The organism is Pseudomonas sp., from assembly GCF_036387035.1.
Lineage (GTDB): Bacteria > Pseudomonadota > Gammaproteobacteria > Pseudomonadales > Pseudomonadaceae > Aquipseudomonas.
The window spans coordinates 1-51,832 of the sequence record NZ_DASVUM010000095.1 but is presented as its reverse complement, the minus strand read 5'-3'; the positions used below and the strand labels follow the sequence as shown (position 1 = coordinate 51,832).

The 51,832-nt window shown below is 59.9% G+C and carries 59 protein-coding genes, 2 tRNA genes and 1 riboswitch; of the genes, 32 read left to right on the top strand and 29 right to left on the bottom strand.

The features are described from left to right. The 5 genes from VF672_RS09220 to VF672_RS09200 form a co-directional block, all read right to left on the bottom strand. On the bottom strand, positions 1 to 437 hold a 437-nt coding region (locus tag VF672_RS09220), incomplete at its 3' end, for an AMP-binding protein (RefSeq protein ID WP_331103881.1). A gap of 216 nt (positions 438 to 653) precedes the next feature. Then, positions 654 to 1,556 carry a hypothetical protein gene (locus VF672_RS09215; RefSeq protein ID WP_331103879.1) on the bottom strand — a complete coding sequence of 301 codons (903 nt, stop codon included), beginning with the start codon at positions 1,554 to 1,556 and terminating at the stop codon, positions 654 to 656. Positions 1,557 to 1,600: 44 nt separating this feature from the next. Continuing rightward, the gene (locus VF672_RS09210; protein WP_331103877.1) at positions 1,601 to 1,864 is read right to left on the bottom strand and encodes a bacteriocin immunity protein; all 264 of its coding nucleotides are present in this window, start codon (positions 1,862 to 1,864) and stop codon (positions 1,601 to 1,603) included. Then, complete coding sequence (locus VF672_RS09205) at positions 1,854 to 3,875, bottom strand: S-type pyocin domain-containing protein (RefSeq protein WP_331103875.1); 2,022 nt, start codon at positions 3,873 to 3,875, stop codon at positions 1,854 to 1,856. The genes VF672_RS09210 and VF672_RS09205 overlap by 11 nt, the downstream gene beginning before the upstream one ends. A gap of 287 nt (positions 3,876 to 4,162) precedes the next feature. Next, positions 4,163 to 4,792, bottom strand: a complete 630-nt coding sequence (locus VF672_RS09200; protein WP_331103873.1) for a LysE family translocator — start codon at positions 4,790 to 4,792, stop codon at positions 4,163 to 4,165. 88 nt (positions 4,793 to 4,880) lie between these two features. Between VF672_RS09200 and VF672_RS09195 the strand changes: the two genes are divergently transcribed. The 3 genes from VF672_RS09195 (at position 4,881) to VF672_RS09185 (ending at position 7,783) form a co-directional block, all read left to right on the top strand. Beyond that, positions 4,881 to 5,846, top strand: a complete 966-nt coding sequence (locus VF672_RS09195) for a 2-hydroxyacid dehydrogenase (RefSeq protein WP_331103871.1) — start codon at positions 4,881 to 4,883, stop codon at positions 5,844 to 5,846. 102 nt (positions 5,847 to 5,948) lie between these two features. Next, positions 5,949 to 6,947, top strand: a complete 999-nt coding sequence (locus VF672_RS09190; RefSeq protein WP_331103869.1) for a class I SAM-dependent methyltransferase — start codon at positions 5,949 to 5,951, stop codon at positions 6,945 to 6,947. 39 nt (positions 6,948 to 6,986) lie between these two features. Continuing rightward, positions 6,987 to 7,108: riboswitch (yybP-ykoY riboswitch) on the top strand. Between the two features lie 90 nt (positions 7,109 to 7,198). Then, the gene (locus VF672_RS09185; protein WP_331103867.1) at positions 7,199 to 7,783 is read left to right on the top strand and encodes a TMEM165/GDT1 family protein; all 585 of its coding nucleotides are present in this window, start codon (positions 7,199 to 7,201) and stop codon (positions 7,781 to 7,783) included. A 57-nt stretch (positions 7,784 to 7,840) separates the two neighbouring features. Here the strand turns inward: VF672_RS09185 and VF672_RS09180 are convergent, their stop codons facing one another. The 4 genes from VF672_RS09180 to VF672_RS09165 form a co-directional block, all read right to left on the bottom strand. Further along, positions 7,841 to 8,659, bottom strand: coding sequence for a M48 family metallopeptidase (locus VF672_RS09180; protein ID WP_331103865.1), 819 nt, complete (start codon positions 8,657 to 8,659; stop codon positions 7,841 to 7,843). A 157-nt stretch (positions 8,660 to 8,816) separates the two neighbouring features. Then, entirely contained in the window at positions 8,817 to 9,461 is a 645-nt protein-coding gene (locus VF672_RS09175; protein WP_331103863.1) for an SOS response-associated peptidase, read from the bottom strand. A gap of 51 nt (positions 9,462 to 9,512) precedes the next feature. Then, positions 9,513 to 9,773, bottom strand: coding sequence for a DUF2007 domain-containing protein (locus VF672_RS09170; RefSeq protein ID WP_331103861.1), 261 nt, complete (start codon positions 9,771 to 9,773; stop codon positions 9,513 to 9,515). Then, complete coding sequence (locus VF672_RS09165) at positions 9,773 to 9,955, bottom strand: CPXCG motif-containing cysteine-rich protein (RefSeq protein ID WP_331103859.1); 183 nt, start codon at positions 9,953 to 9,955, stop codon at positions 9,773 to 9,775. The genes VF672_RS09170 and VF672_RS09165 overlap by 1 nt, the downstream gene beginning before the upstream one ends. Before the next feature lie 215 nt (positions 9,956 to 10,170). Here VF672_RS09165 and VF672_RS09160 point away from each other — a divergent pair, with 215 nt between their 5' ends. Further along, entirely contained in the window at positions 10,171 to 11,334 is a 1,164-nt protein-coding gene (locus VF672_RS09160) for a 1-acyl-sn-glycerol-3-phosphate acyltransferase (protein ID WP_331103857.1), read from the top strand. Between the two features lie 90 nt (positions 11,335 to 11,424). On the opposite strand, the gene VF672_RS09155 is transcribed toward VF672_RS09160, so the two are convergent. Next, entirely contained in the window at positions 11,425 to 11,694 is a 270-nt protein-coding gene (locus VF672_RS09155) for a hypothetical protein (protein ID WP_331103855.1), read from the bottom strand. Positions 11,695 to 11,834: 140 nt separating this feature from the next. On the opposite strand from VF672_RS09155, the gene VF672_RS09150 reads away from it, so the two are divergent. After that, a complete protein-coding gene (locus VF672_RS09150; RefSeq protein ID WP_331103853.1) occupies positions 11,835 to 12,038 on the top strand; it encodes a hypothetical protein in 204 nt (67 codons plus the stop codon). A gap of 88 nt (positions 12,039 to 12,126) precedes the next feature. Here VF672_RS09150 and VF672_RS09145 read toward each other — a convergent pair whose 3' ends face one another. Continuing rightward, entirely contained in the window at positions 12,127 to 12,708 is a 582-nt protein-coding gene (locus VF672_RS09145) for a YajG family lipoprotein (RefSeq protein WP_331103851.1), read from the bottom strand. Between the two features lie 221 nt (positions 12,709 to 12,929). Between VF672_RS09145 and VF672_RS09140 the strand changes: the two genes are divergently transcribed. The 3 genes from VF672_RS09140 (at position 12,930) to mqo (ending at position 15,398) form a co-directional block, all read left to right on the top strand. Beyond that, positions 12,930 to 13,163 (top strand): hypothetical protein, encoded by a 234-nt coding sequence (locus tag VF672_RS09140; protein WP_331103849.1) that lies wholly within the window; start codon positions 12,930 to 12,932, stop codon positions 13,161 to 13,163. A gap of 535 nt (positions 13,164 to 13,698) precedes the next feature. After that, positions 13,699 to 13,893 carry a hypothetical protein gene (locus VF672_RS09135; RefSeq protein WP_331103847.1) on the top strand — a complete coding sequence of 65 codons (195 nt, stop codon included), beginning with the start codon at positions 13,699 to 13,701 and terminating at the stop codon, positions 13,891 to 13,893. Then, positions 13,893 to 15,398 (top strand): malate dehydrogenase (quinone), encoded by a 1,506-nt coding sequence (gene mqo, locus VF672_RS09130; protein ID WP_331103845.1) that lies wholly within the window; start codon positions 13,893 to 13,895, stop codon positions 15,396 to 15,398. Before VF672_RS09135 ends, mqo begins: the two co-directional genes overlap by 1 nt. 121 nt (positions 15,399 to 15,519) lie before the next feature. Here mqo and VF672_RS09125 read toward each other — a convergent pair whose 3' ends face one another. The 4 genes from VF672_RS09125 to VF672_RS09110 all read right to left on the bottom strand — a co-directional run bounded on the left by VF672_RS09125 (position 15,520) and on the right by VF672_RS09110 (position 17,798). Then, positions 15,520 to 15,981: a hypothetical protein gene (locus VF672_RS09125; RefSeq protein ID WP_331103843.1), complete on the bottom strand. Its 462-nt coding sequence runs from the start codon at positions 15,979 to 15,981 to the stop codon at positions 15,520 to 15,522. Between the two features lie 223 nt (positions 15,982 to 16,204). Then, on the bottom strand, positions 16,205 to 16,492 hold the full coding sequence (locus VF672_RS09120) for a PA4642 family protein (RefSeq protein ID WP_331103841.1): 288 nt from the start codon (positions 16,490 to 16,492) through the stop codon (positions 16,205 to 16,207). Between the two features lie 67 nt (positions 16,493 to 16,559). Then, complete coding sequence (locus VF672_RS09115) at positions 16,560 to 17,045, bottom strand: hypothetical protein (RefSeq protein WP_331103839.1); 486 nt, start codon at positions 17,043 to 17,045, stop codon at positions 16,560 to 16,562. Between the two features lie 195 nt (positions 17,046 to 17,240). Further along, positions 17,241 to 17,798: a hypoxanthine-guanine phosphoribosyltransferase gene (locus VF672_RS09110; protein WP_331103837.1), complete on the bottom strand. Its 558-nt coding sequence runs from the start codon at positions 17,796 to 17,798 to the stop codon at positions 17,241 to 17,243. A 196-nt stretch (positions 17,799 to 17,994) separates the two neighbouring features. On the opposite strand from VF672_RS09110, the gene upp reads away from it, so the two are divergent. Next, positions 17,995 to 18,633: a uracil phosphoribosyltransferase gene (upp, locus tag VF672_RS09105; RefSeq protein WP_265388313.1), complete on the top strand. Its 639-nt coding sequence runs from the start codon at positions 17,995 to 17,997 to the stop codon at positions 18,631 to 18,633. Next, complete coding sequence (locus tag VF672_RS09100; protein WP_331103834.1) at positions 18,633 to 19,913, top strand: uracil-xanthine permease family protein; 1,281 nt, start codon at positions 18,633 to 18,635, stop codon at positions 19,911 to 19,913. Before upp ends, VF672_RS09100 begins: the two co-directional genes overlap by 1 nt. A gap of 220 nt (positions 19,914 to 20,133) precedes the next feature. On the opposite strand, the gene hemH is transcribed toward VF672_RS09100, so the two are convergent. Together hemH and VF672_RS09090 are read right to left on the bottom strand one after the other, a co-directional pair. Continuing rightward, positions 20,134 to 21,162, bottom strand: coding sequence for a ferrochelatase (gene hemH, locus VF672_RS09095; RefSeq protein WP_331103832.1), 1,029 nt, complete (start codon positions 21,160 to 21,162; stop codon positions 20,134 to 20,136). A gap of 14 nt (positions 21,163 to 21,176) precedes the next feature. Beyond that, complete coding sequence (locus tag VF672_RS09090) at positions 21,177 to 22,079, bottom strand: TIGR01777 family oxidoreductase (RefSeq protein WP_331103830.1); 903 nt, start codon at positions 22,077 to 22,079, stop codon at positions 21,177 to 21,179. A 300-nt stretch (positions 22,080 to 22,379) separates the two neighbouring features. Between VF672_RS09090 and VF672_RS09085 the strand changes: the two genes are divergently transcribed. The 6 genes from VF672_RS09085 to VF672_RS09060 all read left to right on the top strand — a co-directional run bounded on the left by VF672_RS09085 (position 22,380) and on the right by VF672_RS09060 (position 27,640). Further along, complete coding sequence (locus tag VF672_RS09085; protein WP_331103827.1) at positions 22,380 to 23,366, top strand: NAD(P)/FAD-dependent oxidoreductase; 987 nt, start codon at positions 22,380 to 22,382, stop codon at positions 23,364 to 23,366. After that, positions 23,363 to 23,578, top strand: coding sequence for a TIGR02450 family Trp-rich protein (locus VF672_RS09080; RefSeq protein WP_331103825.1), 216 nt, complete (start codon positions 23,363 to 23,365; stop codon positions 23,576 to 23,578). The genes VF672_RS09085 and VF672_RS09080 overlap by 4 nt, the downstream gene beginning before the upstream one ends. Positions 23,579 to 23,745: 167 nt before the next feature. After that, positions 23,746 to 24,726: a DUF523 and DUF1722 domain-containing protein gene (locus VF672_RS09075; RefSeq protein ID WP_331103823.1), complete on the top strand. Its 981-nt coding sequence runs from the start codon at positions 23,746 to 23,748 to the stop codon at positions 24,724 to 24,726. A 2-nt stretch (positions 24,727 to 24,728) separates the two neighbouring features. Further along, positions 24,729 to 25,673, top strand: a complete 945-nt coding sequence (locus VF672_RS09070; RefSeq protein WP_331103821.1) for a MerR family transcriptional regulator — start codon at positions 24,729 to 24,731, stop codon at positions 25,671 to 25,673. Positions 25,674 to 25,683: 10 nt separating this feature from the next. Then, positions 25,684 to 27,129 carry a deoxyribodipyrimidine photo-lyase gene (gene phrB / locus VF672_RS09065; RefSeq protein ID WP_331103819.1) on the top strand — a complete coding sequence of 482 codons (1,446 nt, stop codon included), beginning with the start codon at positions 25,684 to 25,686 and terminating at the stop codon, positions 27,127 to 27,129. A gap of 199 nt (positions 27,130 to 27,328) precedes the next feature. Further along, positions 27,329 to 27,640: a YkgJ family cysteine cluster protein gene (locus VF672_RS09060; protein ID WP_331103817.1), complete on the top strand. Its 312-nt coding sequence runs from the start codon at positions 27,329 to 27,331 to the stop codon at positions 27,638 to 27,640. Between the two features lie 190 nt (positions 27,641 to 27,830). On the opposite strand, the gene VF672_RS09055 is transcribed toward VF672_RS09060, so the two are convergent. The 6 genes from VF672_RS09055 to hemA form a co-directional block, all read right to left on the bottom strand. Beyond that, the gene (locus VF672_RS09055; protein WP_331103814.1) at positions 27,831 to 28,349 is read right to left on the bottom strand and encodes an acyloxyacyl hydrolase; all 519 of its coding nucleotides are present in this window, start codon (positions 28,347 to 28,349) and stop codon (positions 27,831 to 27,833) included. Between the two features lie 113 nt (positions 28,350 to 28,462). Next, on the bottom strand, positions 28,463 to 29,263 hold the full coding sequence (murI, locus tag VF672_RS09050) for a glutamate racemase (RefSeq protein ID WP_331103811.1): 801 nt from the start codon (positions 29,261 to 29,263) through the stop codon (positions 28,463 to 28,465). Beyond that, positions 29,260 to 30,045, bottom strand: coding sequence for a molybdopterin-synthase adenylyltransferase MoeB (locus VF672_RS09045; RefSeq protein WP_331103809.1), 786 nt, complete (start codon positions 30,043 to 30,045; stop codon positions 29,260 to 29,262). Before VF672_RS09045 ends, murI begins: the two co-directional genes overlap by 4 nt. After that, on the bottom strand, positions 30,039 to 30,872 hold the full coding sequence (gene prmC, locus VF672_RS09040) for a peptide chain release factor N(5)-glutamine methyltransferase (RefSeq protein WP_331103807.1): 834 nt from the start codon (positions 30,870 to 30,872) through the stop codon (positions 30,039 to 30,041). Before prmC ends, VF672_RS09045 begins: the two co-directional genes overlap by 7 nt. After that, a complete protein-coding gene (gene prfA / locus VF672_RS09035) occupies positions 30,873 to 31,955 on the bottom strand; it encodes a peptide chain release factor 1 (protein WP_331103804.1) in 1,083 nt (360 codons plus the stop codon). It lies immediately after the preceding gene. Then, the gene (hemA, locus tag VF672_RS09030; RefSeq protein ID WP_331103802.1) at positions 31,952 to 33,229 is read right to left on the bottom strand and encodes a glutamyl-tRNA reductase; all 1,278 of its coding nucleotides are present in this window, start codon (positions 33,227 to 33,229) and stop codon (positions 31,952 to 31,954) included. The genes prfA and hemA overlap by 4 nt, the downstream gene beginning before the upstream one ends. 257 nt (positions 33,230 to 33,486) lie before the next feature. On the opposite strand from hemA, the gene VF672_RS09025 reads away from it, so the two are divergent. The 8 genes from VF672_RS09025 to ychF all read left to right on the top strand — a co-directional run bounded on the left by VF672_RS09025 (position 33,487) and on the right by ychF (position 40,319). Further along, complete coding sequence (locus VF672_RS09025) at positions 33,487 to 35,214, top strand: tetratricopeptide repeat protein (protein WP_331103800.1); 1,728 nt, start codon at positions 33,487 to 33,489, stop codon at positions 35,212 to 35,214. Positions 35,215 to 35,218: 4 nt separating this feature from the next. Further along, complete coding sequence (lolB, locus tag VF672_RS09020; RefSeq protein ID WP_331103798.1) at positions 35,219 to 35,836, top strand: lipoprotein insertase outer membrane protein LolB; 618 nt, start codon at positions 35,219 to 35,221, stop codon at positions 35,834 to 35,836. 2 nt (positions 35,837 to 35,838) lie between these two features. Next, entirely contained in the window at positions 35,839 to 36,690 is an 852-nt protein-coding gene (gene ispE, locus VF672_RS09015) for a 4-(cytidine 5'-diphospho)-2-C-methyl-D-erythritol kinase (RefSeq protein ID WP_331103796.1), read from the top strand. A 36-nt stretch (positions 36,691 to 36,726) separates the two neighbouring features. Then, positions 36,727 to 36,801 (top strand) — tRNA-Gln (locus tag VF672_RS09010). A gap of 47 nt (positions 36,802 to 36,848) precedes the next feature. Then, positions 36,849 to 37,790, top strand: coding sequence for a ribose-phosphate pyrophosphokinase (locus VF672_RS09005; protein WP_037018241.1), 942 nt, complete (start codon positions 36,849 to 36,851; stop codon positions 37,788 to 37,790). A 141-nt stretch (positions 37,791 to 37,931) separates the two neighbouring features. After that, positions 37,932 to 38,537: a 50S ribosomal protein L25/general stress protein Ctc gene (locus VF672_RS09000; RefSeq protein ID WP_331103793.1), complete on the top strand. Its 606-nt coding sequence runs from the start codon at positions 37,932 to 37,934 to the stop codon at positions 38,535 to 38,537. A gap of 75 nt (positions 38,538 to 38,612) precedes the next feature. After that, on the top strand, positions 38,613 to 39,197 hold the full coding sequence (gene pth / locus VF672_RS08995) for an aminoacyl-tRNA hydrolase (protein ID WP_331103791.1): 585 nt from the start codon (positions 38,613 to 38,615) through the stop codon (positions 39,195 to 39,197). Positions 39,198 to 39,218: 21 nt separating this feature from the next. Then, a complete protein-coding gene (gene ychF, locus VF672_RS08990; protein WP_331103789.1) occupies positions 39,219 to 40,319 on the top strand; it encodes a redox-regulated ATPase YchF in 1,101 nt (366 codons plus the stop codon). 120 nt (positions 40,320 to 40,439) lie between these two features. Here the strand turns inward: ychF and VF672_RS08985 are convergent, their stop codons facing one another. Both VF672_RS08985 and VF672_RS24570 read right to left on the bottom strand, forming a co-directional pair. Next, positions 40,440 to 41,096, bottom strand: a complete 657-nt coding sequence (locus tag VF672_RS08985) for a class I SAM-dependent methyltransferase (protein ID WP_331103787.1) — start codon at positions 41,094 to 41,096, stop codon at positions 40,440 to 40,442. A gap of 159 nt (positions 41,097 to 41,255) precedes the next feature. After that, positions 41,256 to 41,948: a methyl-accepting chemotaxis protein gene (locus VF672_RS24570; protein WP_414705587.1), complete on the bottom strand. Its 693-nt coding sequence runs from the start codon at positions 41,946 to 41,948 to the stop codon at positions 41,256 to 41,258. Between the two features lie 1,796 nt (positions 41,949 to 43,744). Here VF672_RS24570 and VF672_RS08975 point away from each other — a divergent pair. Beyond that, positions 43,745 to 43,821: transfer RNA gene (locus VF672_RS08975), tRNA-Met, on the top strand. Positions 43,822 to 43,927: 106 nt separating this feature from the next. Here VF672_RS08975 and VF672_RS08970 read toward each other — a convergent pair. Then, positions 43,928 to 44,272, bottom strand: a complete 345-nt coding sequence (locus VF672_RS08970; protein ID WP_331103783.1) for a hypothetical protein — start codon at positions 44,270 to 44,272, stop codon at positions 43,928 to 43,930. Between the two features lie 190 nt (positions 44,273 to 44,462). On the opposite strand from VF672_RS08970, the gene VF672_RS08965 reads away from it, so the two are divergent. After that, positions 44,463 to 45,167, top strand: coding sequence for a hypothetical protein (locus tag VF672_RS08965; protein ID WP_331103781.1), 705 nt, complete (start codon positions 44,463 to 44,465; stop codon positions 45,165 to 45,167). Positions 45,168 to 45,316: 149 nt separating this feature from the next. Beyond that, positions 45,317 to 46,897 carry an aldehyde dehydrogenase (NADP(+)) gene (locus tag VF672_RS08960; protein ID WP_331103779.1) on the top strand — a complete coding sequence of 527 codons (1,581 nt, stop codon included), beginning with the start codon at positions 45,317 to 45,319 and terminating at the stop codon, positions 46,895 to 46,897. A gap of 96 nt (positions 46,898 to 46,993) precedes the next feature. On the opposite strand, the gene VF672_RS08955 is transcribed toward VF672_RS08960, so the two are convergent. Beyond that, positions 46,994 to 47,602, bottom strand: a complete 609-nt coding sequence (locus tag VF672_RS08955) for a flavin reductase family protein (protein ID WP_331103777.1) — start codon at positions 47,600 to 47,602, stop codon at positions 46,994 to 46,996. Between the two features lie 182 nt (positions 47,603 to 47,784). On the opposite strand from VF672_RS08955, the gene VF672_RS08950 reads away from it, so the two are divergent. From VF672_RS08950 to VF672_RS08930, 5 genes are all read left to right on the top strand, one after another. Then, positions 47,785 to 47,922 carry a hypothetical protein gene (locus VF672_RS08950; RefSeq protein WP_331103774.1) on the top strand — a complete coding sequence of 46 codons (138 nt, stop codon included), beginning with the start codon at positions 47,785 to 47,787 and terminating at the stop codon, positions 47,920 to 47,922. Further along, positions 47,919 to 48,671: a zinc ABC transporter ATP-binding protein AztA gene (gene aztA / locus VF672_RS08945; protein ID WP_331103772.1), complete on the top strand. Its 753-nt coding sequence runs from the start codon at positions 47,919 to 47,921 to the stop codon at positions 48,669 to 48,671. Before VF672_RS08950 ends, aztA begins: the two co-directional genes overlap by 4 nt. A 44-nt stretch (positions 48,672 to 48,715) precedes the next feature. Continuing rightward, positions 48,716 to 49,537, top strand: coding sequence for a metal ABC transporter permease (locus VF672_RS08940; protein WP_414705586.1), 822 nt, complete (start codon positions 48,716 to 48,718; stop codon positions 49,535 to 49,537). A gap of 27 nt (positions 49,538 to 49,564) precedes the next feature. Next, positions 49,565 to 50,452 (top strand): metal ABC transporter substrate-binding protein, encoded by an 888-nt coding sequence (locus VF672_RS08935; protein ID WP_331103768.1) that lies wholly within the window; start codon positions 49,565 to 49,567, stop codon positions 50,450 to 50,452. A gap of 129 nt (positions 50,453 to 50,581) precedes the next feature. Continuing rightward, the gene (locus tag VF672_RS08930; RefSeq protein ID WP_331103766.1) at positions 50,582 to 51,232 is read left to right on the top strand and encodes an HD domain-containing protein; all 651 of its coding nucleotides are present in this window, start codon (positions 50,582 to 50,584) and stop codon (positions 51,230 to 51,232) included. Positions 51,233 to 51,245: 13 nt separating this feature from the next. Here VF672_RS08930 and VF672_RS08925 read toward each other — a convergent pair whose 3' ends face one another. After that, entirely contained in the window at positions 51,246 to 51,527 is a 282-nt protein-coding gene (locus VF672_RS08925) for a BrnA antitoxin family protein (protein WP_331103764.1), read from the bottom strand. Continuing rightward, the gene (locus tag VF672_RS08920; protein ID WP_331103883.1) at positions 51,487 to 51,759 is read right to left on the bottom strand and encodes a BrnT family toxin; all 273 of its coding nucleotides are present in this window, start codon (positions 51,757 to 51,759) and stop codon (positions 51,487 to 51,489) included. Before VF672_RS08920 ends, VF672_RS08925 begins: the two co-directional genes overlap by 41 nt. Between the last annotated feature and the right edge of the window lie 73 nt (positions 51,760 to 51,832).

Sequence of the window (51,832 nt, the reverse complement as noted above, 5' to 3'; positions counted from 1 at the left end):
GTGAGTAACAGCGTTTTTTCGACCGTCGTCAGCTGCCCGGCCATGGCGTTGTAGAGGGGCACGAACTCACTGTTGACCAGCACGAACCTGTCCTCGGCGTGGTTCATGGTGAACAGGATCTGCTCGGGCGACAGCCGCACGTTGATGGTATGGATCACCGCGCCAATCATCGGGATGGCGAACATGCATTCCAGGTACCGGTGACTGTCCCAGTCCATCACCGCCACGGTGTCACCCGCCTTGACCCCCGCCGCCGTCAACGCGCCGGCCAGTCGGCAGATGCGTTCGTTGAGCATTTGATACGAATAGCGCGAATGGTCCCGGTAAACGATTTCACGGTTTTTTTCGTAGCGCACGCCGGAGAGCAGCAGTCGCTTGATCAACAGAGGGTACTGGTACGCGCCTTCGGCGGGCGGAATCACGCGGGTGTGCAGCATAGGAATCCCTTTTCGCGGTGCATGTGCTGGGCTTGAAAATATGCACTGTAGGGGGTTGGTGCGTCGATCGGATCAGCCGAAGGGATGAATTGTGTCATCCCACGTCACCGAGCCCGCACGTGTGGGATACCAGCCAAAGGATACAAAAATAAGACCAAACGCAGACGGATTGTCTGCGTTTGGTCTTTTTGGGGCAGCTAGCCGGCCATTAAGTCCTCAAGGGGCAAGACTGGCCGACATGCTGGGCGTGGTCAGGTAAGGCCCGATTGAGGATGCATACTCAGCCACCGCAGCATCAATCCGTAGCTTCAGCACGACGGTGGCGCGCTCCACTTCCGCCATCGCCAGTGGACCTGGAATAAAAAGCAAATGGCGAAGCGCTTGGCTGTCGTCAAGGTCATCTTCCGGCTCACCGCTTCCGTCCCGGCGTGGTTGTGGAAGGGGCTCCCTGGTAGCCGCTACTAACTCTGTCGCCAGTCGGGCTTCTCGCAACACTGCTTCTTGGGCTCGCTGATTAATCAGTGCTTGAGCCGCAGCTTCGGCCTGTTGCTCGGCAAGCTGGCGGGCGGCCACTTCAGCAGCCTCCTTCGTCCGACGCTGCTGAAGCTCGCGGGCAAGTTGCTCCGCGAGCTGTTGAGCGTGGAGGCGAGCTGCCTCCTCCGCTCGTCGTCGCGCCAGCTGGCGAGCTGCTTCCTCTGCCTGTTGCTGAGCAAGTTGGCGCGCGGCCTCCTCAGCCCGTCGCTGAGCCTCTTGCCGGGCTGCCTCAATCATTTGCGCATGTGTGGATGAAAGCTGATTGATGAAGTTGCTCAAATACCAAACAACCTCACTAGCAATGATTTGGCGATGCACCTCCACAAGGGGGGCGGACATAAACGAAAGATCCGCCCCTACCATGCTATTGAACTGATCCAAGGTGAGATGCCCTGCATCGTCACGTTCCCCAGGGGCATAAGGGGGAATAGACGCAAGCTTGGCTGCTCTCAGTTGGGATGCCGCGTCCCGATACCGCTCAACAATCTGAAGATCAGACATTCCAGTTGTTGAGCCTAAATGAGCGATAACTTCGCTCTGGATTGAGCCTGGAAGCTGCTGAAGTAACACTGTGTAATGAGCCATTTATAAATTCCTTTTAAATAAATATGGAGACGCCGAATTGGTAGTCAATCAGATGCCGACTTGAAACCAGCCTTACCATTAGCCGCTCGCCAGACCTTGACTTCTTTTACTATCCCTTCCGGAGAATCATCAGCATCGGGTTTGGGGTAGTAGATCAAATCGGAGCCATCGGGGTGTTCGCCGAGGCGCTCAAAAATCATTACCGCTTGGGTGTGCTGATACTCAGTTTTGTAGTCCACAACACAGATTTTTCTAACGAGCTCAAGAAACTCTGCTTCGGTGATGTCTTGAATCGTTTCAGCGTTCATTGTCACGTCCCTCATTACGTAAATCTCTGTGGATTGCGTCGTGGTTAGCTGGGGTATTGAGTCTTAAATTATCAACGCCGTACACATCTCCTCCCTGTGAGATTGGAACAACGTGATGTATTTCGAGTTTTACCCTTCCGCCTTTCCTATCTTGCCTTGCCGCAAAAGGCGCGAGGCCAGATTTGATGAGAGCAATGTTGCTCTCACTCATATTTGCAGTGATCTCAGGGTGTTTCGACATCTCGCGCCATATGGCCCGCTTCAGATTTCGAAATTCAGCATAGTTCTTACCTCGCAGTGCGTCTGCAATAACTGACGGCACTGGCGAACCCAGACCATTGGATGCGGACGCCTGCCAGTTAGGATCGATATCGCCACCGAAACCGCTCACAACCCCTGGCAAATACCTGGGGCTGTTGAACATGACATACACAGGCGGAAGGCCCGAGTCCGCCGGAAAGACAAGTATGTAGTCCTCGAAGTCCTCTATGTCATAAGTCGGGAAACGTCCTAGCTGTTCCGAAACAGGCGAAATAGCTGCCCCGGAATACTCAGGCCATTTGGAATCATCAGCCGGCAAAACAGTGGAACTGCTCTCCGGGCTAACCGCGGGTGTCCAGATCAGCGCGGGGCGGTCTGCCCCGTCCTGTTTGAATTCATACGCTTTGGCGCTCGGGTTATAGACGAACGTTCGCACCCGGACTTTGGAGCTGACTATCAAACCGTCGGCTTCAGCCCAGCCCGTTTTTAGTTCGCCTTCAACCTCCTCAATCCTTAACCGGTGGGTAACGTCAACTGTTCCAACGCGGCCTGCGATGAAATTGAGGTCGACATTGCTAGAGACCCCAATCTCCGACGCAGGCGAAGCGATTATTGAAGGCGCGAATTCACTGTCCGCCAACTCAGTCGGATAAAGTAAAGCCAGGTGCGGTAGCGACCGGCCGAGTACTTTCGCTGCCTGTCGGGTGAACAGCTTCTGCGCAACGGCTTTAGCTGTTTCAGCCGCATTGGGAAAGCTCTGCGCTGGAGCATTGGGTCCCGCCACCACGGACCAAAGCCGGCTCGCTTCAGTGGCATGCTTTAAGACTAAAGTCTCGTCATTGACTACGGAGTTACGCGCCTTCCAGGCTTGCTCGGCATAGTGTTCTGAAAGCGCCGCAGATTTATCAAGCAACTGAGTAACTGCTTTTGCGTGCAAGTCGGCTTCAAGTGCTTGCGCATAGGCAAGGCTCCATGCTTGGTGAGTCTGAAAAGCTTGCTCTGCGTTAACGCTTCGACTTCGTAAGATTTCTCCGTAGTGTTCGTTGGTTATTTGAAGGGGATCACCACCCGTAAAATCGCGCGAGCTCTGAAGATTACTTTCAGAAGCTGCCGTTTTTTGGGCGATCAGGTAGTTGATCCGGGCTTTATGCTCAAGTATCGCGTCCAGCGATTGCTGGCGTTGAGCGTTGTATAAAGAGCTGTCTCCGCGGAGCTCGGACATGATAGAAACAGGCAGTGCGGCTACGTTGTGATCGTGTTGAAGATCAAGCTCACGTTTTCGAGTTGCTTGCGCATGAGGTAACGATTCAAGGGCTTGACGGAGAGCCGCTGCTTCACGCTCTTGCTCAACTCTCGCGTTTGCCGCAGCCATAGCAGCTTGAGCTTCTGCCTCCCGTCTGGCTTCTTGCTCAGCCTCGGTCTGAGCTCGGACACGAGCCTGTGCCTCGGCGTCAGCAATGGATTGCTCACGAGCTTCTTTTTGAGCCTGTAATTCAGCGGCTGCCTTGGCGCGAGCAGCTTCAACTCGCTGACGCGCTTCCTGTGCACGGCGGCGCTTATCGCGAATGCGTAGGCGGCGGCGTTTGGAGCTGGACAATGTCCCAGCTCTGCCGCCCTCACCTCCTCTTCCACCCCCCCATCCAATGCTCCATCCGTCACGGGAGGGGGAAAGTCCTCCGCCTGAGCCATAGGGATTACCAGGAGGTATCCCTCGATTGACGACAATATTTTTTTCGTCGGTATTGCTCATACAGTTCTCCTTTTTGTCTGTATGGCAACTACGTGACGCTCATCACCCTGTGAGCAGGTAATACATATGTATGGAGTTCTTTTTATTTTCTGTGTTAATGGCGGCCGCCTTAGGAGCAGGCTTTATGCAAATTCACGCCCCATGACGAGCGGCGATAAAAAAACCCGCCATGTTGGCGGGTTTTGTTTTTCAGCTGGGACCTAGTGAACTGCAACGCAATTCTTTCGCCCTTAAGACAGCCCGGCGTCGCATTCAAATACGCCCACAGGAGACTATCCAATCAAATATTAATGCATTTCCGTAAACGCCAACTTGACGCCCAATGCGACCAATACACCCCCCATCGCCCGATCAAACCAGTGTCCCATCCGGGCGAAGCCCGCGCGGACACGAGGCTGGCTGAAGAGTCGTGCCACCAGGCAGAACCAGGCGCCGGTCGCGAAAGCCAGGTAAACCCCGTAGCCCGCCTGAACCAGCATTGGCGTGTGCGGGTTGATCACGACGGTGAACAGGGACAGAAAAAACAGCGTGGCTTTTGGATTAAGCCCGTTGGTGACGAACCCTGCCGTGAACGCGCCACGTGCAGTGCGCTCGCCTACGGCGATGTCCACCGGAGCGTCCGAGGCGTTCGCAGGTTTGGCGCGTAGCGCTTTGATGCCGATGTACAGGAGGTAGGCCGCCGCAGCCCATTTCAATGCGTTGAACAGCACGATGGACTGCGAAACGATCAGGCCGATACCCAACAGTGAATAGCCGACGTGCAAGAAGATGGCGGTGCCCACGCCCATGGCTGTGTACGTGCCGGCCTTGCGCCCGTGAGTGACGCTTTCGCGCACAACGACCGCGAAATCCGGGCCGGGGCTGGCAACGGCAAGCAGATGAATCAACGCAACGGTCAAAAATTCCGTCCAGTACATCGGAGTTCTCCAGGCATATTGGCGAGCGGCAGGCTCTGGTAGGCTCGTCACATTACCCTTCCCACCCACCGAGCAAAAGGTACAGCTGATGCCCAGTCAACGCCGAGCAGTTTTCCTGGATCACACTTCTCTGGATCTGGGGGATCTGGACCTCGCGCCGTGGCGTGAAACCTTCAGCGAACTGGTGCTCCATGCGAGCACCACAGCCGATCAGGTCGCCGACCGCTTGAAAGACGCGCAGGTGGCCATTTCCAACAAGATCATCATCGATGCCGCCACGTTCGCTGCCTGCCCGAATCTGCAACTGGTGCTGGTCACCGCAACCGGCGTCAACAATGTCGACCTCGATGCCGCGCGCAAACATGGCGTAGTGGTCAGCAACTGTCAGGGCTATGGCACGCCTTCCGTGGCGCAGCACGCGATGATGCTGCTGCTGGCGATGGCCACCCGCCTGCCTGATTACCAACAGGCCATCCATCAAGGCCAGTGGCAGAAATCGAAGCAGTTCTGCTTGCTGGACTTCCCCATCGTCGAACTGGAAGGCAAAACGCTGGGGTTGTTGGGGCATGGAGAACTGGGCGGTGCTGTGGCGAAGCTGGCCGAAGCCTTCGGCATGCGCGTGCTGTCGGGGCAGATTCCCGGTCGACCCGCTCGACCTGATCGCGTGCCGTTGAACGAGCTGCTGCCGCAGGTGGACGCGCTGACCCTGCACTGCCCGCTTAATGAGCACACGCGCGACATGATTGGCGCCCATGAGTTGAGCCTGCTGAAACCAAAGGCCTTCATCGTCAACACCGCGCGCGGCGGCCTGATCAACGAACAGGCGCTGGCCGACGCCCTGCGCAACGGCCATCTCGGCGGCGCCGCAACCGACGTGCTGACAGTGGAGCCACCGGTGAACGGCAATCCGTTGCTATCGGGTGATATCCCCCGGCTGATCATCACGCCGCACAGCGCATGGGGTAGCCAAGAGGCACGGCAGCGTATCGTCGGACAGATCAACGAAAACGCCCAGGCGTTTTATGAAGGGAAGCCGATCAGGGTCGTGAGCTGACGGCGCCCTGTTCGCAGCGCCCGCGAAGGGCGTTCGCAGGCCGGGCACGCGCGCGCCTTGGCGGCCCTGTTAAACTCCGCCTTTTTTCTTGAGGAGCCGACGATGGACCCGCGCAGTGAAGTGTTACTCCGGCAGGCCGATTTATTCCAGGGCTCCTTGCTGCTGACCGGCCTCCCTGCGGACGACCTGCTCGGCACGCTGCCCAACGCACGCGGCTGGAGCTGGCACGCCGGTGACTTCGACAGCCTGGATGCGCGCTTCGCTGAGCGCGTTCACTTTGGCACTGAAGCACCCGCCGACCCCTTTGAGGCCGCAGTGCTGTTTTTGCCCAAAGCCCGCGACCTCTCCGATTACCTCATCAACGCGCTCGCTTCGCGTCTGGCCGGACGCGAGCTGTTTCTGGTCGGGGAAAAACGCGGGGGCATCGAAGCTGCCGCGCGCCAGTTGAGCCCTTTCGGGCGTACGCGCAAGCTCGACAGCGCCCGTCATTGCCAGCTCTGGCAGGTCACCGTCGAAACGCCGCCGCAAGCCGTGGCACTCGACAGCCTGGCCAAACAGTTCGACGTGGACATCGAAGGCGGCCCGTTGAAGGTCGTGAGCCTGCCCGGCGTGTTCAGCCATGGGCGTCTGGACAGAGGGTCGGCGCTACTGCTGGAAAACATCGACAGACTGCCCTCCGGGCATTTGCTGGACTTCGGCTGCGGCGCGGGTGTTCTCGGGGCCGCCGTCAAACGTCGCTACCCGGAAACCCGCGTCACGATGCAGGACGTCGATGCATTCGCCACCGCCAGCAGCCGCCTGACCCTCGCCGCCAATGGCCTTGACGCCGAGGTGCTGACAGGCAATGGCATCGACGCCGCGCCCGACAACCTGGACGCGATTCTGACCAATCCGCCCTTCCATACCGGCGTACATACCGATTACGCCGCTACTGAAAACTTGCTGAAAAAAGCGAGAGAACATCTGAGAAAAGGCGGCGAACTGCGCTTGGTCGCCAATACCTTCCTGCGCTATCAGCCGATCATAGAAGCGCACCTCGGGCCGTGTGCGGTCATGGCCGAGGGCCAAGGCTTCCGGATTTACCGCACCAAGCGTGCGTGATAATTAGCACTTGCCGAACGGCACACGGCTAGGCAGAATCCGCTCCGTCCTAGGGGAGTAGTCTCCCACGAGCGCCATGCTCGTCCGGCACGCATCAACATACTTGGTCCTCAGACCATGGTGCGCGCGACCCCAGATCCGCTCAGACGGATCGGTGGTTTGACAAGACCTATGACACGAACATCCTGACCCGGGGCGGGGAGGTTGTACGTGTCATAGCCGTGTTGACCCGCCCCTTAGGAAAAACCCTGATGCTGGAATCCCTGTTGGTCCCCACCGCCGTCGTTGCACTGGCTGAAATCGGTGACAAGACCCAACTCCTCGCACTCATTCTCGCCGCCCGCTTTCGCAAGCCTTGGCCCATCATCGCCGGAATTGTCGCCGCGACGCTGGCCAACCATGCCGCGGCCGGTGCCGTGGGCGCATGGTTCAGCAGCTACCTCTCGGACTCTGTCCTGCACTGGATTCTTGCCGCGAGCTTTACCGCCACTGCGCTGTGGACGCTGGTTCCGGACAAGCTGGACGACGATGAAGCCAACACGGCCCGCAAGTTCGGCCCCTTCCTGACCACACTGATTGCGTTCTTCATCGCCGAAATCGGCGACAAGACGCAAATCGCCACGGTCATGCTGGCGGCGCAGTACCCCTACTTGTGGCTGGTGATTATCGGCACGACGCTGGGCATGTTGCTGGCCAATGTGCCGGTGGTGCTGGCGGGTAACTTCGCGGCGGAGAAACTGCCATTGACGCTGATTCGTCGTCTGGCAGCGGGGGCGTTTTTCATTCTGGCGATCGTTGCGGTGTACAAGGCGATGCAGGTCAGCGGCTGGGTGTAGATCGCAAGAAACCTTGTAGGCGCGAGCAAGCTTACGCCTACAAGGTTCAAGCGATGATCAGCCCTTTGGCGCCTGCTGGTACAAGGGCATTACCTTTGGGATCGCCGCCTGCAACGAGGCAATCCGGTTGGATGAGGCAGGGTGAGTGCTCATGAATTCCGGCTGCGAGGCCCCGCCTTGCGCTTCCATTTTCTGCCAGAGCGTAATAGCGGCATTCGGGTTGAAACCGGCGCGTGCTGCGAGCTCCAGGCCCAGCAAATCCGCTTCGTTTTCATTGGCCCGGCTGTTGGGCAGCGTCAGGCTGTAATCAACCACGGTATCGGCCAATGCCAGACTGTCCTGACCCAACCCCAACAAGGCGCCAGCGCCCTGCTTCGCCATCTGCACCCCGTAGGCCTTGGACATGGCTTCACGGCCGTGCTCGCGCAACGCGTGGGCAATCTCGTGGCCCATCACCGCCGCCAGCTCGTCATCGCTGAGCTTGAGCGTATCGATCAGCCCGCTGTACACAATGATCTTGCCGCCAGGACCGCAGTTGGCATTCAGCTCATCGCTTTTGATCAGGTTGACATCCCACTGCCACTGCGCCGCATCGGGCCGCAATTTCGGCGCCTGGGCAATAAGCCGCTTGGCAACGGCCTGGACGCGCTTGGCCTCGGCGCTGCTGTTATCGAGCACGCCTTTGGATGACGCTTCGCTGACCGTTTGCTGATACGACTGGGCATACATCTGGTTGACTTCGTCCGTCGACAGCATGCTGAACATGTATTGCTTGCGCTCGACACCCACCGAATCGCCGGTGGTGGTGTTGACCGCCTGACACCCGGCAACCAATACGGCTGCCGTCACGCCACAAAGAGCAAAAATCCTGCGCATTTCGTATCTCCATTGAAACAATCGCGCCATCCTAGGCAATACGCAGGCCGAGCACCAGAGACCCGCCCTCTTTCAGCTAAAAAGCAGCAGGGAATTCGCATGTTTGTAACGGGACAGATATGAAAGGGCGCGTGCGCTCTGAGCGCAAAAGCGGGGCTTACAACGGGGTAAGGCATTCCGGCGCGTTGAGTTTCGGGTCGTTCACCAGATTGGCCAAGGGCCGTTCGCGCAGTTGCGTTTGCGGGGCGGCAAGCAGGGCTTGCAGGGTGATCAACGGGCAGTCAGGGTCAAGCCAGGCGCGCTGCCCTTCTTCGTCGAGAATCAACGGACGCCGCTGGCTCATGGCCGACTGGGTGACCACGGCGACGCTCAGGTAGGTGTGGCCTTCAACGGGGTATGCCTCCCAGATGGCCGCGAAATACAGCGTCGAGCCCTCGGCCGGCGTCAGCCAGAATGGGCGTTTGCGCACGCTGCCACGCCATTCGTAAAAGCCGTTGGCCGGAAGCAGGCAGCGTCGTTCACGAAAGGCCTGCTTGAACATCGGCTGCTCGGCCACGGTTTCGGCGCGGGCATGGGCTGGTGTGCGTGACAAGTCGGTCAGCCAGGGCGGGGTCAGCCCCCAACGTGCCCGCGCCACTTCGCGTCCGCGCTCTGCGCCCTCCTCGCCATCACCCGCCGCAGATCTGACCATCAGGACGGAAGCGGCAGGAGAAATATTCCACTGCGCTTGCTGGTCGCTCGGAAATCCGGGCAAGGCCGCAAAGGCAGGCGACCAACGAAACAGGGCATAACGTCCACACATGGGTTCAGCACAACTCTTTTTGAAAGCGAATGAGGCGCGCGTGAACGGGATTCAGCACAGCAGCACATCGGGGTAGCTGTCAGGCTCGTCACCGGGCAGCGGAAAGGCGCCATTGTACTCGGTGATCAACTGACGCGCCCGCTCGGCCTGGTCATCCTCAACCGTCAAGCCCAGCAACCCGAACGCCGGCAAATCGCCAACGGCACCCAACAGATGACGCCCGGTGATGTGGGCTTCGATGCCCTCGCTGGCAAGCATGGCCTGCAACAGCTCGCCTTCCATCAGGTGCTCGGGCTCGTAGATCTTGCGCATCACTCGTTCTCGCTGCGGACGTCCAGCGCCCACTCTTCCCCGTCGGTCTGCAGACTGAAGACAATCGGCCGGCAACAGACAGGGCAATCTTCAATATAGGTCTGATCGCCGCCGGACAAGTCCAGCACGGCCTCCACCGGTTCGCCGCAATAAGGGCAGTCATAATCCTGTATTTCCTGCATCACAGTCTCCGGGCCCAGTTTTGCGTATAATCGCCGACTTGTTTGCCGGTCGAGCTTTATTCCTGACCATCCGGGCATCAGCCCGAGTCGACATCTTGCGCGAAGCCGCCCAGTTGCGCGGCAGCCGCCCGGGCATCACGCCTGCGGTGTCGTGACTCGCGACTGCAACCGGACTCGACCTCCTTTACCTTAGCCGTTTCCAACAAGAGAGCATGATGGGCGAATTCGATGCCATCCGACCGTACGACGACACCGAAGTCAAAGCCGTGCTTGACCGGCTGCTGCGTGACAAGGCGTTCCTCGCGATCCTCACGCATTTCCGGTTCCCTCGCCTGGCCGGCTCCCTCGGCTGGGTTCTGCAACCGGCCATCGCGCGCAAGCTCCGTCGGCAGTTCGCCGGCATCGACAGCGTCGCCGCCTTGCAGGACAAGGTCGAGCATTACGTCGATCACACCATTGAACGCGCCACTGACGGTGTGACCTACACCGGCGTCGAGCAGTTCAAGTCGGGGGTGGCGTACCTGTTTCTGGCCAACCACCGCGACATCGTGATGGACCCGGCTTTCGTCAACTACGCGGTCTACCACGCAGGCCTGCCAACGCCGCGCATCGCCATCGGCGACAACCTGTTGCAGAAGCCTTTCGTCAGCGACCTGATGCGCCTGAACAAGAGCTTCATCGTGCACCGCTCGATCACCGGTCGGCGCGAAAAGATGGCGGCCTACCAGTTGCTGTCGGCGTACATCAATCATTCGATCCGCACTGACTGCCAGTCGATCTGGATCGCACAGGCGGAAGGCCGTGCAAAAGACGGCGACGACCGCACCGAATCGGCCATCCTCAAGATGTTCCACATGAGCCGCAAGGACGAACCGTTTGGCGAAGTCATCCAGTCGCTGAACCTGACACCGGTGTCTATCAGCTACGAGTACGACCCGTGCGATCATGCCAAGGCGCGGGAGCTGTACATCCGCGCCACCACCGGCGGTTACACCAAGGCCTCGGGCGAAGACGATGTCAGCATCGCGCTGGGAATCACCGGCTACAAAGGGCGCGTTCACGTCAACTTTGCCCCACCGATCACCGAGTCGTTCGAAGACACCAAACAGTTGGCGATCGAAATGGACCGGCAGATCCTCGGCGGCTATCGGCTGTTCCCGGTGCACTATCTGGCTTATGCGCAGTGGGCCGACGCCGAGCCGGCGCTGAAGGTACCGAAGGCCGCCGATGTGTTTCCGGCCGACGAGCTGGAGCGCGCAGAAGATGAATGGCAGCGTCGCCTCAATGGCTGCCCGGCAGAGCACCGTCCGTTTTTGATTCAGCAATACGCGATGCCCGTGCGCAATCAGTACCGGGTGAAGGCCGGGTTGCCGCTTTAAGGCTCTCCCTCCCTTCCGCGAATAAACGGCGCTCTCGGGGCGCCGTTTTTCGTGGGGCAGCCTTCCATATGAACGAGCCCGATCCGGCCATTAAAGCTTGGTACTCACCCATGACAACAAAAGGGCGAACGCCAGGCACGCCGTACCAAAGCGGTAACTCAGACGGATCATGCGCAAGGTTGGCACGTCCATCAGGTGCATGGGCTCGTCGATCGGGGCTTGTTCGGTAAGGTGGTGAAGGTGAGCCCTCTCCCGCTGCTCGCGACTGCGCGTAGTGTGCAGCAGCCAGACGCCGGGGCCAGCAGCGAGCAGGGCGCAGAGGTTGATGGCAATGCCGGGGGCGTGGTGGATAAGCGACATGGTGCCTCGATGACGCCGGATTTAGAGGCGCCGAAAACTCTGTCTGGATCTGCCGCTCACACTAGTCGCTGTCACCTTAACGTCACCTGAACCGGGCAATGTGTGGGACCCCAAACCGACCCATCGCCACGGAGAGCGTCATGCTGCACGCCCACAACCAGGACCGTCTTTACCTCATCGCCCCCAGCGACGAGCAGGAAGCATTGATTGACGCACTGGCGTTCAACGTTCAGGACAAGCATTGGCTGGTGTATTGCGCGCTCGGCGGCCATGCGCACAGCGATCTGCCGGAAGTGGATCTGCAGACCGGTTTCAGTTTTCTGGATTTTTTTCAGGCGGCCTGACCGGCAAGTCCCAAGTGACGGGACACTGGACAGACAAAAGCCCCGGCTTCTTGCGAAACCGGGGCTTTTTGGCGTTCAGGTTGCGAGCTTATTGCCCCAGGGTGCGGCCAATCGTCTGATCCTGAAACAGTCGGGTCAGGGCGTCGCTGAGCACGTCGCTGATCAGCTTGGTATTCGTTTCTTCATTGGGCGCCATGCCGAAGCGCTGATCCAGCGAGGCAGCATAGCGGCCGCTGTAGTTACGGCCGGCGTTCTGAACGTCCGCACGGAACGTGGAGCTGATGTTCGCCTCGGTCACGTACAGGCCTTCTTTTGGCGACTGATACTTCAGGTCTGCCAGGGTGACGGTCAACTGCGGACCGCTACCATTCTGTACAGGCGTGAAACCCAGCAGCCGAACGCCCGCTTCAGCCTGAGCCTGCAACTGCGGCAGCAATTGCTGACCGTTGACGGTGATCGAACTGGTTTCCGGGTACAGGCCGCCGCGAGTGCCCAGCGTTTGCGACTGGCGGCCGTCCACTACGCGCACCACCACTTGCTGGCCGTGACCGACCGGGGCAAGTTGGGCATTCAGCTTGGGTTCCGGGGTTAGGGATTGGGGGCTATGGGCACAGCCCGCCAGGGTCAGACTGCCTACGGCAAGCAAACCGAACAGAACGCGACGCAACATGCTCATTTCTCCATGGGCCAAGGCACAAAATGTGCCGCAGTATAGCGACCTCCCAAGGCCGCTCACTAGGGTAAAGATACGACAAAGTGCCATCGCGCCGGTTCCGGCCAGCCGGTAACGTTCGCGCGGTCGCTATCAACACAATTGCGCAATCGCAACGTCACAGCGGTGTCATGCCTGCCGGCCATACTTTTTCCAACTCTCCAGCAAGGAGTCCTGCCATGGACTTTCTTTGGTCGTTGTTCTCGTTGCGCCGCCGCCACCGTCACTACGCCCGCCTGGACCAGCAGGGCATTTGCCTGGCATTTAAGCACTGCGTGGGATTGCCCTGTGGTCAGGGCTGGGTCGAGGTCCACGAGGCAAACCTGTGCTGGCTGCATCGCCCACTCCCGGCGACTGCGCGAGTGACTTCCCGGTCACGTGCGATTACCGCCCGGCATATGCTCAGCATCTGACCAAAAGCCGAATAAAAGTCATTTTTGCTGGATCATTTCTGCCCGTTTCATCGCTATAATCTTCCCCCGATTATAAGGACGTCTCCTGATCGGGCCTCGCAGCATCGTCGATTGCCACTATCGACTCCTCCGTACCGCCCACAGAGAGCCTTCCACACAGACATGTGCAGCCCGATGTGGCCGCGGCGCAGACGCTGATCGTCGATTCATTCGAACGTCTGGCGCCAGCTCTTGCCTCACATCGCGTATGAACCTGATCTGCCAGAGCTGCCATCGCGCAGCCCTTTTTGAGGTTCGCGTCTCCAAAAGAGCGTGAAAAAAACGGGTTTTCACAACTTCACAAGAGTGTGGCAAGCAAATGAATAGTTTCGCGTTTGTAAATGCACCGTTAGCGTCTGACCCAGCCCCCTTGCAAAGGACCGACCGCAACGCAGTCTCTGTCAAAAGAGCCTGAAGCCCGTCCTGTGACGGGTTGCACAACCGGACGCCTTGACGATAGTCGAATGGCTGCACGGGCCGAAAAATGCGTTCATGCTTGCCTTATAAAAGCATCAACCAGGCTCGTTCGGTGGCGTCCGCTGAAGATGCAAAAAATTGCGAAGAATCGGACATGGCGATCCCGGCCAGGATGAACGAGGCAGCGCGCGACCACCGCGCCACCCGCATCCGGCAGCTGACCACGGGAACGCAGGCCGTCAATTTGGTGCTGCAGATTTTGGAGACGCGTTAATGGAGCATAACGAAGCAGTCGACGTAGTGCTGGTCGGGGCAGGCATCATGAGTGCCACCCTCGCCGTACTGCTCAAAGAGCTGGACCCGAGTCTCAAGCTTGAAGTCGTCGAGCTGATGGATTCCGGCGCCGCAGAAAGCTCCAATCCATGGAACAACGCAGGCACCGGCCACGCCGGCCTGTGTGAACTGAACTACACGCCGGAAGCGGCCGATGGTTCGATCGATACCAAAAAAGCGATTCACATCAACTCGCAGTTCGAGGTCTCGAAGCAGTTCTGGTCCTACCTCGCTCGCAAGGGCACGTTCGGCTCCTCCCGCGCGTTCATCACGCCCGTCCCTCACCTGAGTTTTGTGCAGGGCGAGAAAGGCATGGCGTACCTGAAGAAGCGTTATGAAGCGCTGCGCGCACACCACGCCTTCTCCTCGATGGAGTACACCGAAGACAAAGCCACGCTGGCCGAATGGATGCCGCTGATGATGCCCGGCCGGCCAGCGGATGAGCCGATTGCCGCGACCCGCGTCATGCATGGCACCGACGTGAATTTCGGCAACCTGACCAACATGCTGCTCAAGCATCTGGCCAGCGCGCCCGATGCGCAGGTCAAGTACTGCAAGCGCGTCACCGACCTGAGCCGCAAGGGCGACGGCTGGACCGTCACCATCAAGGACATGAACAGCGGCAGCACCCGCAACATCGACTCCAGGTTCGTGTTCCTGGGCGCGGGCGGCGCGGCGCTGCCGTTGCTGCAAATGTCCGGCATCGAGGAAGGCAAAGGTTTCGGCGGTTTCCCGGTGAGCGGTCAGTGGCTGCGTTGCGACAACCCTGAAGTGGTCAAGCGCCATCAGGCCAAGGTGTACAGTCAGGCGGCCGTAGGTTCACCGCCGATGTCAGTGCCGCATCTGGACACCCGCGTCGTTGACGGCAAGACCTCCCTGCTGTTCGGCCCGTACGCCGGGTTTACCACCAAGTTTCTCAAGCACGGTTCGCTCATGGACCTGCCGCTGTCGATCCGCGCGGCCAACATCGCGCCGATGCTGGCCGTGGCCCGCGACAACATGGACCTGACCAAATACCTGATCAGCGAAGTGCGGCAGTCGATGGAGCAACGCCTGGACGCGCTGCGCCGTTTCTATCCGGAAGCCAAGGCCGAAGACTGGCGCCTGGAAGTGGCCGGTCAGCGGGTACAGATCATCAAGAAAGACCCGAAAAAAGGCGGCGTTTTGCAGTTCGGCACCGAGCTGGTGTCGGCGAGGGACGGTTCCCTTGCCGCGCTGCTGGGCGCCTCGCCAGGCGCTTCGGTGACCGTCTCGATCATGCTGGACCTGATTGAGCGCTGCTTCCCGGACAAGGCCCGTACTGAGTGGGCAGCCAAGCTGAACGAGATCTTCCCGGCGCGTGAGAAGGCACTCGAAACCGATGCGCAGCTCTACAAGCGCGTCAGTGCCCAGAGCGATGCCAGCCTGGATCTGGTGCAGAACAGCCAGGCAGCGACCTTCGCCTGACAACGGGCTGACTTGACGGCAAAGCAGAAACAGAAAACCCCGCACATGAGGCGGGGTTTTCCGTTTTAAAGGTGAGTGGGTCCGGTTGTCAGCCAGAATTCGACGTCTGGGTTTTTCTTGTTTACTTCATCACAAATCTGACGGAATACGCCTGCATCGAGTTTGTGCCCTTGGTCACCGACGCGATGCATTCTGCCGGCACTTTACCAATTGATCTGCCCGTTGCGGATTTCTCCGGCGCCGCTGTGATCGAGACCCAACTGAACGTCACTGAGTGGGTGGCCGTGAACTCACACGCCTTGCCCTCCCCGCTCACCCGGAATCTAGCAAAATCATTGCGCGGATTTTTCAGCGTGATGGACACGGCAGCGGTGGGTTCGTCCGCTGAAAAACCATAGCCCGTGTAATCGGCGTTCGCCGGCGCCCAGCTGGCCCATAGCAGCGCGAGGTCGTTACCTGACTGATTCCACAATTCTATGTTGAGCTGGATTTTGGTGGGGTAACCCGCTAAAGCGGGTAATGCCGCCACCATCAACGCGACGGCTGCGATGGTACGGGTGAAGCACGTCAGTCCATTTTTCATTTATGAATTCCCTTTCGATCATTAAGGCGAGCGTCCTGCTCGCGTCCTTGTGAGCGTTGTCACACGGCCGAGTATGATCCACCGGCTTGCTTTCGGTAGTCGCAAACGCCGAGGGATTCAGTAGGAAGGGTCTTTCGATTTCGGGCCTGGCGCCCGGGAGCTGGAAAGGGCGCCTGGAGGGGAGCATCGAGCGCCTTGGAATGGCGCCCGGAAACTGATCAATTCAGCCTTTGGCCTTCTCGATGAGTTCGATGTATTCCTCGGCATTGCGCTGATTGCGGGTCAGCGCAATAAAGTCATTGCCGTGCTCGTCTTTGCCGTCGAGGTCGTGACCGGCTTCCTTGAAGAACGTCAGAAACCGCCCGAAGTCATCGACGCGCAGGCCACGGTAGGCCTTGATCAGCTTGTGCAGCGACGGCGACGTGGCATCGACCGGCTCGAAATCCAGGAACAGCTTGATCTGGGCGTCGCCGATTTCATCGCCAATCACCTGCTTCTTATCTTTACGCATTGCTGACTCCAACTGACTTGCGGGACATTGCTCGGGCGGGCAGTTTACCCCCCGCCCGGTGGCAGGCTCAACGCGCGCGTACGCTGCCGGTGTGCAGGTCTGCCCAGACGTGGCCGTTGGCGTAGCTGAGGAACTGGCAGTAAACCTTCTCGTTGCGCAGCAAATCCATGAGCACGCGGTATTGAGTCGCCGGGTAGTACAGCGTCAGCGTGCGCGAAGCCTCGTCATAGGTCGGTTTTTTGAGGCTTTTGCTCTCGCCATCGAAATGGATAAGCACCTCGGACAGGGTCGCGCCCTTGTTCATGGGCTTGCCTTTGAGACGCAGGACCAGCGGCGATGTGACCGGAATCGGTTGCTGATTGGACTGCCGCTGGCTGCCCACCACCACCGAATACTCGGTGATCTGTAGCAGTTGCTGCTGCTCGGGCTCACCCTCGCGCACGCTCAGCTCGTCCGGGGGCAGATATTGCGCGTGCATGGGTTCAGCGAGTGCGGGGAGGGGCAGCGCCAACAGCAACATCAACGCAGCGGTATTGCGAAACGATAACGTCATGGGCGCCTCCCGAAAAAAGTGGGGGGCACTCTAGCATGGGCTATGCCCTGATCAGGCAGATCCTGTGGGACTGAGCCTGCTCGCGAAGCGGTGGATCAGGTCATGTCGGTGGCGACAGAACGGGCGCTTCGCGAGCAAGCTCGCTTTCACAAGGACCATGGCAATTCCCAGTGAGCGTACAGGCAGTGCGCTTGCTTACATGCCTTTGACGGCATAGATCCCGGCAGCGTTGCGCCAGTAGCCTTTGTAATCCATGCCGTAACCGAAGATGTAGCGGTCGATGCAGGGCAGGCCGACGAAGTCTGCTTTCAGGTCAGGCCGGGCTTTGCGATCGTGGTCCTTGTCGATCAACACGGCGGTATGCACAGCGCGTGCGCCGGCATGCTTGCAGAAGTCGATGATCGCGCCGAGGGTGTGACCTTCGTCGAGGATGTCGTCGATGATGAGCACGTCACGGTCGATGAAGGAGACTTCAGGCTTGGCCTTCCAGAACAGATCGCCGCCGCTGGTTTCGTTGCGATAGCGGGTGGCGTGCAGGTAGGACGCTTCCAGCGGGAAGCTCAGATGAGTCAGCAACTTGCCAGCGAAGATCAGGCCGCCGTTCATCACGCAAAATACCACCGGGTTACGGTCGGCCAGCACGCCATTGATTTGCTCGCCGACATGGGCGATGGACGCCTCGACCTCGGCTTCGGTGTACAGGCAGTCAGCCTCGCGCATGACTTGACGGATATGCTCGAGATCAGCGGACATGACGCTCTCCAGGGGGCTGTGGAAGGAAAAGCGGGCAAAGGTACGCACCCGCCGACATCAGGGCAAGTGTTTCTGGACTAACGTTGCACTGCCGTTCCATAAATCTCGGCACTCCAACCTAACCGTCGGGACAAGTTACAGCTGAATAGATTAATCTAAGCCGTTTTTTTTGCCCGCCCGCTGGAGCTTTTCCCCTATGCCCATTCGTGAGATCCGCCACCCGCTGATCCGTCACAAGCTCGGCCTGATGCGCCGTGCCGATATCAGCACCAAGAATTTTCGTGAACTGGCTCAGGAAGTCGGCGCATTGCTGACGTACGAAGCGACCAAGGATCTGCCGCTGGAAACCTACGACATCCAGGGCTGGGCCGGCACGGTTCAGGTTGAAAAGATTGCCGGCAAGAAAATCACCGTGGTGCCGATCCTGCGTGCGGGCATCGGCATGCTTGAAGGGGTGCTCAGCCTGATCCCGGGGGCCAAGGTCAGTGCCGTCGGTGTCGCGCGCAACGAAGAAACCCTCGAAGCCCATACCTACCTGGAAAAACTCGCCCCCGAGATCGACCAGCGTCTGGCACTGATCATCGACCCGATGCTCGCCACCGGCGCCTCCATGGTCGCAACCATCGACCTGTTGAAAAAAGCCGGCTGCCGCGACATTCGCGCGATGGTTCTGGTGGCCGCGCCGGAAGGCATCGCCACCGTCGAAAAGGCTCACCCGGACGTCAACATCTACACCGCGTCCATCGATCAGCAGTTGAACGAACATGGCTACATCATTCCCGGCCTGGGCGATGCCGGTGACAAGATTTTCGGCACCAAGCAGAAGGACGCCTGATGAAGCCGGATGAGTTCAACGATCCCCTCTGGCGCACGGTGCTGTCAGGCGCGCAGATGCTGTTCGTGGCATTCGGCGCGCTGGTACTGATGCCGCTGATTACCGGCCTCGATCCCAACGTTGCGCTGTTCACCGCAGGTCTGGGCACGCTGTGCTTTCAAGTGGTGACGGGCCGTCAGGTGCCGGTATTCCTGGCGTCGAGCTTTGCCTTCATCACGCCAATCATTCTCGCCAAGGGCCAGTTCGGCCTTGCCGCGACCATGGGCGGCGTCATGGCCGCAGGCTTTGTGTATACCTTCCTTGGCCTGGCCGTGAAGATCAAAGGCACAGGCTTCATCGACCGGCTGCTGCCGCCTGTGGTGATCGGTCCGGTAATCATTTCCATCGGTCTTGCGATGGCACCCATTGCCGCCAACATGGCGATGGGCCGGACGGGTGATGGCGCTGCCGAGCTGATCCCGTACAACACCGCGATCATTATTTCGATGGCGGCGCTGCTGACGACGTTGATCGTTGCGGTGTTCGGCAAAGGTATCTTCCGCCTCGTCCCGATCATTTCGGGCGTGCTGGTGGGCTTTGCGCTGTCGTTCTACTTCGGCGTGGTGGATGTGGCGAAAATATCCGCGGCGCCGTGGCTTGCGCTGCCGCATTTCACGGCACCGGAATTCAACTGGCAGGCCATCCTGTTCATCGTACCCGTGGCGCTGGCCCCGGCCATCGAGCACATCGGTGGCGTGATTGCAGTTGGCAGCGTGACGGGACGCGATTACCTGAAGAAACCCGGCCTGCATCGCACCTTGCTGGGCGACGGCATCGCAACCACCGTGGCCGGCGCGTTCGGCGGCCCGCCCAATACCACCTACGCCGAAGTGACCGGCGCGGTGATGCTGACCAAAAACTACAACCCGAAAATCATGACTTGGGCGGCGATTTTCGCCATCACGCTGGCCTTCATTGGCAAATTCGGCGCGTTGCTCCAGAGCATACCGGTACCGGTAATGGGCGGGATCCTGTGCCTGTTGTTCGGCTCGATCGCGGCGGTGGGCATGAACACGCTGATCCGCCACAAGGTTGACCTGGCTGAAGCGCGTAATCTGGTGATCGTGTCCGTGACCCTGGTCTTCGGCATTGGCGGCGTATTGATCGGCACAGGCAACGGCGCTGATGATTTCGGCATGAAAGGCATTGCGCTGTGCGCCGTGACCGCGATCGTGCTGAACCTCATCCTGCCGGGAAATGACGCGTGGAAGAACAAGCACCTGGATGATCAGTTGCCTTAATTCGAGCGCGGTATGAAAAGGGGGGCATCACTCACGTGATGCCCCCCTTTTTTTTCGGATTCTGTAAGAGTGAGCTAAGTTTTGCGGTGTACGCCGAAACTGTGGGAGTGAGCTTGCTCACGAAGGCGGCGCTTCAGGTTCATCAATGTCGACTGAACAGACGCATTCGCGAGCAAGCTCGCTCCCACATGGATGTAAGTGGACGCTAAGCTCGCGTTGTTTACACAACCATCGCTGGTGCTTTTTCACACAACGTATTAAGCGCTTTCGCCCAGTTCGGGTCGTCGTTGAGGCATGGAATCAGCACCAGCTCCTCGCCCCCCGCTTCCTTGAACTGCTCGGCGCCGCGATCACCGATCTCTTCCAGCGTCTCGATGCAGTCCGCGACGAAGGCCGGGCACATGACCAGCAGCTTCTTCACGCCTTGAGCGGCCAGTTCGGCCAAGTGGGGTTCGGTGTAGGGTTCGATCCATTTGGCGCGCCCCAGACGTGACTGAAACGACACCGACCACTTGCCGTCGGGAATCCCCATCAGCTTGGCGAATTCCGCCGATGAGCGCATGCACTGCGCGCGGTAGCAGACGGCCAGAACCTCGGGCGACGCCGTCTCACAGCAGTTGCCGCTCTTGAAGCAATGATTGCCCGTCGGGTCGAGTTTCGTGATGTGTCGCTCGGGCAGGCCGTGGAAACTCAGCAACAGGTGATCGTAATCCTGCTGCAAATGCGGCCGCACGCTTGCCACGAGAGCGTCGAGATATTCTTGCTGGTTGAAGAACGGCGCCAGCAGCGCGAGATCGAAACTCAGCTTCTTGTCCCGCAGCACGCGCTTGGCTTCTTCGATAACGGTGGTCACGGTGCTGTCCGCGAACTGCGGATACAGCGGGGCCAAGGTGATCTTTTTAATGCCCTGGGCTGCCAGGCGCGTGAGCACGGTTTCAATCGAAGGCTCGCCATAACGCATCGCCAGTTCAACCGGGCCGTGTTTCCACTCATTGACCATGGCCTGCTGAAGCCGCTTGCTCAACACCACCAGCGGTGAACCCTCTTCCCACCAGATCGAGGCGTAGGCATGGGCCGACTGCTCCGGACGCTTGACCAGGATCAGCGACACCAGCAGACGACGCACCGGCCACGGCAGATCGATAACGTAAGGGTCCATCAGAAACTGGTTGAGGTAACGGCGCACGTCGGCGACCGCGGTGGACGCCGGTGAGCCCAGGTTAACCAGCAATAGAGCGTGATCGGTCATGCAACACCTTGATGTCAGTGGCGGCCCAGAAGGTTTTCCAGAGCCGCGCGCAGATCAGTAAATCGGAAAGTAAAACCCGCCTCTTGCAGGCGGTCCGGCCGGGCGCGTTGGCCGCCCAGCAGCAGAATCGACAATTCGCCCAATAACAACCGAAGCGCTACGGCCGGCATCGGCATGAACGCCGGACGGTGCAGAACGGACGCAAGAGTTTTGGCGAAATCCCTGTTGCGCACCGGTGATGGCGCGCAAGCATTATAAGGACCTCGGGCGTCCTCCCGGGTCATCAGAAAATCAATCAGGGCGATTTGATCTTCGATGTGAACCCACGGCATCCACTGGCGTCCGTTTCCAATCGGCCCGCCCATGCCCATCTTGAATGGCGGCAACAGGCGCTGAAGCATGCCGCCTTGGTCGGCCAACACCAGACCGGTGCGCACCAGCACCACGCGGATGCCCAGCGCTTCGGCACGTTGCGCAGTCTCTTCCCAGGCAATGCACAAACGGCTGGCGAAATCCTCACTGACCGGTTGCGCGCTTTCGTCGAGCTCACGTTCGCCGCCGTCGCCATACCAGCCCACGGCGGAGCCGGAGATCATCACGTCTGGCTTCTGCTCGCGGCGCTCAAGCCAGGTAACAAGTTGTTCAGTCAGCGTGATACGGCTGTCCCACAGCAATATTTTGCGCTTGCGCGTCCACGGACGATCGGCGATGGGTGCGCCGGCCAGATTAACCACTGCATCGACGTGCTGGCTGCCGATGTCATCGAAGTGCGCAATCCCGCGAACGCCGGCGCCGCAGAGCCGCGCCACCTCCTCGGGTTTGCGACTCAATACCGTCAAGTGGTGGCCTTGAGCGAGCCAGTGCTTACACAAACGACGCCCTATCAAGCCTGTACCGCCGGTCAGCAAGATGTGCATGATTGAGTTCCTTACGTGGCGTTCATCGCAATTGCGGGGTCTATTTCTTCACAAGCCATGAGCTCGTGCGCGGAGTGATCACCCAACCTTAGGTCACGTTGGAGCGGTTCACTCCCCTGCTGTTCTTCAGGACAGCCCCGATCGTGCAGTTGAACGATTGAAGCAAAGCATCAGACTTGTCAGCGAGCCATTGGAAAGGTCCGCGTCCTGCGTGTGCAGGGCGACAACTTATACCGAAAAACGGCATTGTACAGCTTTTGCCTGAGGCGTAGTCTGTGCAGACAAGGTAACGAGGCCCCTATGACTGTCCCCATCGCAATCATCGGTACCGGCATCGCCGGACTCTCCGCCGCCCAGGCGCTGCAAGCTGCCGGGCATAGTATTCACCTCTTCGACAAGAGCCGCGGCAGTGGCGGCCGGATGTCCAGCAAGCGCAGCGACGCCGGCGCACTGGACATGGGCGCCCAGTACTTCACCGCCCGCGACCGCCGCTTCGCCGCGGCCGTGCAACAGTGGCAGGCCGAAGGCCATGTGGCTGAGTGGACGCCGCTGCTCTACAACTTTCACGGCGGAGCACTCAGCCTGTCGCCGGACGAGCAAGTACGCTGGGTCGGCACCCCGCGCATGAGCGCAATCACCCGGGCCATGCTCGGCGACATGCCGGCGACCTTCGACTGCCGCATCACCGAAGTCTTCCGTGGCGAACAACACTGGAACCTGCTGGATGCCGATGGCCAGAGCCATGGGCCGTTCAGCCAGGTCGTGATCGCTATTCCTGCGCCTCAGGCCACTACCCTGCTGGCCGACGCACCGAAATTGGCGAGCGTTGTCGCCGGCGTGAAGATGGAGCCCACGTGGGCAGTAGCGTTGGCCTTCGATACTCCGCTGGACACGCCCCTTGAAGGTTGCTTCGTGCAAGACAGCGCCATCGATTGGCTGGCCCGCAATCGCAGCAAACCAGGGCGCGACAGTCACATGGACACCTGGGTGCTGCACGCCACCAGCGTCTGGAGCCGGCAGCATTTGGACCTGGCGAAGGAGGATGTCATTGACCGGTTACACGGCGCGTTTGCCGAATTGATGAACTGCGCTATGCCAGCCCCGGCGTTCACCCTCGCCCACCGCTGGTTGTACGCCAGGCCGGCCGGCGGGCGGGAAGTCGGTGCCTTGTCCGATCCGGATCTGGGCGTGTATGTCTGCGGCGACTGGTGCCTGTCGGGCCGTGTCGAGGGCGCCTGGCTGAGCGGGCAGGAAGCTGCGCGGCGTCTGCTGGAACACCTCAAATGAATCGTCTTAATCCGCGCAAGCTGCTGCTGTCGAAATGGACAGCAGCGTCGCCCCAAAACCGTGAAAAACATTTCCTCGTCACCGAGTTGTTTTGTGACGAGGAAGGCACGGTGCTGGAGATCGAACTGCAGGCCGTCATGACCAAGCGCAGCCAAACCCTGGCTTGGCAGACCCTGCAGAACGATCAGCACTGGCAGATGGGCTGGAAATAACCTGACCAACCTCCGCAACACCCGTGCCGCTGCCAGCAAAAGCGGCACCCTGTCGCCTCATTTCGCGATCTTGGACAAATTATTTGACTTGTAGAACCACAAACCTATGATGAGCAAATGTTGTACAGGCTAAAGATCCTGTATAAGAAGTTCATCGAGGGGTTGTCATGTCTGCTGTACTCGATCATTCATCAGCGCAAGCTTCCAAACCCAAGCTGGGCGTCAGTGCCTGCCTGATGGGTGTGGAAGTCCGGTTCAATGGCGGACACAAGGAGTCGCACTTGCTGACCCGCGCCCTGAACGAATACTTCGATTTCGTGCCCGCGTGTCCCGAGGTCGCCATCGGCATGGGCATTCCGCGCGAAGCCATCCGCCTGGTAGGCGACCCGGACCATCCACAGGCGGTTGGCTCGGTCCATGGCGCAATGAATGTTACCCGGCAGCTGGCTGATTACGGCGACCACATGGCGACCGAGATGAGCGACATTTGCGGCTACATCTTTATGCAGAAGTCGCCTTCTTGTGGTCTGGAGCGCGTCAAGGTCTACCGCGACAACGGGGTGCCGTTCGAGACCGGCGGACGCGGTATCTATGCGCAGGCATTCTGCACGCGTCACCCCGACCTGCCGGTCGAGGAAGACGGCCGTTTGAACGACCCGGTGCTGAGGGAGAACTTCATTACCCGTGTCTTTGCCTATGCCGCCTGGCAGGAGTTGCTGAAAAGCGTCATCACCCGCCGTACACTGACCGAGTTTCACGCCCGCTATAAATATCAATTGATGGCCAACGACCCCGTCCAGTACAAGGTGCTGGGGAATCTGTTGGGCACCATGGGCCGTAATGACCCTGCCGAAATCGCTTCACGCTATTTCAGCCAGTTGATGAGCGCCCTGAAGAAACCAGCCACGCGTCGCACTCACACCAACGTGCTGCAGCATCTGTGCGGTTATCTGCGGCAGACCATCAGCGCGTCCGACAAGAAAGAAATCCAGGGCGTCATCAATCAGTACCACCAGGGCATCGTGCCGCTGGTAGTACCGCTGACGCTGCTCAAACATCATTTTCGACGACACCCCGATCCGTACATTGCGCTGCAGGTGTACCTGCAGCCGCATCCGGAAAACCTCAGTTTACGCAACGCGATTTGACCATGACCACGACCGAGCAAGACCCGCCGGAAGGCGACCCGCAAGACCAGGACTCCGCGAGCCCGTTTGAAAATGGCTGGCTACCGATTCGCGAAATTGCCCGCCTGACCGGCGTCAATGCGGTAACGCTGCGCGCCTGGGAGCGTCGCTACGGTCTCATCGTTCCGCACCGTACGCCCAAGGGCCATCGGCTCTACAGCAACGAGCACGTCGACCGCGTGCTGACCATCCTCACCTGGCTGAATCGCGGCGTGTCGGTCAGTCAGGTCAAGCAATTGATCGACGATCAACAGGCGCCAGCGCCGAGCGTCGAGAGTGACTGGGACATTCTGCGTCAGACCCTTCAGGAGGCCATCGGCGCACTGGCCGAGCGTCGTCTGGACGATGCACTCAGTCGCGCGATGTCCCTGTATCCCCCGCGCACGTTGTGCGAACAGCTGCTGTTGCCGCTGTTGGCCGCCCTTGAGCAGCGCTGGCAGGGGCAGTTCGGGGCGCAGCTGGAGCGGGTGTTCTTCTACTCGTGGCTGCGCAGCAAGTTCGGCGCCCGGCTCTACCACAACAACCGTCAGGTCAGCGGTGCGCCCCTGCTGTTGATCAACCAGTCCGATCTGCCACTCGAACCGCACCTGTGGCTGACCGCGTGGCTGCTCAGCAGCGCCGATTGCCCGGTAGAAGTGTTCGATTGGCCACTCCCGAGCGGCGAGCTGGCCCTGGCCTGCGAATACCTCAAGCCGCGCGCCGTGCTCTTGTACTCGAGCAAATCGCTGAACGTGGGCCAGTTGCCTCGCCTGCTGCACAACATCGAGTGCCCGAAGCTGATCGTCGGGCCCGCCGTGCGCATTCATGCGACGGAATTATCCGCAGCCGAAGGGGAAGTCTCAGGCCTGTATCTGGCTGAAGACCCTTTGACCGCCCAGGCCTCGTTGCAGCAGTTGGGGCTCCTCTAAGGAAATCACTATGCAATTGATATGGTTGCGCAGCGATCTGCGTGTGCACGACAACACTGCGCTGAGCGCTGCCATGGAGCTGGGCCCTACCCTCGCTGTGTACATGATCAGCCCGGGACAGTGGCAAAGTCACGACGATGCGGCGTGCAAAGTCGATTTCTGGCTGCGCAACCTGAGTGAATTGAGCAAGGCTCTTGAGGCGTTGAATGTCCCGCTGCTGATTGTCCATGCCGACATGTGGGTGCAGGGGCCCAAGGCACTGCTTGAGTTGTGTCAGCAACACGCGGTCGAAAGCGTGCACGTGAACGACGAGTACGGCATCAACGAAACCAAACGTGATCGTGAAGTTGAGGCTGCGCTCGACGGCGCAGGGATTGTGTTTCGTCGCCACCTCGACCAGCTGTTCTTTCAGCCTGGCAGCGTGCTGACTAAAAGTGGCGGCTATTTCAAGGTCTTCACGCAGTTCCGCAAGGTCTGTTACGCCCGCTTGCATTACTCGATGCCCGCGCTGGTCGCACTGCCCAAGCCGCAACAAAAGCTGTCCATCAAGGGCGATGCCGTGCCCGCGGCGGTCGAAGGTTTCGCCGCGCCCTCTGAAACCCTGCGCGCGCTCTGGCCCGCTGGCGAAGAGGAGGCGCGGGATCGCCTGCAACACTTTACCGACGAGCAAGTGCATTACTACGAGCAAGAGCGTGATTTCCCTGCCAAACCCGGCACCAGTCAGCTGTCTGCGTACCTGGCTGCGGGCGTGATATCACCCCGTCAGTGTCTGCACTCGGCACTGCGCAGCAACAATGGCGAGTTTGAAACCGGCAATGTGGGTTCCGTCACATGGATCACCGAGTTGCTCTGGCGTGAGTTTTACAAGCACGTGCTGGTCGGTTTCCCGCGCGTGTCCCGCCATCGCGCGTTCCGCCCGGAAACCGAAGCGTTGCAATGGCGCAATTCGCCCGAGGATCTCGAAGCCTGGCAACAGGGCCGCACCGGGCTGCCGATTGTCGATGCGGCGATTCGCCAGATGCTCAAAACCGGCTGGATGCATAATCGCTTGCGGATGATCACGGCCATGTTCCTGACCAAGAATCTGCTGATCGACTGGCGTGAAGGTGAACGCTACTTCATGCAGCATTTGATCGACGGTGATCTCGCCTCAAACAACGGCGGCTGGCAATGGAGTTCGTCGACCGGCACCGATGCGTCGCCCTACTTTCGGATATTCAATCCGCAAAGCCAGTCGGAGCGCTTTGACCCCGAAGGTCGATTCATCAAACAGTGGGTCCCTGAGCTGGCTGACATGAACAAGCGCGACATTCATAACCCCACCGCGCTGCGCGGGCTGTTTGGCGTGGAGGGTTACCCAACGCCCATCGTTGACCTCAAATCCAGTCGCGAGCGCGCCCTGCAAGCGTTCAAGTCGCTGCCGCAGCGACAGGCCGAGACGCAGGAGCAAGACTGAGCGGCTGTCCGATGAACGTCCCCACCCCTGAACGCCCGACCTTTAAGCAGCACTGTTCAAGACCTGCACGCCAGGCCAATCAGAGGGTGCGCGGTGTCGCTCGTTCCGTTGCGCGAGGGCAAAAGGTCTTGTCACGGCGTGCAGCGGCGTCCGTCAGCCGAGTTAGCTGTCCGCCGCGCCGTGATTTAAACTGCCCGACATGACGACTGTTATCCCTTCGCTTCAACTTCCTGCCGAACCCGAGATTACGTGCGCCACCTGCGCGGCGTGCTGCTGCCAGCTGGAGGTCATGCTGATCACCGACACCGGCGTGCCCGAGCGTTACATCGATACCGATGACTGGGGCGGCGAAGTCATGCTGCGTCTGGACGATGGCTGGTGCGCGGCACTGGATCGCGACACGATGATGTGCACGATCTACGAGCGTCGGCCGTTGATTTGCCGAGAATTCGAAATGGGTGCGCCGGAATGCATTGCCGAGCGGGAAGGGATTGCGACAGCGTATCTGTGATTACCGCGGCGTGCAGAAGTGCGAGTGCGCCAACTTGTTAGAGATTGCCAGCGGTGTTGGCTGACCCGTTCCCGGCCGAGCCGGTCCCACTTGATACAGCGTGCTTCAGTAGGATCGGCTTCAGCGGGGACAGCGTCACGCCCTGTTGCAACCGCGATTTTTCTCGCGCCTGCAACTAAGCGGTAAGCGCTTAGAACGGCATTGTGTAATGAATAGCGTAGCTTTCGATGCCGTCGTTGTTAGTGGTCATGCCGCCGTTGGAGTAGTGAGTGGCACGCAGGCCAACTTCATGTCCACCGGCAAAGCGCAAGCCAAAACCCAGACGGTCTTCAAATTGAAACGCGCTGCCCAGCTTGTTGCCTTCGACTTCGGTACGCTGGAATACAGCGACGCCGATACCGGCTTCAACGTAAGGCTTGACGCTTTCACCAGAGAATTCGTAAACGAATACCGGAGAGAAGGACAGGCTGTTGTTGCTGGAATTCTTGTCGCCTTCCCAATACGTGTACGCGCCGCTCCAGTAGCCGGTCAAACGGCCCACGCCGGTTTGCCACCAGCTTTTGTCCCAATCGAATTGCGCACCGAGACGGTACGTCATCGTGGACTCGCCGGTTTGACCTACCGAAAATTCGACCCCATCAGCCTGGGCAATTGCGCTTTGCCCCAACAACGCAGCCGCAATCGCAGCCAAACAAAACAGTCGCTTCATCTGAAACATCCTATTTCAAAAGGATAAAGAAAATTTTTTATACTGACAGAAGTGCTGTAGAAGCCGGAGGCTGATAATTAGTTCAGCCAAAAACGAAGCAATTCACGTTTTTTTCACGAAACGAAGCTTCGCACATTGTCAGGCTTTTTCCAAAGCAAGCGTAGGACGTTTCTGAAGTCTTCTGGATCGCCGGTCGTCCAGAACTGTGCAGTCCGAGGATGACCGCTCGCAAGCAGCTCGCGCTCGCTCAATAATCGATGCAATTGGCGGGCGACAGCGGCCCCGGTGTCGATCAACGTGATGGACGCAGGGATCATTTCCCGCAACAACGGCTTGAGAAACGGATAGTGGGTGCAGCCCAGAATGAGGGTGTCGCAGCCAGCAGCCAGCAACGGGGTGACATAACCCAGCAGCAACTGGCGAATCGTCGGGCTCACCAGGTCGCCGGTTTCTATCAACTCGACGAGCCCCGGACAAGGCTGCGTAATGACTTGAACGTCTGCTGCGAAGCGATCGAGCAGCGCAGCGAACTTGGCGCTTTGCAACGTGCCCGTGGTGGCCAGAACACCGACAATCCCCGTGCGCGTTGCAGCGGCCGCAGGCTTGACCGCCGGCTCCATACCCACGAGCGGCCAATCGGGATAGCGGACGCGCAGATCGGCGATGCCGGCCACCGTTGCCGTGTTACAGGCGATCACCAGCGCTTTGGCGCGCTGTTGGTGGAAGAACTCGGCAATGGTCGCGCAACGCTCGCGAATGAAATCCGGGGTTTTTTCGCCGTAGGGTATGTGGCCGCAGTCCGCGACGTAGAGCAACGATTCGCGTGGCAGCAATTGGTTTATTTCAGCCAGCACTGATAACCCGCCGACGCCGGAATCAAACACCGCCACGGGCGCATCGCTGTCTCGACTCATACGGGTTCAGGTTCAGACGTGCCAGCCGCCCGATGACCCGCGCCGCATACGCTGCAGGCGGGATCGCGCTTGACTTTCAATTCGCGGATTCGCGTGCTCGAGGCATCGATCAGCAGCAGCCGCCCCACCATTGGCTCGCCAAAACCGGCCAGGAGTTTGAGGGCCTCCAGGGCCTGCAAGCTGCCAACCAGCCCGACCAGCGGTCCGATCACGCCGGCTTCGCTGCACGTCAGTTCGGTTTCGCTGCCGTGCCCGTACAAGCAGTGGTAGCAAGGACTCTCCGCACGGCGCGGATCGAACACCGACAGTTGCGCCTCCAGACGAATTGCAGCGCCGCTGACCAGTGGTTTGCACGCAGCGACACACGCTGCGTTGACCGCTTCGCGCGTCGAAAAATTGTCTGAACAGTCCAGCACCAGATCGACCCCGGCAACCACCGCCGCCAGAGAATCGCAATCTAGGGCGGCGCGATGGGCCACCAGCGTTGTGAGCGGATTGATGGCTGTCAGCCGCGCGATGGCTGAATCAACTTTGCTCAGCCCTACACTGTGGGTGTCGTGAATGACCTGCCGTTGCAGGTTGGTCAGGTCGACGCTGTCGAAATCCGCCAGATGCAGCTCACCGACGCCCGCCGCCGCCAGGTACAACGCCACCGGCGAGCCAAGCCCGCCCAGGCCGACGATCAACACGCGGCTCTGCTTGAGGCGCAGCTGACCGTCGATGTCGACCTGCTGCAGGAGTATCTGCCGGCTATAGCGCAACAGTTCCTCGTCCGTCAGCACGGCACGCGCCCAAAGGTGATGCGTTCGTGGTCGCCCAGATCGCGGCGGGTCTGGATCTGCTCGAATCCATGCTCAAGCAGCAGTTCACGCACCGCCGCGCCTTGATCGTAGCCGTGCTCCAGCAACAACCAGCCGCCCGGTTCAAGGTGCGCAGGTGCCTGCGACACGATCAGGCGCAGGTCATCCAGGCCATCGGCGCCAGAGACCAGCGCACTGCTTGGCTCGAAGCGCACGTCGCCTTGGACCAGATGAGGATCGTTGGAAGCGATGTAGGGCGGGTTGCTCAGAACCAGGTCGAAGCGCTGCCCCTCGACCGCACTGAACCAGTGGCCGCGCAGGACCTGCGCATTGTCCAGATGCAGCCGCTGGCGGTTACGCTCGGCAAGCTCGACCGCCTCTTCGACGCGATCCACCGCCGTAATATTCCACTGCGGACGATCCTTGGCCAGCGACAGCGCGATAGCGCCGGTGCCGGTGCCGAGATCGAGCAGCCGGTGAGGAATCGCACCCGGTAATAACTCCAGTGCCGTTTCCACCAGCATCTCGGTCTCTGGCCGCGGGATAAGCGTATGCGGCGCGACTTCCAGGTCGATGCTCCAGAACCCTTGCAGGCCTAGAATGTAAGCGACGGGTTCGCCGGTTCGACGACGCTTGAGATAGCCGTCGAAGGCGTGCGCCGCTTCGGTGCTGACAATGCGCTCGGGCCAGGTGTGCAGGAAACTGCGCGGCTTGCCCAGGGCAGCGGCCAGCAACAATTCTGCATCCAGACGCGCTGTCGGAGAGTCCGGCAGCTCGGCGCTTCTTAACAAGCTGGCGATGATGGTCATTTAATCACCCAGTGCCGCAAGTTGATCTGCCTGATACTCGGCAAGTAACGGTTCTATCACTGCATCGACCCCGCCGGCCAGAACTTCATCGAGGGAATAGAGCGTCAGGTTCACGCGGTGATCCGTGACTCGCCCCTGTGGAAAATTGTATGTGCGAATGCGTTCCGAGCGATCCCCGGAACCTACCAGCAACTTGCGCTCGCTGGCGATGGCATTGGCTGCCGCAGCGGTCTGCTGGTCGTTGAGCTTGGCTGACAGCCAGGACATGGCCCGCGCGCGGTTCTTGTGCTGCGAACGTTCTTCCTGACACTCCACCACGATGCCGGACGGCAAGTGAGTGATGCGGATGGCCGAATCGGTCTTGTTGACGTGCTGGCCACCGGCGCCGGATGAGCGATAGGTATCAACGCGCAAGTCTGACGGATTGATCTCGATGGTCTGCTGTTCGTCCGGCTCAGGCAATACCGCCACCGTGCACGCCGACGTGTGAATGCGGCCCTGGGATTCGGTTTCCGGAACCCGCTGAACGCGATGCACACCGGACTCGAACTTGAGCTTGCCGTAGACGTGCTCGCCTTCGACACGCGCGATGACTTCTTTATAGCCGCCGTGCTCGCCCACGTTCTCCGACAGGATATCCACACGCCAGCCACGACGCTCGGCGTAGCGGGAATACATGCGAAACAGGTCCCCGGCAAAGATCGCCGCCTCGTCACCACCCGTACCGGCACGGATCTCAAGGAATACGTTGCGCCCGTCATTCGGGTCTTTGGGCAACAGCATCTTTTGCAGGTCGGCTTCAAGCACCAGCAACTGGTCCTTGGCTTCGCGCACTTCCTCGACCGCCATTTCGCGCATGTCGGGGTCACTGTCCTTGAGCAGCGCCTGGGCGCCTTCCAGGTCGCTCTGCACTTTCTGCAGCTGCCGATAGACCTGAATGACGGGCTCGACTTCGGCGTACTCGCGGGAGTACGCGCGAAATTTTGTCTGGTCAGAGATGACTTCGCCATCGCCGAGCAGGGCGGTCAATTCCTCGAAACGGTCGCTTAGCACGTCCAGCTTGTTGAGCAGTGAAGCTTTCATTGCGGGGATTTATCCGTGGAGCCCTCATTGAGGGCGAATAGTTCCTGGGCCATGGCCAGCGCATCAACGCGGCCTTCGGCGGACAGCTTCTTCAGCTGAACGCTGGGCGCGTGCATCATTTTGTTCGTCAAGCCACGCGCCAGCGCCATCAAAACGTCTTCGGCGTTGCTGCCGTTGGCGAGCATGCGCTGGGCTTTCTGCAATTCTTCGTCACGCAGGCGTTCACTCTGCTGACGATACGCCTTGAGCACGTCGACCGCCGCCAGTTCGCGCAGCCGCGACATGAAGTCGTCGACGCCGACACTGACCAATTCTTCAGCCGCCTGAGCCGCACCCTGGCGGCTCTTCAGGTTCTCAGCGACGACTTCATGCAGATCGTCCACGGTGTAGAGGTAGACGTCGTCCAGCTCTCCGACCTCGGGCTCGATATCGCGCGGCACAGCGATGTCGACCATGAAGATCGGCTTGTGCTTGCGCAGCTTCAGCGCGCTTTCAACAGCACCCTTCCCCAGAATCGGCAGCTGACTGGCCGTGGAGCTGATAACGATGTCGCTGTTGACCAGTTCAGCGGGGATGTCGGACAGCAGCACGGCGTGGGCACCGAACTGCTCGGCCAGGGTGTTCGCGCGTTCAAGGGTGCGGTTAGCCACAACGATACGCTTGACCCCGAGGTCATGCAGGTGGCGGGCGACGAGGGTAATGGTCTCCCCTGCCCCGATCAGCAGCGCCTGACTGCGCTGCAGATCACTGAAAATCTGCTTGGCCAGGCTGACGGCAGCAAAGGCGACGGACACGGGGTTCTCCCCAATGGCCGTATCGGTGCGTACCTGTTTGGCAGCGCTGAAAGTGGCCTGAAACAGCCGCCCGAGCATTGGCCCGACGGTGCCGGCCTCGCGCGCAACGGCATACGCCGATTTCATCTGACCGAGGATTTGCGGCTCGCCCAGCACCAGCGAATCCAGGCCCGACGCAACGCGCATCATGTGACGCACCGCCGCGTCGTCCTCATGCACGTAGGCACTGGCGCGGAGCTCGTCGACATTCAGATGGTGGTAATCCGCCAGCCAGCGCAACACGACGTCGGCGGTCAGTTGATCCTGTTCGATGTAAAGTTCGCTGCGATTGCAGGTCGAAAGGATGGCCGCTTCCCGGCTACGGGTCAGGCGGCAGAGCTGCTGGAGCGCCTCAACCAGCTGTTCAGGCGTAAATGCCACGCGCTCGCGGACATCAACTGATGCAGTCTTATGGTTGATACCCAGAGCAAGAAAGGCCATTCAAGGTCGCTGATGGTGACGTGAAGCCGGCAATTGTCCTACTTCAATAGATTCAGGACAACCACCGCAATACATTCAGAACGTCCGCAGCGCACGATTGTCCCTATACAGGTTGCGCATTACCGCATCCGGCCTGCGACAAAATGTCCACGCGCAGGCTGTAGATCGAGCGTATCCAGTTTCGCGCGGGCTGTGGGTTTGCTCCCGGCCTTGTGTCATGATGCTTCCAAACCGCAGGTAAGCCGCCCCTCTTCTCTATGAATAAATCCTCCGCGCTGTTCCTTGCCCTTGTCGCTCTGAGTGGTTGCCAGTCCACGGCCTCCGTGTCCACGGCGCCGTCCGCTCCGGCGAAAGAAGCGCCGCCCGCACCCGAGGCCAAACCTCAGGTGTATGGCTCGTTCAATCAGGAAACTGTTGTCAGCCTGCTGACGGCCGAACTTGCCGGCCAGCGCAACCGTTTCGACATCGCGCTGGACAACTACGTGACCCAGGCGATCCAGACACAGGATCCGGGGATTTCCGAGCGCGCCTTCCGCATTGCCGAGTACCTGGGCGCGGATCAGGCAGCCCTCGACACCTCGATGATCTGGGCAAAAAACGACCCGGGCAATCTAGAGGCACAGCGTGCGGCGGCGATCCAGCTGGCGCGGGCCGGGCGTTACGATGAGTCAATGCGTTATATGGAGAAGGTCCTTCAGGGCCAGGGCGACACGCATTTCGACTTCCTCGCGTTGTCCGCGTCTGAAACCGACTCCAGTACGCGCAAAGGGTTGATCACCAGCTTCGATCGACTGCTGGTGAAATACCCTAAAAACGGGCAGTTGATCTTTGGCAAGGCGCTGTTGCTCCAGCAGGAAGGCGACAGCGCTGCCTCCCTGAAACTGCTCGAAGACAACCCGCCGGGCGAAGGCGAAGTGGCGCCCATCCTGCTGCGTGCTCGCCTGCTGCAAAGCATGAACCGCGGCAGCGAAGCGATCCCGCTGCTGGAAAAAAGCATCAAGAAATACCCGGACGACAAGCGTCTGCGCCTGACCTATGCGCGCATGCTGGTGGAACAGAACCGCATGGAAGACGCCAAAGTGCAGTTTTCCAGCCTGGTTCAGCAGTACCCGGATGACGACGAACTGCGCTATTCGCTCGCGCTGGTGTGCCTGGAAAACAAGGCCTGGGATGAAGCGCAGGGTTACCTGGAAGACTTGGTCAGCCGCGGCAGCCATGTCGATTCGGCCCATGTAAACCTCGGCCGGATCTACGAAGAACGCAACAATCCGCAGGCCGCGCTGGGTGAATACGCCCAGGTCGGTCCCGGCAACGACTTCCTGCCCGCGCAGCTGCGTCAGGCGGATATCCTCATGAGCAACGGCAACACCGCCGAAGCGTCAAAGCGGTTGGCTCAGGCCCGAGCGGATCAGCCTGATTACGCCATCCAGCTCTTCCTTGTCGAAGCCGAAACCCTGGCCAACAACAACCAGAGCGACCGCGGCTGGCAGGTGTTAGGCCAGGCGCTCAAGCAGTACCCGGACGACTTGAACCTGCTCTATACCCGTTCGATGCTGGCCGAAAAACGCAACGATCTGAAACAGATGGAGAGTGACCTGCGGGCCATCCTCAAGCGCGAGCCCGACAACGCCATGGCCCTGAACGCTTTGGGCTACACCCTTTCGGACCGCACCACGCGCTACGCCGAAGCCAAGGAATTGATCGAGCGCGCGCACCAGCTCAATCCCGAAGACCCGGCGGTGCTCGACAGCCTTGGGTGGGTCAATTACCGCCTGGGTAACCTGGATGAAGCCGAGCGTCTGCTGCGCCAGGCGCTTGAGCGCTTCCCCGACCACGAAGTCGCCGCGCACCTGGGCGAAGTGCTCTGGGCCAAAGGCGAGCAGCGTGAAGCCCGCAAAATATGGGGCAAAGCCCTTGAACAACAACCTGACAGCCCGGTCCTGCGCAGCACCATCAAACGCCTGACCGGCGCCGAGACCCTTTGAATTTATGCAATTGCGCCACGTAATCGTATTCAGCCTGATCGCCCTGCTCGCCGGTTGTGCCGGCATATCCTCCCGCGAAGCCGTGCAAGGCAAGGGCGACGCCAACCAATGGCGAGTGAATAAAGAACAACTCAGCAGTCTCGACGGCTGGCAGATCAACGGCAAGGTGGGCATTCGCGCGCCAAAGGATTCCGGCAGCGGCACGCTGTTCTGGCTGCAACGCCAGGATTACTACGACATTCGCCTGTCTGGCCCCCTGGGTCGCGGCGCTGCACGTCTGACGGGCCGCCCTGGCGCGGTATCGCTTGAAGTGGCGAACCAGGGTCGCTACGACGCGCCGGACCCCGAAACCCTGCTCAAGGATCAACTGGGCTGGAAGCTGCCGGTCTCGCATCTGGTCTGGTGGGTACGCGGCCTGCCCGCGCCGGATAGCAAAAGCAGCCTGACGCTGGATGGCGACAGCCGCTTGTCCAGCCTTGAACAGGACGGCTGGCAGATCGAATACCTGAGCTACACCCAGCAGAACGGTTTCTGGTTGCCCGAGCGCATGAAGCTGCACGGCCAGGATTTGGACGTCACGCTGGTCATCAAGGACTGGCAACCGCGCAAACTGGGGCAATAGGCATGTCGCAAGCTCGATTGACACTGCCGGCCCCTGCCAAACTGAATTTGATGCTGCACATCACCGGCCGGCGCGCGGATGGTTATCACGAACTGCAGACCCTGTTTCAGTTCCACGATTACGGCGACGAACTCAGTTTCGCGCTTAGAGACGACGGTGAGATTCGTCTGCAGACAGAAATCCCTGACGTTGCGCACGACAGCAATCTGATCGTCAAAGGTGCTCGCGCGCTCAAAGAACAATCCGGCAGCCCGTTGGGCGCCGATATTTGGCTCAAAAAAGTCTTGCCCATGGGCGGCGGTATCGGCGGTGGCAGCTCAGACGCGGCGACAACGCTGCTCGGTCTGAATCATCTCTGGCAGCTAGGCTGGGATGAGGATCGACTGGCAGCACTGGGGCTCAAGCTCGGTGCTGACGTGCCGGTTTTTGTGCGCGGGCATGCCGCTTTTGCGGAGGGCATCGGCGAGATCCTGACCCCTGTAACCCCCGAAGAACCTTGGTATCTGGTGCTAGTGCCGCAAGTATCTGTAAGTACAGCAGAAATTTTTTCAGATCCACTGTTGACACGTGACACTCCGCCCATTAAAGTGCGCCCCGTTCCCAAGGGAAACAGTCGAAACGACTGCTTACCGGTTGTAACGAGGCGGTATCCAGAAGTTGGTAACGCTTTGAATTTGTTAGGTAAATTTACCGAAGCAAAATTAACCGGAACTGGAAGTTGTGTCTTTGGGGCCTTCCCAAGCAAAGCTGAAGCTGATAAAGTCTCGGCCCTTCTTACAGAGACCCTTACAGGGTTTGTAGCAAAAGGCGCAAACATCTCGATGTTGCACCGAAAGTTACAAGCACTGCTCTAAAAGGAACCGAGTGCCAGGCACTCGTGCAACAGATACAGGGGCGTCGCCAAGCGGTAAGGCAGCAGGTTTTGATCCTGCCATGCGTTGGTTCGAATCCAGCCGCCCCTGCCATTTTCCTATAGTCATCCAGGCATACCCTAAGCCTCCAGGTACTGCGCGTGTCCAAGATGATGGTCTTTACGGGGAACGCCAACCCCGATCTGGCTCGGCGTGTCGTACGTCAGCTGCATATCCCTCTCGGTGACATCTCTGTTGGAAAGTTTTCCGACGGTGAGATTACCGCTGAGATTAATGAAAACGTTCGCGGTAAAGACGTTTTTATTATTCAGCCGACCTGCGCTCCGACCAACGATAACCTGATGGAACTCGTCGTGATGGCTGATGCCTTCCGTCGTTCCTCGGCTACCCGTATCACTGCTGTAATCCCTTACTTTGGTTATGCCCGCCAGGATCGCCGTCCGCGTTCTGCCCGTGTGGCTATTAGCGCTAAAGTGGTTGCGGACATGCTCACCGTCGTTGGTATCGACCGTGTGCTGACGGTCGACCTGCACGCTGACCAGATTCAAGGCTTCTTCGATATTCCGGTAGATAACATCTACGGCTCCCCGGTTCTGGTGGATGACATCGAAGACCAACGCTTCGAAAACCTGATGATTGTCTCCCCGGATATCGGTGGCGTCGTGCGAGCACGTGCCGTTGCCAAATCCCTGGGCGTCGATCTGGGCATCATCGACAAGCGCCGCGAGAAGGCCAACCACTCCGAAGTGATGCACATCATCGGTGATGTTGAAGGCCGTACCTGTATTCTCGTCGACGACATGGTCGATACCGCCGGCACCTTGTGCCATGCGGCCAAGGCACTGAAAGAACACGGTGCTGCCAAGGTCTTCGCGTACTGCACACACCCTGTTCTGTCGGGCCGTGCGATCGAAAACATTGAAAATTCCGTGCTGGATGAACTGGTGGTGACAAACACTATCCCGTTGTCCGCTGCAGCACAGGCCTGTGACCGTATCCGTCAACTGGATATCGCACCGGTAGTCGCTGAAGCGATGCGTCGCATCAGCAATGAAGAATCGATCAGCGCGATGTTCCGTTAAGGGCCCTGCCCTGCCGAACCATCCCGTTGACGAAAAGCGCCCCGCCCCGACACTCAATGCCGGGGCGGGGCTTTTTTGCCCATACCGTGTCTGGCGCTGGTCGCAAACGCCCCACGGTCATGGCTATTTTGGAGATGCAAAATGACTGATTTTATCCTGAACGCCCAAGCGCGTACTGACCTGGGGAAAGGTGCGAGCCGCCGCCTGCGTCACGCGCTAAAAGTACCAGCCGTAATCTACGGTGGTAACGAAGAAGCCGTTTCGATCACCATCGAAGCCAAAGAAATCGCCAAACTGTTCGAAAACGAAGCAGCCTACAGCCACGTTATCGAGCTGAACGTTGCCGGTGCCAAGCAGAACGTCATCGTTAAAGCGATGCAGCGTCACCCTGCCAGGCAGTTCATCATGCACGCCGACTTCATCCGCGTTATCGCCGGCCAGAAGCTGACTGCAACCGTTCCTGTGCACTTCATCAACGAAGAAGCACCGGTCAAGAAAGGCGGCGAGATCTCGCACACTACCACTGAACTGGAAGTGACCTGCCTGCCGAAAGACCTGCCTGAGTTCATCGAAGTTGACCTGGGCGCACTGGAAGTCGGTGACAACGTTCACCTGTCCGAGCTGAAAGCACCTAAAGGTGTTGAGTTCGTTGCTCTGGCGCACGGTACCGACCTGGCTATCGCCAACGTCCACGCTCCACGCATCGTTCCAACCGAAGATGCAGCAGAAGAAGGCGCTGCCGAGTAATCATTACTCGCACGCCGGTTGAACCAGTGATGGCGCTTTGCGTCATCACCCTCGACCCAAGGAAGAGCCCCTGACGTGACCGCCATCCAACTGATCGTCGGCCTGGGAAATCCAGGCCCCGAATACGAACAGACCCGGCATAACGCAGGGGCTCTTTTCGTTGAGCGTATTGCCAGCGCCCAGCGCGTCAATCTGACCGCTGACCGCAAGTATTTCGGCCTGACGGCTAAATTCAGTCATCAGGGCCAAGACGTTCGTCTGCTGATTCCCACCACATACATGAACCGAAGCGGTCAATCCGTTGCGGCGCTGGCGGGTTTCTTCCGGATTCCTCCGCAAGCCATTCTGGTGGCCCACGACGAACTCGACCTGCCTCCGGGCGTCGCCAAACTCAAACTGGGTGGCGGGCACGGCGGGCATAACGGGCTGCGCGACATCATTGCGCAGCTCGGCAACCAGAACGGCTTCCACCGCCTGCGGCTTGGCATCGGCCACCCGGGCGACGCCAGTCTGGTGTCCAATTTCGTCCTGGGTCGTGCGCCACGCGCCGAGCAGGAAAAACTGGACGCCAGCATCGACTTTGTCCTCGGCGTGCTGCCGGATGTAATCGCCGGCGACTTCGCCAAGGCGATGCGCGTCCTGCACAGCCAGAAGGCCTGACATCACTCGAGGGGAAACACCATGGGATTCAACTGCGGCATCGTCGGCCTGCCCAACGTCGGCAAGTCCACCCTGTTCAACGCCCTGACCAAATCCGGTATCGCGGCGGAGAACTTTCCCTTCTGCACCATCGAGCCGAATACCGGCATCGTGCCAATGCCGGACCCGCGCCTGCAAGCGCTGGCCGACATCGTCAATCCCAAGCGCATTCTGCCGACGACGATGGAATTCGTGGACATTGCAGGTCTGGTCGCCGGTGCCTCCAAAGGTGAAGGCCTGGGCAACAAGTTTCTGGCCAACATCCGCGAAACCGACGCCATCGCCCACGTCGTGCGCTGCTTCGAAGACGAGAACGTGATTCACGTCTCCAACAGCGTCGACCCGAAACGCGACATCGAGATCATCGACCTGGAGCTGATTTTCGCTGACCTCGACAGCTGCGAGAAGCAACTGCAGAAAGTCGCGCGCAACGCCAAGGGCGGCGACAAGGACGCAGTGGTCCAGAAAGGCCTGCTGGAGCAACTCATCGCCCACTTCACACTGGGCAAGCCTGCGCGCAGCCTGATGAAGAGCATGAGCGCCGATGAGAAAGCCGTCATCAAGGGCTTCCATCTGCTGACCACCAAACCGGTCATGTACATCGCGAACGTCGCTGAAGACGGCTTCGAGAACAACCCGCACCTGGACGTGGTTCGCGCCATCGCCGAAGAAGAAGGTGCGATGCTGGTACCGGTCTGCAACAAGATCGAAGCGGAAATCGCCGAGCTCGACGACGGTGAAGAAAAGGACATGTTCCTGGAGGCGCTGGGCCTTGAAGAACCTGGCCTGAACCGCGTCATCCGCGCCGGCTACGAGATGCTGCACCTGCAGACCTATTTCACCGCCGGTGTTGAAGAAGTTCGAGCGTGGACCGTCCGTGTCGGCGCCACCGCGCCACAGGCTGCTGGCGTGATCCACACTGATTTCGAAAAAGGCTTCATCCGCGCCGAGTGCATCGCCTACAACGACTTCATACAGTACAAGGGCGAAGCCGGTGCCAAGGAAGCAGGCAAATGGCGCCTGGAAGGCAAGGACTACATCGTCAAGGATGGCGACGTTCTGCACTTCCGTTTCAACGTCTAACGCCCGCGTGGACTTCCACACAGCCCGTTAAGCTTCAAAGCCCGCGCATCACTCGGTGATCCGTGGGCTTTGTGCTTTCGGCGAGTACGTCCTTGCGCAAAACAGCCTGATCAGCCCGCCTCAGACAATCGGCTGCGCTGCGCGGAACAGCAAAACGACGCCTTCTCGCTTGAGCGTTACATCGCGAAAGTGCTGCCGCAAATGCGCGTCGAAACCAGCCTGCGAGTCCTGGCTGTTTCCGAAAATGTCTTTCTTGTTGTAAACCGCCATCAGCCTGCGCCCGAAGCCGTTGTGGCCCGCCTCATCTCCCAGGATCGTCGCGCCGAACAATACGCCGTCCGGGTTCAGGTTGTGCTTGAGGTGAGCGAAGATCGCCGATTTGGCGTCCAGCGGACCAGGCAGGCAATGCAGCAGGTAAAACAGTGATATCGAGTCGAAACGCTCGTTGCCGGGGATGGGCGTCATCACGTCATGCTGAAGGGTGCGGGTGTTGGGCCGGCCGATCCTGCGCTTGGCGGCGGCCAGGCTGCTGGGGTTGAGATCCATCAGGGTAATTCGGGTGTCAGGCGGCAGCTTCGCTTTCGCCAGGTAATAACCGGTGCCGACACCGATATCCAGATGACGTCCACGAACGTTCTCGCGGAAGAACGGCAACAGCACGTCATCGGTCGGGCAGCGCCATGCATACCGATTGGAAATGCCCAGCACCCATGCGTCGTACAACCCTAGCGTGAGGGGCGAATAAACCGCCGTACCCGCGGCGCTGCTGTCAGTCATGGAAATCCCCTACGGCGATAGGCATCAGAAGACGATGAGAAGGCGACGAATCTTATACGTCGCCCGGCCTACGTCTTCAACCCACGCCGCACGCATATGCATGAGGACGACGTGCACGTCGATTGCGCACGGATTGCTCTCATGCCATGCCCGTGAGGTTTATCCCAGCTGGAATCTCGCGGTGTTGTCGCTCAAGGCCCGGCTGCCTGCGCTCAGGGTGTCAGCGGCGTGATTCACGGCGCGCGCACCGTCCAGCAAGCGGCCAGCAGCTTGATCCACCTGCTGAATGTTGCCGCTGACCTCATCCGCCGTCGCGGCCTGTTCTTCAACCGCCGTGGCGATCTGCGCCAGCGTGTCGGTAACGATCTGCACAGCGCTGGCGATCTCTTCCAGCCGCTCACCCAGCCCGGTCACCGATTGCGCATCACTCACTGCCTGGCCGCAGGCCGCTTCCATCAGGATCACGGCCTGGCTGACTGTAGAGCGCAGGCTGTCCACGGTGCCGGCAATTTGTGCGGTCGACGCTTGGGTCCGCTGCGACAAACTGCGGACTTCGTCAGCGACCACGGCGAAACCACGCCCCTGTTCTCCGGCACGGGCCGCTTCGATGGCCGCGTTGAGTGCAAGCAGGTTGGTCTGTTCGGCAATGCCGCGAATGGTGTCCACCACGGACTGAATCTGTTGTCCCTGCTCGCTGACTTTGCCTAGCGCATTGGCGGTGTCAGTGAGCTTCTGGTTCAGCTGCTGAATGCTCGCCGTGGTGCGCTGGCTGTCGCGGCTGCTGTCCTCGGCAATGCGGCGGGTCGCCTGCGCGCTGCCGGAGGCGGCTTCACAGCTGCGGGCGACGCCCATCGACGTTGCAGCGAGCTCGGTGGCGGCCGCCGCGATCTGGCTGATTTGCTGTTGCTGATCCTCCACTTCGTGGAGCGTGCTGCCAGATTGCGCGTTGAGGGTCTGCACCGCAGAGCCCAGTTGCTGAGTTTCGTGGTTCACGCCCAACAGACTGGTGCGCAGCTGCACCACCGCGACGTTGAGCGCGGTGCTGATGGCGGCAAGTTCGTCACGCCCTTCGACGGCGACCTCGACGCATAAATTACCGTCACGCAGCGACTCGGCCAGGGTGGTGATGCCCTTCGCACTGCGCTGAATAGACGTTTGGAGACAGATGAAAAGATAGAGCGCGGCCAAAGCCAGAATGCTGAAAATCGCCGCCACCGGAACGAACTGCCGGATGGCCTGATCGTGGTAATAATCAAGCCGGTCGTTGAGCGAGGTCAGTGACTGCTTACGCAGCGCCGCCAGGCCTTCATTGACGCTGTCGACGCTGCGCTCGAAGGCCGCCGGGTCGAGCTTGATGCTGCCACCGAACACGCCATCGTCGAGCACTTTCAGTTCCGTATCGAGCCGTTGAAGGCTGTCTTCGTACTGACGCGTCCAGACCTCCATGCCTGGATAAGCCTTGGCTTTCAGCGAGCCCACCGCTTTGACCAGTTGCTCGCGCGCATCGCCGATACGGCTGCGCAGGTCGCGCATCTGAAGACGGCTCTGCAACGAGAACTGCCCGGAAGCAATCGACGACTGACCGATGCTCGCCATCCGCCCTACCCGCTCGACAAGGTCCGGCGCCTGCTGCGTGGCGATCTGCATCAACAAGTAGGTTTCGAGCCAGGGGTCGAGGATCAAGCCGCTGTCCATGGCGATCTGTTCACGCAGACTCTGCAGTGCTGTGAGGGCGGAGGTGAAACGGTCGTACCCATCCGGCCACCAGCCGACCGTGCGCAGGGACCCAGAATCCATTCCTTTGACCGAGGCCTGCAGCGCTTGATATCGGGTCATGATCTCCGCGCTGGCATTCTGTGCCTTGAGCTCATCGCCGAGAGACCCCAGTGACCGGGTCAGCTCCGGGTTGGCAGCATCCAACGCGCTCATGGCGGCCTTCGCAGCCGGGGTCGGATCGTGAAGAATATCGGCTGCCTTCCAGCGTGCGGCGCGGTTACGCTGGGCCGTCAACTGGACATCCAGCGCGTCGAGCGCATCGAGCTGGCGCACGCCAGCCTGTTCCTGAGCGATCACCGCCAGCTTGCTGCGGTAATCCTGGCCGATCATCCACAGGCTGCCTGCGAGCGGCAAAATGAACAGAAAGAACAGCACCTGAAACTTGCGTGCAAACCCGAGACGCCCCAGCAGCCGGATTCCTGGCGACAAAAGACTTTGCATAGCCGACTACTCCTCACCGACAAACCGCTGCTCGATGCATGATCACCGCAGCGCTGCCTTACATGCTTACAGGCAAAATGCCTTGTATCTGTTTTGAAACGATAACTGCCCCATCTTTGAACAACCTACGCGATTGGGCCTATCGACTTTGCGCCCCGCCCTCTCTCTATAGCGGCAGCCTTGCGGCAGGCATAAGCAAGAAATGGACCGATAGCACGAAGCCATCAAAGCGGGCATAAGACCGAGGACGGTGCACGGTGAGTGCGCGAAAGTGGGGCGAAAGGACTCAGCGCGGGTGCGAAAACTGTCACCGCGGTGCGGGGAGAAGGAGACAGGAGGAGCCGAGCCGCTAAGCAGTTGATCAGATGGATAAATTTTTTCAAAGAGACGCTTGACACATACCCCGTCTGAGCGAATAATGCGCGCCACTTGGCTACATAGCTCAGTTGGTTAGAGCATAGCATTCATAATGCTGGGGTCCGGGGTTCAAGTCCCTGTGTAGCCACCAAGTACCTCAACGAAGCCCGCCTTGTGCGGGCTTTGTTGTTTCTGGCGTTCAGGTTTTATCCGGATCTACCTCGCAAACGCCTCTAACCTGCTGTGTTGATGCACTCTCACGCAGCCCGAAACGCCCAGACTACTTCCACCAGTCTCGCAGCAATCATCAAATAAACGAGCGACACCACAACCTGGATCGCCACGTGATACCGCAGCTTGCCGAGCCTGCGAATGCCGTCGCTGACGTTCAGGAACATCAGCACGGCCGACACGCCAATCAGCCCCCATCCGGTCGCGCCGGCCACCAGTACGCCGATGAACTGTTGGTAATCAGCCCTCAGTGCACTGGTGCCCGCGGCGAACAGCAATGCGCACACCAGCAGGTTTTTGATGTTGTCGAAGATTTGCGTGCTGAGGTCGTGTTCCAGCAAATCGATGTAACGCGCCCAGATTTTTCGCATGACCTTGCGCCTGTGGGTCGGAAAACTCATAGCGTAGCGCGCAGGCGACGGGATGGCTGGATGTCGCCCTGTGGTCGGGCACAAGCGGCAGTCCGTGACAACCGCGCCCTCGTCCAATAGATTACGCCCCTCGAAACGCCCCCGAGCGCTTAGCGCCTCAAACCCCAGTTAACGAAGCAGTGGATGTTCAATGTCTGATTCCCATACCGACCCGGCGGCAAACGCCGTGTCGTCGAAGCAAGCCTACGAAGAAGCCATCAACCTTTCCCAGCATGTGCCGCAAGCCAAAACCATTAGTGAGATGGTGCTCGACGCTTTCCAGAGCGCCAAGGAAAGCGACCAGATTCGTGACCTGCGCCTGGCGATACGCGCCGCGCATGACCGATTCGATGACGACCAGGCCTACGAGCTCATGGGTCAGCTAAAACAACTAAAGGACGCAGAGGCCGCCGACATGGCCGCGCTCGAAGACCTGAGCGCGAAGTTTCCGATCAGTCGGATTCTCTCCAGCTACAAAGACGACCCCAGCTTTCAGGAACTCGTCTACAGCCTGGCGTTGAAGGTTCTGAACCAGACCCATCAAGCTGTCAGCAACCCGAGCGGTGGCAAGAGCAAAGCCGCGCGGCCGAAGAAGGAAGCAGAGGTTTTCATCATCAGCAAGGACGGCTCCAGCGTCACCCTGCCGCTGCGCACACCGCGCTCGAAAGCCAGCGCTGACCGCGAAGCGTTCGAATTCCTCGGATTCTCGTTCGTCGGCGAAGGCGATGAGGCCGAGCTGCAGAGCGAGGTGTTCGTGGACAAGGACGGCAACCAACAGCCGGCCACGCGCAAGAACATTGTCAGCGCGATCCAGCAGCAAACGGCATTCGAAGGGTTCAGCGCCGTTCAACAATAAGTCCGGCTGCGGGCTGGCGCAGTAACTTTGCACCGGGCCAGCAGGACGCTCAACATCAGGACCGGTGGCGATCGCACCGCCATGATGTAACCTCAGTGGCTGGCCACAGCGGTGCCGCCTGAGTCACCGCCTTCGAGAGGTGTTGAGCAATGCAGATTCTTGGTGAAACGATCATCGGACAACGCGCTGTGCGGGGCCAGGCCGGAGAGGTATTCGCCCTCGCCGCCGCTACGGGTGAACCGCTGACCCCTTCGTTTGGCGCCAGCACGCTGGATGACGTTAATACTGCGTGCGAGCTGGCCGAAGCGTCATTCGACAGCTATCGGCAACTGAGTGACGAGCAGCGCGCCGGCTTTCTGGACGCCATCGCTCAGGGCCTTCTGGGTCTGGGTGATGTCCTCACTGAGCGGGTCCATATTGAAAGCGGTCTGCCCAAGGCGCGCCTCGAAGGCGAGCGGATGCGCACGGTCAACCAGCTCAAACTGTTTGCCAACCTGCTGCGCGACGGACGTTGGCACGGCGCTGTAGTCGATACCGCCCTACCAGAGCGCCAGCCACTGCCGCGCGCTGATCTGCGCCTGCGGCGTATCGGCCTCGGCCCGGTGGCGGTCTTTGGCGCAAGCAACTTTCCCCTCGCTTTCTCGGTCGCTGGCGGTGATACCGCCTCGGCGCTGGCAGCCGGTTGCCCGGTCATCGTCAAGGCACACCCGGCGCATCTGGGCACCAGCGAACTGGTGGGACGCGTGATTCAAAAAGCGGCGCGCGACACCGGCATGCCGGAAGGCGTGTTCTCGTTGCTGATCGACAAGGACATCGCCGTCGGCCAGGCGCTGGTCACTCACCCGTTGATCCAGGCCGTGGGCTTCACTGGCTCGCGTCGTGGCGGTCTTGCCCTGGTGGCAGCTGCCCAGGCGCGTCCGGTTCCGATTCCGGTGTATGCGGAGATGAGCAGCATCAATCCAGTGTTCCTGCTGCCCGCCGCCTTGCTGGCTCGCGCCGAAACCATCGCCAAGGGCTTTGTCGAATCGCTGATCATGGGCGCGGGGCAATTCTGCACCAACCCCGGCATCCTCCTGGCGCTGGAAAGCGACGCGCTGGAAACATTCGTGTCCGCATCGGCCAAGGCGTTGTCTGAAAAACTTCCGACCACCATGCTGACGCCGAATATTCATGGCGCTTACTGCAACGGTCTGAAAAACCTGCACAACGCGCCAGGGGTGACGCTGGTGGCGGAAGGTCAGGAGGCCGAAGGTTCGTTCCAGGCCCGCCCGGCTTTCTTTCGCACCGACTCGGCCACCTTCCTCGCCAACCCCGCACTGGAAGACGAAAACTTCGGGCCGAGCGCCTTGCTCATCGTTTGCACTGACGTCGCGGATCTGCAGAAAGTCGCTGCCAGTTTTGACGGTCAACTGACGGTGACGCTGCAATTCGACGACGGCGACGAGGCCACCGCTCAGGCGCTGCTGCCGGTCCTTGAACGCAAGGCGGGACGGATCCTGTTCAACGACTTCCCGACCGGCGTCGAGGTGAGTCATTCGATGGTGCATGGCGGGCCGTACCCGGCGACTTCCGATAGCCGAAGCACCTCCGTGGGCGCGACGGCCATTGATCGCTTTCTGCGCCCTGTCTGCTACCAGAACGTGCCGGACTCGTTGTTGCCGCCCGCGTTGAAAGCCAGCAATCCGCTGAAAACCTGGCGCTTGGTCAACGGCGAACTGTCTAAGAGCTGAGCTCTGTAGATGCCCGTCGTGCGCAAGCCCGACGGCTCAAGCTGTCACGCCGCGCCCCTTCCATCAGGGGCGCGGTCTTGTTCTGCCGGGATGGGCTCAGTCAGCGGATCGCTGCAACACCTTGCCATCCACGCCATCACCGATGACCAGGAAATGCCCGCCCGCCACATGGTGAAGGGTGCGCAGCGCGTCCTGCCCCTCGAAATGCCAGTGGCCTTCGGAGAACACGCGTTCGTCCGCCCACGCCGCGACCACTTCGCCGATGAACAGATCATGGGCGCTCTGATTGTGAGGCTCCGGAATCAAACGGCACTCCAGCCAGCCTGCACAGCCTTCCAACAGCGGCGCCTCGACGTGCGACCCCGCAAAGGTTTGCAAGCCGTAGGCCGTGAATTTATCCAGGCCCTGCTCTTGAGAGATGTCCAGCCCTGAGGTCGAGCCGACCGTTTCGACGATATCGAGCTGGCTGAGGGTCGGCACGTTGATCACGAACGAGCCGGAGCCTTCAAGCAACTGCCGCGTCCACACGCCCTTATCCAGCACGACGGTGACTTTGGGCGGCTGGAAGTCCATTGGCATCGCCCACGCCGCCGCCATGATGTTGCGTTTCCCCTCATGGGCTGCGCTGATCAGCACAGTCGGGCCGTGGTTGAGCAGGCGATAGCATTTGGCGAGGGGTACCGGACGCCGGTGTGAAGCGGTCATGGAAATCATCCTGGCTACGAGAAAGTGATGAAAAACTACAGGGTTTATCGCGCCGGGGAAACGCCACCCTGCGCAGCGCCCTGAAAACTGTCGCCCGCCTGAACTCCCTCCAATTCGAGCTTTGCAGATGCAATGAAAGGTGATGTAATACTATAACAAAGCATTTCAGGCAGTCCTTTCTTGTGAAACGCAACTCCCGGCTCTCTCCTACCCTTGCGACCTCCGCGCTGGCCCAGTCCGCCGGCAAGCGCGTATTGATTTCCCTCGCCGTGCTGGTGCTGTTGTGGATCGGCGTTGCCTGGGCAGTGGCGATTCCATGAGTGCCGCCATCGACCTCCACGACCTGACCCTGACCTACGAGCGCAGGCCGGCGGTGCACCACGCGAACGGCCGATTCGCGGCGGGCAGCCTGACAGCGATCGTCGGCCCCAACGGTGCCGGTAAATCCACACTCATCAAAGCCATCGCCGGCACGCTCAAGCCTGCTGTCGGGCGCGTCGAGCGCAATCAGTTGGCAACGCGGCACATTGGCTATCTGCCGCAAGCCGCCGAGATCGACCGCAGCTTTCCGCTCAGCGTGGCCGATACCGTCATGATGGGCGCCTGGCGCAGCATCGGGGCATTCCGGGGCGCCTCGCGACAGCACGCACAGCAGGCGCAGGAAGCGCTGACGGCCGTCGGTTTGACGGGGTTCGAGCAACGCAGCATCAGTTCGTTGTCGTCCGGTCAGTTTCAGCGCGTACTGTTCGCCCGGCTGTTATTACAAGACGCTTCGGTGATTTTGCTCGACGAGCCGTTCACTGCCATCGATGCGCGAACCACGCGCGACTTGCTGCAGTTGATCCGCACCTGGCATGGCCAGGGCCGAACGGTGATCGCGGTGCTGCATGACATCGAGCAGGTACGCCAGCATTTCCCGAGCACGCTGTTGCTGGCCAGAGAAATCATCGCCTGGGGCGACACAGCAGACATCCTCAGCGACGACAACCTGCGCCGCGCCAAGAACATGGCCGAGCACTGGAACCCTGACGCACAGCCGTGCGACGCCGATGCGGAGCAAACGCTGTGACGGTCTATAACCTGTTGATCCAGCCATTCGCCGACTTCGGTTTCATGCGCCGCGCCTTGGTGGCGTGCCTGGCACTGGGCATCGGTTCCGGCCCGGTTGGCGTGCTGCTGATGCTTCGGCGCATGAGCCTGGTGGGCGACGCCATGAGCCACGCGGTGTTGCCAGGCGCTGCGGTGGGGTTTCTGTTTGCCGGCTTGTCGCTACCAGCGATGGGCTTTGGCGGCCTGATCGCAGGCCTCGCCGTGGCATTGCTCTCAGGGTTGGTGAGCCGCTATACCACGCTGCGTGAAGACGCCAGCTTTGCCAGCTTTTACCTGACGTCGTTGGCCGCCGGCGTGCTGATCGTTTCCCTGCACGGCTCCAACGTCGATCTGCTTCACGTCCTGTTCGGCACCATTCTGGCGATCGACGATCAGGCGATTTTCATGGTCGGCGGCATCGCCTCGTTCACCCTGATTCTGCTCGCGTTGATCTACCGTCCGCTGATACTCGAGTGCTTCGACCCGGGTTTCCTGCGCGCGGTGGGCGGTCGCGGCTCGCTGTACCACGTGCTGTTTCTGCTGCTGGTGGTGCTCAACCTCGTCGCAGGGTTTCAGGCGCTGGGCACGCTGATGGCCGTCGGCATGATGATGCTGCCCGCCACAGTTGCGCGGTTCTGGGCGCGCTCGCTCACCGGCATGATCGTGATTTCGACCGTGGTGGCCACACTTTCGGGCTTCATCGGCTTGATTGTTTCCTACCACGCCAGCGTTGCTTCCGGCCCGGCCATCGTGCTAACCGCCAGCGCCTTCTATGGCTTCTCACTGTTCTTTGGACGCAGCGGCTTTCTGCGCCGGCTGTTCCCGAGGGTTGATCTCTCCGGCTGACCGTTCTCTTACCGCAAGGAAACCATCATGAAACGTTCTACGCTTCTGACCGCCGCGCTGGCGTTGTCGGGCCTGGCCAACTTCGCCCAGGCAAAAACCCTGGAGACCGTCGCATCGTTCACCGTCATCGCCGACATGGTGCACAACGTCGGCGGCGATCATGTGCACGTAACCTCACTCATCGGGCCCAACGGCGACCCTCACGTCTACGAGCCGACCCCCAATGACGCCCAGGCATTGAAAAAAGCGGACGTGGTGTTTGTCAGCGGTTTGCACCTGGAAGGCTGGCTGGACCGACTGATCACCGCCTCTGGCTACAAGGGCCAGCCGATCGTGCTGTCGGACGGAATCATGACCCGCAGCATGGAAGAAGACGGCAAGAAGATCACCGACCCTCATGCCTGGAACAGCGCGGTAAACGGCATCGTTTACGTCAGAAACATCATCAAGGCACTGCAGAAAGCCGACCCGGACAACGCCGCCGACTATAAAGCCAACGGTGAGAGATACATTGCTCAACTGCAGGACATGGACGCCTACGCCCGTACGCAAATCGGCGCCATCCCGGTCGCACAGCGCAAAGTGCTGACATCCCACGATGCCTTCGGCTATTTCGGCGATGCCTATGGCGTGACCTTTCTGTCGCCACTGGGGTTTTCCACTGAAACCGAAGCGTCGGCCGCCGACGTCGGCAAGCTGATCAATCAGATCAAGCAAGAGCACGTCAGTGCCTACTTCTTCGAAAACTCGGGCGACCCGCGCCTCGTGCAGCAGATCGCCAAAGCGAGCGGCGCGCACCCGGGCGGCGAGCTGTATGTGGAATCGCTGTCACCCGCAGATGGCCCGGCGGCGACCTACGTGACGATGTTTCGCTACAACGTGGACAAGCTGACGGCGGCGATGAAGGGCCAGTAAATCAACGTCGCGACGGTTCAACTGGCCTCTGCCGCACAACAGGCGTGGCAGGGGTCGGCGAACCGGCAGCAAAGGCGCGGGTCAATCTGTATGCTGGCGCACCGTCCGCCGACATCGACAGGATGATCCATGACCGCCCTCTCCTTCGCCCCTTTTCAGTCGCTCGCCGACCTCTTGATTCCCCACACCGTGGCCGAGCGGCTCGACGGCTCGCACGACGTTTCCCACCTGCATCGGGTCTGGAGCAATGTCTGCGCCATTCGCGACACCGAGGGCGGCGATCATCAGATTCTGCTCGCCGCGACCCTGCTGCACGACTGCGTTTCCGTGGAAAAGAATTCGCCCTTTCGCTCAAGTGCCTCGCGGCTGGCGGCGGCAAAAGCGACGGAGCTGCTCGCAGCAATGGGCTGGGACGAGGAGCGCACCCAGGCGGTGGCCCACGCCGTCGAGTCCCACAGTTATTCAGCCAACATCGCACCCCTCACGCTGGAAGCAAAAATCCTGCAGGACGCTGACCGCCTCGACGCCCTCGGCATGGTCGGCGTGGCGCGGCTGTTCTACGTATCCGGGCGCATGGGCAGCCACCTCTACGACCCTGCCGATCCGCATGCGAAAGAGCGTGCACTGGACGACAAACGCTTCGCCGCTGACCACTTCAAAACCAAGATTTTCACCCTGGCGCAAGGTTTTCAAACGGCGACAGGCCGGCACATGGCGCACATCAGGCACACGCGGGCAGAGCGGTTTTTGCGGGAGTTTATGGAGGAGATTGGTGCTTAGGATGCCTTGAAGGTCATAGCGCTATTTCGGATGGCTCATGGGTTTTTAGCCAGTCGACCAGCGCAGCATTCATACGCGTTTGCCAACCTGGTCCTGAAGCCCGGAATTGCTCCACCACGTCGTGCTCCAGGCGAATGGTAATCCGCTCTCGCAGAAGAACCGCACGAGGTCGGCCACGCTTGACCAGTTGTTCTCCCATGTATTCATCAGCATGATCGAAGTATGTATCTGACAACTCGGGTGCATCGTCGGGATCAACCCAGTCGATGCCGGTAGAGGGTTTGTTCACGCTCATTGGCTTTTCTCATGGAAATGATACGGCGAGCCGCGCCGCGCGGTGTCCAGACCAGGACCACCATACGCTCTGACAACACACCAACCGTGATATATCGGGTTTCCCCGTAGTCCTGCCGGCAATCTTCGTGGGTCAAATGCCTGCCGGCGAATACCAGGCCGGCATCCCTAAAGTCGAGGCCACGCTTTAGAAGGGTGATGTCGCATTTTGCGATGTCGAAGATTATCTGCATTGAATTATTGTATGTACAGAAAATAACGCAACAAGGCCGCCGAGACTTGCAAAGACGTATCCCACAATCAGCG

Excerpts from the sequence above, each read along its gene's own strand:
- VF672_RS09215 (WP_331103879.1), bottom strand. The coding sequence starts at position 1,556 with ATGGCTCATTACACAGTGTTACTTCAGCAGCTTCCAGGCTCAATCCAG.
- VF672_RS09210 (WP_331103877.1), bottom strand. The coding sequence starts at position 1,864 with ATGAACGCTGAAACGATTCAAGACATCACCGAAGCAGAGTTTCTTGAG.
- VF672_RS09205 (WP_331103875.1), bottom strand. The coding sequence starts at position 3,875 with ATGAGCAATACCGACGAAAAAAATATTGTCGTCAATCGAGGGATACCT.
- VF672_RS09200 (WP_331103873.1), bottom strand. The coding sequence starts at position 4,792 with ATGTACTGGACGGAATTTTTGACCGTTGCGTTGATTCATCTGCTTGCC.
- VF672_RS09195 (WP_331103871.1), top strand. The coding sequence starts at position 4,881 with ATGCCCAGTCAACGCCGAGCAGTTTTCCTGGATCACACTTCTCTGGAT.
- VF672_RS09190 (WP_331103869.1), top strand. The coding sequence starts at position 5,949 with ATGGACCCGCGCAGTGAAGTGTTACTCCGGCAGGCCGATTTATTCCAG.
- VF672_RS09185 (WP_331103867.1), top strand. The coding sequence starts at position 7,199 with ATGCTGGAATCCCTGTTGGTCCCCACCGCCGTCGTTGCACTGGCTGAA.
- VF672_RS09180 (WP_331103865.1), bottom strand. The coding sequence starts at position 8,659 with ATGCGCAGGATTTTTGCTCTTTGTGGCGTGACGGCAGCCGTATTGGTT.
- VF672_RS09175 (WP_331103863.1), bottom strand. The coding sequence starts at position 9,461 with ATGTGTGGACGTTATGCCCTGTTTCGTTGGTCGCCTGCCTTTGCGGCC.
- VF672_RS09170 (WP_331103861.1), bottom strand. The coding sequence starts at position 9,773 with ATGCGCAAGATCTACGAGCCCGAGCACCTGATGGAAGGCGAGCTGTTG.
- VF672_RS09165 (WP_331103859.1), bottom strand. The coding sequence starts at position 9,955 with ATGCAGGAAATACAGGATTATGACTGCCCTTATTGCGGCGAACCGGTG.
- VF672_RS09160 (WP_331103857.1), top strand. The coding sequence starts at position 10,171 with ATGGGCGAATTCGATGCCATCCGACCGTACGACGACACCGAAGTCAAA.
- VF672_RS09155 (WP_331103855.1), bottom strand. The coding sequence starts at position 11,694 with ATGTCGCTTATCCACCACGCCCCCGGCATTGCCATCAACCTCTGCGCC.
- VF672_RS09150 (WP_331103853.1), top strand. The coding sequence starts at position 11,835 with ATGCTGCACGCCCACAACCAGGACCGTCTTTACCTCATCGCCCCCAGC.
- VF672_RS09145 (WP_331103851.1), bottom strand. The coding sequence starts at position 12,708 with ATGTTGCGTCGCGTTCTGTTCGGTTTGCTTGCCGTAGGCAGTCTGACC.
- VF672_RS09140 (WP_331103849.1), top strand. The coding sequence starts at position 12,930 with ATGGACTTTCTTTGGTCGTTGTTCTCGTTGCGCCGCCGCCACCGTCAC.
- mqo (WP_331103845.1), top strand. The coding sequence starts at position 13,893 with ATGGAGCATAACGAAGCAGTCGACGTAGTGCTGGTCGGGGCAGGCATC.
- VF672_RS09125 (WP_331103843.1), bottom strand. The coding sequence starts at position 15,981 with ATGAAAAATGGACTGACGTGCTTCACCCGTACCATCGCAGCCGTCGCG.
- VF672_RS09120 (WP_331103841.1), bottom strand. The coding sequence starts at position 16,492 with ATGCGTAAAGATAAGAAGCAGGTGATTGGCGATGAAATCGGCGACGCC.
- VF672_RS09115 (WP_331103839.1), bottom strand. The coding sequence starts at position 17,045 with ATGACGTTATCGTTTCGCAATACCGCTGCGTTGATGTTGCTGTTGGCG.
- VF672_RS09110 (WP_331103837.1), bottom strand. The coding sequence starts at position 17,798 with ATGTCCGCTGATCTCGAGCATATCCGTCAAGTCATGCGCGAGGCTGAC.
- upp (WP_265388313.1), top strand. The coding sequence starts at position 17,995 with ATGCCCATTCGTGAGATCCGCCACCCGCTGATCCGTCACAAGCTCGGC.
- VF672_RS09100 (WP_331103834.1), top strand. The coding sequence starts at position 18,633 with ATGAAGCCGGATGAGTTCAACGATCCCCTCTGGCGCACGGTGCTGTCA.
- hemH (WP_331103832.1), bottom strand. The coding sequence starts at position 21,162 with ATGACCGATCACGCTCTATTGCTGGTTAACCTGGGCTCACCGGCGTCC.
- VF672_RS09090 (WP_331103830.1), bottom strand. The coding sequence starts at position 22,079 with ATGCACATCTTGCTGACCGGCGGTACAGGCTTGATAGGGCGTCGTTTG.
- VF672_RS09085 (WP_331103827.1), top strand. The coding sequence starts at position 22,380 with ATGACTGTCCCCATCGCAATCATCGGTACCGGCATCGCCGGACTCTCC.
- VF672_RS09080 (WP_331103825.1), top strand. The coding sequence starts at position 23,363 with ATGAATCGTCTTAATCCGCGCAAGCTGCTGCTGTCGAAATGGACAGCA.
- VF672_RS09075 (WP_331103823.1), top strand. The coding sequence starts at position 23,746 with ATGTCTGCTGTACTCGATCATTCATCAGCGCAAGCTTCCAAACCCAAG.
- VF672_RS09070 (WP_331103821.1), top strand. The coding sequence starts at position 24,729 with ATGACCACGACCGAGCAAGACCCGCCGGAAGGCGACCCGCAAGACCAG.
- phrB (WP_331103819.1), top strand. The coding sequence starts at position 25,684 with ATGCAATTGATATGGTTGCGCAGCGATCTGCGTGTGCACGACAACACT.
- VF672_RS09060 (WP_331103817.1), top strand. The coding sequence starts at position 27,329 with ATGACGACTGTTATCCCTTCGCTTCAACTTCCTGCCGAACCCGAGATT.
- VF672_RS09055 (WP_331103814.1), bottom strand. The coding sequence starts at position 28,349 with ATGAAGCGACTGTTTTGTTTGGCTGCGATTGCGGCTGCGTTGTTGGGG.
- murI (WP_331103811.1), bottom strand. The coding sequence starts at position 29,263 with ATGAGTCGAGACAGCGATGCGCCCGTGGCGGTGTTTGATTCCGGCGTC.
- prmC (WP_331103807.1), bottom strand. The coding sequence starts at position 30,872 with ATGACCATCATCGCCAGCTTGTTAAGAAGCGCCGAGCTGCCGGACTCT.
- prfA (WP_331103804.1), bottom strand. The coding sequence starts at position 31,955 with ATGAAAGCTTCACTGCTCAACAAGCTGGACGTGCTAAGCGACCGTTTC.
- hemA (WP_331103802.1), bottom strand. The coding sequence starts at position 33,229 with ATGGCCTTTCTTGCTCTGGGTATCAACCATAAGACTGCATCAGTTGAT.
- VF672_RS09025 (WP_331103800.1), top strand. The coding sequence starts at position 33,487 with ATGAATAAATCCTCCGCGCTGTTCCTTGCCCTTGTCGCTCTGAGTGGT.
- lolB (WP_331103798.1), top strand. The coding sequence starts at position 35,219 with ATGCAATTGCGCCACGTAATCGTATTCAGCCTGATCGCCCTGCTCGCC.
- ispE (WP_331103796.1), top strand. The coding sequence starts at position 35,839 with ATGTCGCAAGCTCGATTGACACTGCCGGCCCCTGCCAAACTGAATTTG.
- VF672_RS09000 (WP_331103793.1), top strand. The coding sequence starts at position 37,932 with ATGACTGATTTTATCCTGAACGCCCAAGCGCGTACTGACCTGGGGAAA.
- ychF (WP_331103789.1), top strand. The coding sequence starts at position 39,219 with ATGGGATTCAACTGCGGCATCGTCGGCCTGCCCAACGTCGGCAAGTCC.
- VF672_RS08985 (WP_331103787.1), bottom strand. The coding sequence starts at position 41,096 with ATGACTGACAGCAGCGCCGCGGGTACGGCGGTTTATTCGCCCCTCACG.
- VF672_RS24570 (WP_414705587.1), bottom strand. The coding sequence starts at position 41,948 with ATGGGCGTCGCCCGCAGCTGTGAAGCCGCCTCCGGCAGCGCGCAGGCG.
- VF672_RS08970 (WP_331103783.1), bottom strand. The coding sequence starts at position 44,272 with ATGCGAAAAATCTGGGCGCGTTACATCGATTTGCTGGAACACGACCTC.
- VF672_RS08965 (WP_331103781.1), top strand. The coding sequence starts at position 44,463 with ATGTCTGATTCCCATACCGACCCGGCGGCAAACGCCGTGTCGTCGAAG.
- VF672_RS08960 (WP_331103779.1), top strand. The coding sequence starts at position 45,317 with ATGCAGATTCTTGGTGAAACGATCATCGGACAACGCGCTGTGCGGGGC.
- VF672_RS08955 (WP_331103777.1), bottom strand. The coding sequence starts at position 47,602 with ATGACCGCTTCACACCGGCGTCCGGTACCCCTCGCCAAATGCTATCGC.
- aztA (WP_331103772.1), top strand. The coding sequence starts at position 47,919 with ATGAGTGCCGCCATCGACCTCCACGACCTGACCCTGACCTACGAGCGC.
- VF672_RS08940 (WP_414705586.1), top strand. The coding sequence starts at position 48,716 with ATGCGCCGCGCCTTGGTGGCGTGCCTGGCACTGGGCATCGGTTCCGGC.
- VF672_RS08935 (WP_331103768.1), top strand. The coding sequence starts at position 49,565 with ATGAAACGTTCTACGCTTCTGACCGCCGCGCTGGCGTTGTCGGGCCTG.
- VF672_RS08930 (WP_331103766.1), top strand. The coding sequence starts at position 50,582 with ATGACCGCCCTCTCCTTCGCCCCTTTTCAGTCGCTCGCCGACCTCTTG.
- VF672_RS08925 (WP_331103764.1), bottom strand. The coding sequence starts at position 51,527 with ATGAGCGTGAACAAACCCTCTACCGGCATCGACTGGGTTGATCCCGAC.
- VF672_RS08920 (WP_331103883.1), bottom strand. The coding sequence starts at position 51,759 with ATGCAGATAATCTTCGACATCGCAAAATGCGACATCACCCTTCTAAAG.